This window comes from Exiguobacterium sp. TDN 0502 (assembly GCF_050846835.1).
Lineage (GTDB): Bacteria > Bacillota > Bacilli > Exiguobacteriales > Exiguobacteriaceae > Exiguobacterium_A.
In genome coordinates this window covers 1-57,255 of the sequence record NZ_JBOZGJ010000011.1, presented here as the reverse complement: position 1 = coordinate 57,255, position 57,255 = coordinate 1, and the positions used below count along the sequence as shown (strand labels likewise).

The 57,255-nt window shown below is 47.4% G+C and carries 57 protein-coding genes (1 of these 57 only partly in view); 34 read left to right on the top strand and 23 right to left on the bottom strand.

The window, feature by feature from the left end:
- Both ACRPK8_RS12005 and ACRPK8_RS12000 read left to right on the top strand, forming a co-directional pair.
- Nucleotides 1-1,618, top strand: partial view of a GGDEF domain-containing protein gene (locus ACRPK8_RS12005; protein ID WP_432238416.1) — the 3' portion only. Its footprint begins 59 nt before the window's first position; only the last 1,618 of its 1,677 coding nucleotides appear in the window; its start codon lies beyond the left edge, outside the window; the stop codon is at nt 1,616-1,618.
- Between the two features lie 15 nt (nt 1,619-1,633).
- On the top strand, nt 1,634-2,416 hold the full coding sequence (locus ACRPK8_RS12000; RefSeq protein WP_432238415.1) for an alpha/beta hydrolase: 783 nt from the start codon (nt 1,634-1,636) through the stop codon (nt 2,414-2,416).
- 265 nt (nt 2,417-2,681) lie between these two features.
- Here the strand turns inward: ACRPK8_RS12000 and ACRPK8_RS11995 are convergent, their stop codons facing one another.
- Entirely contained in the window at nt 2,682-3,596 is a 915-nt protein-coding gene (locus ACRPK8_RS11995) for a rhodanese-related sulfurtransferase (RefSeq protein WP_432238414.1), read from the bottom strand.
- 238 nt (nt 3,597-3,834) lie between these two features.
- Here ACRPK8_RS11995 and ACRPK8_RS11990 point away from each other — a divergent pair, with 238 nt between their 5' ends.
- The 4 genes from ACRPK8_RS11990 (at nt 3,835) to ACRPK8_RS11975 (ending at nt 7,816) form a co-directional block, all read left to right on the top strand.
- The gene (locus ACRPK8_RS11990; RefSeq protein WP_432238413.1) at nt 3,835-4,479 is read left to right on the top strand and encodes a TVP38/TMEM64 family protein; all 645 of its coding nucleotides are present in this window, start codon (nt 3,835-3,837) and stop codon (nt 4,477-4,479) included.
- A 485-nt stretch (nt 4,480-4,964) separates the two neighbouring features.
- Entirely contained in the window at nt 4,965-5,291 is a 327-nt protein-coding gene (locus tag ACRPK8_RS11985; protein ID WP_432238412.1) for a DUF485 domain-containing protein, read from the top strand.
- Nucleotides 5,288-6,844 carry a solute symporter family protein gene (locus tag ACRPK8_RS11980; protein ID WP_432238411.1) on the top strand — a complete coding sequence of 519 codons (1,557 nt, stop codon included), beginning with the start codon at nt 5,288-5,290 and terminating at the stop codon, nt 6,842-6,844. The genes ACRPK8_RS11985 and ACRPK8_RS11980 overlap by 4 nt, the downstream gene beginning before the upstream one ends.
- Before the next feature lie 114 nt (nt 6,845-6,958).
- Nucleotides 6,959-7,816: a sulfite exporter TauE/SafE family protein gene (locus ACRPK8_RS11975; protein ID WP_432238410.1), complete on the top strand. Its 858-nt coding sequence runs from the start codon at nt 6,959-6,961 to the stop codon at nt 7,814-7,816.
- A gap of 57 nt (nt 7,817-7,873) precedes the next feature.
- On the opposite strand, the gene ACRPK8_RS11970 is transcribed toward ACRPK8_RS11975, so the two are convergent.
- Nucleotides 7,874-9,250: an alanine/glycine:cation symporter family protein gene (locus ACRPK8_RS11970; protein ID WP_432238409.1), complete on the bottom strand. Its 1,377-nt coding sequence runs from the start codon at nt 9,248-9,250 to the stop codon at nt 7,874-7,876.
- Between the two features lie 147 nt (nt 9,251-9,397).
- Between ACRPK8_RS11970 and ACRPK8_RS11965 the strand changes: the two genes are divergently transcribed.
- The 3 genes from ACRPK8_RS11965 to ACRPK8_RS11955 all read left to right on the top strand — a co-directional run bounded on the left by ACRPK8_RS11965 (nt 9,398) and on the right by ACRPK8_RS11955 (nt 12,908).
- A complete protein-coding gene (locus ACRPK8_RS11965; protein ID WP_432238408.1) occupies nt 9,398-10,615 on the top strand; it encodes a PucR family transcriptional regulator in 1,218 nt (405 codons plus the stop codon).
- Nucleotides 10,616-10,736: 121 nt separating this feature from the next.
- A complete protein-coding gene (gene ald, locus ACRPK8_RS11960) occupies nt 10,737-11,861 on the top strand; it encodes an alanine dehydrogenase (protein WP_029342897.1) in 1,125 nt (374 codons plus the stop codon).
- Nucleotides 11,862-12,047: 186 nt separating this feature from the next.
- On the top strand, nt 12,048-12,908 hold the full coding sequence (locus tag ACRPK8_RS11955; RefSeq protein ID WP_432238407.1) for a tetratricopeptide repeat protein: 861 nt from the start codon (nt 12,048-12,050) through the stop codon (nt 12,906-12,908).
- A gap of 3 nt (nt 12,909-12,911) precedes the next feature.
- Here the strand turns inward: ACRPK8_RS11955 and ACRPK8_RS11950 are convergent, their stop codons facing one another.
- On the bottom strand, nt 12,912-13,559 hold the full coding sequence (locus ACRPK8_RS11950) for a diacylglycerol/polyprenol kinase family protein (RefSeq protein ID WP_432238406.1): 648 nt from the start codon (nt 13,557-13,559) through the stop codon (nt 12,912-12,914).
- Between the two features lie 111 nt (nt 13,560-13,670).
- Here ACRPK8_RS11950 and ACRPK8_RS11945 point away from each other — a divergent pair, with 111 nt between their 5' ends.
- Nucleotides 13,671-14,294, top strand: coding sequence for a DUF1836 domain-containing protein (locus ACRPK8_RS11945; protein WP_294739999.1), 624 nt, complete (start codon nt 13,671-13,673; stop codon nt 14,292-14,294).
- Nucleotides 14,295-14,339: 45 nt separating this feature from the next.
- Here the strand turns inward: ACRPK8_RS11945 and ACRPK8_RS11940 are convergent, their stop codons facing one another.
- Together ACRPK8_RS11940 and ACRPK8_RS11935 are read right to left on the bottom strand one after the other, a co-directional pair.
- Entirely contained in the window at nt 14,340-14,816 is a 477-nt protein-coding gene (locus ACRPK8_RS11940) for a hypothetical protein (RefSeq protein ID WP_023469691.1), read from the bottom strand.
- 171 nt (nt 14,817-14,987) lie between these two features.
- Nucleotides 14,988-15,332 carry a restriction endonuclease gene (locus ACRPK8_RS11935; protein WP_235147606.1) on the bottom strand — a complete coding sequence of 115 codons (345 nt, stop codon included), beginning with the start codon at nt 15,330-15,332 and terminating at the stop codon, nt 14,988-14,990.
- Between the two features lie 345 nt (nt 15,333-15,677).
- On the opposite strand from ACRPK8_RS11935, the gene ACRPK8_RS11930 reads away from it, so the two are divergent.
- The gene (locus tag ACRPK8_RS11930) at nt 15,678-17,813 is read left to right on the top strand and encodes a PAS domain-containing sensor histidine kinase (RefSeq protein ID WP_432238405.1); all 2,136 of its coding nucleotides are present in this window, start codon (nt 15,678-15,680) and stop codon (nt 17,811-17,813) included.
- On the top strand, nt 17,813-18,877 hold the full coding sequence (locus ACRPK8_RS11925; protein WP_432238404.1) for an SDR family oxidoreductase: 1,065 nt from the start codon (nt 17,813-17,815) through the stop codon (nt 18,875-18,877). Before ACRPK8_RS11930 ends, ACRPK8_RS11925 begins: the two co-directional genes overlap by 1 nt.
- 54 nt (nt 18,878-18,931) lie before the next feature.
- Here ACRPK8_RS11925 and ACRPK8_RS11920 read toward each other — a convergent pair whose 3' ends face one another.
- Entirely contained in the window at nt 18,932-20,323 is a 1,392-nt protein-coding gene (locus ACRPK8_RS11920; protein ID WP_432238403.1) for a TrkH family potassium uptake protein, read from the bottom strand.
- Nucleotides 20,324-20,483: 160 nt separating this feature from the next.
- Between ACRPK8_RS11920 and ACRPK8_RS11915 the strand changes: the two genes are divergently transcribed.
- From ACRPK8_RS11915 to ACRPK8_RS11905, 3 genes are all read left to right on the top strand, one after another.
- Nucleotides 20,484-20,723: a hypothetical protein gene (locus ACRPK8_RS11915; protein ID WP_023469697.1), complete on the top strand. Its 240-nt coding sequence runs from the start codon at nt 20,484-20,486 to the stop codon at nt 20,721-20,723.
- A gap of 99 nt (nt 20,724-20,822) precedes the next feature.
- Nucleotides 20,823-21,608 (top strand): flagellar motor stator protein MotA, encoded by a 786-nt coding sequence (motA, locus tag ACRPK8_RS11910; protein WP_432238402.1) that lies wholly within the window; start codon nt 20,823-20,825, stop codon nt 21,606-21,608.
- Nucleotides 21,583-22,350 (top strand): flagellar motor protein MotB, encoded by a 768-nt coding sequence (locus tag ACRPK8_RS11905; RefSeq protein WP_432238401.1) that lies wholly within the window; start codon nt 21,583-21,585, stop codon nt 22,348-22,350. The genes motA and ACRPK8_RS11905 overlap by 26 nt, the downstream gene beginning before the upstream one ends.
- Before the next feature lie 44 nt (nt 22,351-22,394).
- Here the strand turns inward: ACRPK8_RS11905 and ACRPK8_RS11900 are convergent, their stop codons facing one another.
- From ACRPK8_RS11900 to ACRPK8_RS11875, 6 genes are all read right to left on the bottom strand, one after another.
- Complete coding sequence (locus tag ACRPK8_RS11900) at nt 22,395-22,928, bottom strand: DUF420 domain-containing protein (RefSeq protein WP_432238400.1); 534 nt, start codon at nt 22,926-22,928, stop codon at nt 22,395-22,397.
- Between the two features lie 3 nt (nt 22,929-22,931).
- Nucleotides 22,932-24,359, bottom strand: coding sequence for a dihydrolipoyl dehydrogenase family protein (locus ACRPK8_RS11895; protein ID WP_432238399.1), 1,428 nt, complete (start codon nt 24,357-24,359; stop codon nt 22,932-22,934).
- A complete protein-coding gene (locus ACRPK8_RS11890; protein ID WP_050678428.1) occupies nt 24,356-24,733 on the bottom strand; it encodes a DUF1499 domain-containing protein in 378 nt (125 codons plus the stop codon). Before ACRPK8_RS11890 ends, ACRPK8_RS11895 begins: the two co-directional genes overlap by 4 nt.
- A 93-nt stretch (nt 24,734-24,826) precedes the next feature.
- The gene (locus ACRPK8_RS11885; RefSeq protein WP_432238398.1) at nt 24,827-26,185 is read right to left on the bottom strand and encodes a sensor histidine kinase; all 1,359 of its coding nucleotides are present in this window, start codon (nt 26,183-26,185) and stop codon (nt 24,827-24,829) included.
- A gap of 23 nt (nt 26,186-26,208) precedes the next feature.
- On the bottom strand, nt 26,209-26,901 hold the full coding sequence (locus ACRPK8_RS11880; protein WP_432238397.1) for a response regulator transcription factor: 693 nt from the start codon (nt 26,899-26,901) through the stop codon (nt 26,209-26,211).
- A 21-nt stretch (nt 26,902-26,922) separates the two neighbouring features.
- Nucleotides 26,923-28,182 (bottom strand): hypothetical protein, encoded by a 1,260-nt coding sequence (locus ACRPK8_RS11875; protein ID WP_432238396.1) that lies wholly within the window; start codon nt 28,180-28,182, stop codon nt 26,923-26,925.
- Nucleotides 28,183-28,306: 124 nt separating this feature from the next.
- Here ACRPK8_RS11875 and ACRPK8_RS11870 point away from each other — a divergent pair, with 124 nt between their 5' ends.
- The gene (locus ACRPK8_RS11870) at nt 28,307-29,137 is read left to right on the top strand and encodes a Cof-type HAD-IIB family hydrolase (protein WP_432238395.1); all 831 of its coding nucleotides are present in this window, start codon (nt 28,307-28,309) and stop codon (nt 29,135-29,137) included.
- A gap of 306 nt (nt 29,138-29,443) precedes the next feature.
- Here the strand turns inward: ACRPK8_RS11870 and ung are convergent, their stop codons facing one another.
- The gene (ung, locus tag ACRPK8_RS11865; protein WP_432238394.1) at nt 29,444-30,103 is read right to left on the bottom strand and encodes a uracil-DNA glycosylase; all 660 of its coding nucleotides are present in this window, start codon (nt 30,101-30,103) and stop codon (nt 29,444-29,446) included.
- An 83-nt stretch (nt 30,104-30,186) separates the two neighbouring features.
- Here ung and ACRPK8_RS11860 point away from each other — a divergent pair, with 83 nt between their 5' ends.
- Nucleotides 30,187-30,909: a WecB/TagA/CpsF family glycosyltransferase gene (locus ACRPK8_RS11860; protein ID WP_432238393.1), complete on the top strand. Its 723-nt coding sequence runs from the start codon at nt 30,187-30,189 to the stop codon at nt 30,907-30,909.
- Between the two features lie 49 nt (nt 30,910-30,958).
- On the opposite strand, the gene ACRPK8_RS11855 is transcribed toward ACRPK8_RS11860, so the two are convergent.
- Entirely contained in the window at nt 30,959-31,591 is a 633-nt protein-coding gene (locus ACRPK8_RS11855) for an NAD(P)H-dependent oxidoreductase (RefSeq protein ID WP_023469709.1), read from the bottom strand.
- A gap of 144 nt (nt 31,592-31,735) precedes the next feature.
- The gene (locus tag ACRPK8_RS11850) at nt 31,736-32,194 is read right to left on the bottom strand and encodes a MarR family winged helix-turn-helix transcriptional regulator (protein ID WP_432238392.1); all 459 of its coding nucleotides are present in this window, start codon (nt 32,192-32,194) and stop codon (nt 31,736-31,738) included.
- A 171-nt stretch (nt 32,195-32,365) separates the two neighbouring features.
- Between ACRPK8_RS11850 and ACRPK8_RS11845 the strand changes: the two genes are divergently transcribed.
- Nucleotides 32,366-32,626: a hypothetical protein gene (locus ACRPK8_RS11845; protein WP_432238391.1), complete on the top strand. Its 261-nt coding sequence runs from the start codon at nt 32,366-32,368 to the stop codon at nt 32,624-32,626.
- A gap of 17 nt (nt 32,627-32,643) precedes the next feature.
- A complete protein-coding gene (locus ACRPK8_RS11840) occupies nt 32,644-33,597 on the top strand; it encodes a LacI family DNA-binding transcriptional regulator (protein WP_432238390.1) in 954 nt (317 codons plus the stop codon).
- Nucleotides 33,598-33,651: 54 nt separating this feature from the next.
- Here ACRPK8_RS11840 and ACRPK8_RS11835 read toward each other — a convergent pair whose 3' ends face one another.
- The 5 genes from ACRPK8_RS11835 to cbpA all read right to left on the bottom strand — a co-directional run bounded on the left by ACRPK8_RS11835 (nt 33,652) and on the right by cbpA (nt 40,103).
- Nucleotides 33,652-34,305: a C40 family peptidase gene (locus ACRPK8_RS11835; protein WP_432238389.1), complete on the bottom strand. Its 654-nt coding sequence runs from the start codon at nt 34,303-34,305 to the stop codon at nt 33,652-33,654.
- A gap of 212 nt (nt 34,306-34,517) precedes the next feature.
- The gene (locus ACRPK8_RS11830) at nt 34,518-37,694 is read right to left on the bottom strand and encodes an efflux RND transporter permease subunit (RefSeq protein ID WP_432238388.1); all 3,177 of its coding nucleotides are present in this window, start codon (nt 37,692-37,694) and stop codon (nt 34,518-34,520) included.
- 14 nt (nt 37,695-37,708) lie between these two features.
- On the bottom strand, nt 37,709-38,266 hold the full coding sequence (locus ACRPK8_RS11825; protein ID WP_432238387.1) for a TetR/AcrR family transcriptional regulator: 558 nt from the start codon (nt 38,264-38,266) through the stop codon (nt 37,709-37,711).
- 367 nt (nt 38,267-38,633) lie between these two features.
- Nucleotides 38,634-39,404, bottom strand: a complete 771-nt coding sequence (locus ACRPK8_RS11820) for a pyrroline-5-carboxylate reductase family protein (RefSeq protein ID WP_432238386.1) — start codon at nt 39,402-39,404, stop codon at nt 38,634-38,636.
- 60 nt (nt 39,405-39,464) lie between these two features.
- On the bottom strand, nt 39,465-40,103 hold the full coding sequence (cbpA, locus tag ACRPK8_RS11815) for a cyclic di-AMP binding protein CbpA (RefSeq protein WP_432238385.1): 639 nt from the start codon (nt 40,101-40,103) through the stop codon (nt 39,465-39,467).
- Between the two features lie 318 nt (nt 40,104-40,421).
- Between cbpA and ACRPK8_RS11810 the strand changes: the two genes are divergently transcribed.
- The 9 genes from ACRPK8_RS11810 to queF all read left to right on the top strand — a co-directional run bounded on the left by ACRPK8_RS11810 (nt 40,422) and on the right by queF (nt 46,579).
- Nucleotides 40,422-41,039 (top strand): DUF47 domain-containing protein, encoded by a 618-nt coding sequence (locus tag ACRPK8_RS11810; protein ID WP_053452091.1) that lies wholly within the window; start codon nt 40,422-40,424, stop codon nt 41,037-41,039.
- A 16-nt stretch (nt 41,040-41,055) separates the two neighbouring features.
- Nucleotides 41,056-42,060, top strand: a complete 1,005-nt coding sequence (locus tag ACRPK8_RS11805) for an inorganic phosphate transporter (protein ID WP_432238384.1) — start codon at nt 41,056-41,058, stop codon at nt 42,058-42,060.
- A 131-nt stretch (nt 42,061-42,191) separates the two neighbouring features.
- Nucleotides 42,192-43,007, top strand: coding sequence for a pyridoxine/pyridoxal/pyridoxamine kinase (gene pdxK, locus ACRPK8_RS11800; protein WP_432238383.1), 816 nt, complete (start codon nt 42,192-42,194; stop codon nt 43,005-43,007).
- 61 nt (nt 43,008-43,068) lie between these two features.
- Nucleotides 43,069-43,437, top strand: a complete 369-nt coding sequence (locus ACRPK8_RS11795) for a YojF family protein (protein WP_432238382.1) — start codon at nt 43,069-43,071, stop codon at nt 43,435-43,437.
- Nucleotides 43,434-44,084, top strand: a complete 651-nt coding sequence (gene bshB2 / locus ACRPK8_RS11790) for a bacillithiol biosynthesis deacetylase BshB2 (RefSeq protein WP_432238381.1) — start codon at nt 43,434-43,436, stop codon at nt 44,082-44,084. Before ACRPK8_RS11795 ends, bshB2 begins: the two co-directional genes overlap by 4 nt.
- A gap of 171 nt (nt 44,085-44,255) precedes the next feature.
- Nucleotides 44,256-44,912: a 7-cyano-7-deazaguanine synthase QueC gene (gene queC / locus ACRPK8_RS11785; RefSeq protein WP_023469723.1), complete on the top strand. Its 657-nt coding sequence runs from the start codon at nt 44,256-44,258 to the stop codon at nt 44,910-44,912.
- The gene (gene queD / locus ACRPK8_RS11780; protein WP_023469724.1) at nt 44,909-45,364 is read left to right on the top strand and encodes a 6-carboxytetrahydropterin synthase QueD; all 456 of its coding nucleotides are present in this window, start codon (nt 44,909-44,911) and stop codon (nt 45,362-45,364) included. The genes queC and queD overlap by 4 nt, the downstream gene beginning before the upstream one ends.
- Nucleotides 45,361-46,077, top strand: coding sequence for a 7-carboxy-7-deazaguanine synthase QueE (gene queE, locus ACRPK8_RS11775; RefSeq protein ID WP_432238380.1), 717 nt, complete (start codon nt 45,361-45,363; stop codon nt 46,075-46,077). Before queD ends, queE begins: the two co-directional genes overlap by 4 nt.
- 13 nt (nt 46,078-46,090) lie before the next feature.
- Complete coding sequence (gene queF / locus ACRPK8_RS11770) at nt 46,091-46,579, top strand: preQ(1) synthase (protein ID WP_035412002.1); 489 nt, start codon at nt 46,091-46,093, stop codon at nt 46,577-46,579.
- Between the two features lie 55 nt (nt 46,580-46,634).
- Here the strand turns inward: queF and ACRPK8_RS11765 are convergent, their stop codons facing one another.
- Nucleotides 46,635-46,916 (bottom strand): helix-turn-helix domain-containing protein, encoded by a 282-nt coding sequence (locus ACRPK8_RS11765; protein WP_432238379.1) that lies wholly within the window; start codon nt 46,914-46,916, stop codon nt 46,635-46,637.
- 312 nt (nt 46,917-47,228) lie between these two features.
- Here ACRPK8_RS11765 and ACRPK8_RS11760 point away from each other — a divergent pair, with 312 nt between their 5' ends.
- The 5 genes from ACRPK8_RS11760 to ACRPK8_RS11740 all read left to right on the top strand — a co-directional run bounded on the left by ACRPK8_RS11760 (nt 47,229) and on the right by ACRPK8_RS11740 (nt 53,202).
- Entirely contained in the window at nt 47,229-48,839 is a 1,611-nt protein-coding gene (locus ACRPK8_RS11760) for a PTS transporter subunit IIBC (RefSeq protein WP_432238451.1), read from the top strand.
- An 87-nt stretch (nt 48,840-48,926) separates the two neighbouring features.
- Nucleotides 48,927-49,730, top strand: a complete 804-nt coding sequence (locus ACRPK8_RS11755) for an endonuclease/exonuclease/phosphatase family protein (protein ID WP_432238378.1) — start codon at nt 48,927-48,929, stop codon at nt 49,728-49,730.
- Between the two features lie 169 nt (nt 49,731-49,899).
- On the top strand, nt 49,900-51,312 hold the full coding sequence (locus ACRPK8_RS11750; RefSeq protein WP_432238377.1) for a sucrose-specific PTS transporter subunit IIBC: 1,413 nt from the start codon (nt 49,900-49,902) through the stop codon (nt 51,310-51,312).
- Between the two features lie 110 nt (nt 51,313-51,422).
- A complete protein-coding gene (locus ACRPK8_RS11745) occupies nt 51,423-52,280 on the top strand; it encodes a PRD domain-containing protein (protein WP_432238450.1) in 858 nt (285 codons plus the stop codon).
- Nucleotides 52,267-53,202, top strand: coding sequence for a carbohydrate kinase family protein (locus ACRPK8_RS11740; protein ID WP_432238376.1), 936 nt, complete (start codon nt 52,267-52,269; stop codon nt 53,200-53,202). Before ACRPK8_RS11745 ends, ACRPK8_RS11740 begins: the two co-directional genes overlap by 14 nt.
- Before the next feature lie 98 nt (nt 53,203-53,300).
- On the opposite strand, the gene ACRPK8_RS11735 is transcribed toward ACRPK8_RS11740, so the two are convergent.
- Nucleotides 53,301-53,996, bottom strand: a complete 696-nt coding sequence (locus ACRPK8_RS11735) for an alpha/beta hydrolase (RefSeq protein ID WP_432238375.1) — start codon at nt 53,994-53,996, stop codon at nt 53,301-53,303.
- 172 nt (nt 53,997-54,168) lie between these two features.
- Here ACRPK8_RS11735 and ACRPK8_RS11730 point away from each other — a divergent pair, with 172 nt between their 5' ends.
- Complete coding sequence (locus ACRPK8_RS11730) at nt 54,169-55,425, top strand: purine/pyrimidine permease (protein WP_432238374.1); 1,257 nt, start codon at nt 54,169-54,171, stop codon at nt 55,423-55,425.
- Nucleotides 55,426-55,467: 42 nt separating this feature from the next.
- On the opposite strand, the gene ACRPK8_RS11725 is transcribed toward ACRPK8_RS11730, so the two are convergent.
- Entirely contained in the window at nt 55,468-56,961 is a 1,494-nt protein-coding gene (locus tag ACRPK8_RS11725; RefSeq protein ID WP_432238373.1) for a peptide MFS transporter, read from the bottom strand.
- Between the last annotated feature and the right edge of the window lie 294 nt (nt 56,962-57,255).

The following is a 57,255-nucleotide window of genomic DNA, read 5'->3' as shown; positions in this document are numbered from 1 at the left end:
GACATTATTAGTGATCGGCATCGTTCATCCACCAACCTTCCATCCTTCTGTCTCCATCATCAACACTCTTTATTTATTCGGACTCGTTCTCCTGTTTCAGTTCGATAATGTTCGTCGTGGTGGCATTTACTATACATTCCAAGAAGGCATCATCTTATTTTTATTCCTCAATTACGGTTTAACGTACGCCTTGATTTTAAGCCAAGTCGGGATTCTCGTCTTTCAATTCATGTCTCATCGAAAAGCGATTCGTTGGAAACGTTTCGTTTATCTCTACCCGATCAATGCCTTGTTCGATTTAGTCTACATCTCGCTTCCGGCCTTTGCGTATTATGCGCTCGGCGGACCAATCGGTTCCAGCTTTACGTATACAAAAGCTTTGATTCCCTTCACCGGCTTTTTGATCACCGTCTTCCTTGTCTCTTACTTCCAATGTCTGTTCGTCAATCGCTTCCTCTACTTGAAATACGATTGGCAACGTCTCGTGAAGTTGCAGTCCCTCGTCTACGGGATCAGCATGTTAAGTGCTCTACTCGGGATCTGGTTCTACGATGAAAGTCCGCTCGTCGCGGCTACAGTATCCGCCTTGATTCTTTTCTTGTTCAAACGTCTGTTGCAAGAGCGTGGTGACTCCCTTGAAGCAAACGATAATGCCAAGCGATTCGATGATGCGAAGGAACACTTGTTGATTTCCCGCTTCGAACGCGAGACGATCGATTCACTGCTCCTCGATTTACCACATCTGTTGCCGTTTTCTGAAGGTTGGATCTCAATTCAACAACAGCGGAAACAAGTCATCTATAACATTCGGACGAAACAACCGATTGACGTGTTACCACTGTTTCATTCCTTGACAGCCGACGATTTGCATACCCCGATCATCTATGGTCTTCGTTGTGACTGGGGCAACGATATTCAAATCGGATTGCCTGTCGATCGTCACTCGATGCTAGCGATTCCTTCGATTACGAGTGGAGAGGTCGATGTCTCGATCATCCTGTTCCATCAAGTCGCAGACGCCTATGATGCGACGAATGCCGACGAATTATCTCGTTTGCTCCGTATCTTTTGTCGCGTCTTAGAACGCTCTCGTGAAACGGTTCAACTCTACACGGAAAGTCGGACCGATGCCTTGACCGAATTGCCGAATAGTCGTGCCTTTTACGAACACGGTCGGCAGGAGTTTGCTGCTGACTGTTATCCGCTCTCTGTGATCCTATTTGATATCGATCATTTTAAACGCGTCAACGATACGTACGGTCATAAGGTCGGCGATCTCGTCCTTCGTGAACTCGGTCGACGGATTCAGGCAATCCAATTACAACATGATGACGTCTTTGCTGCTCGTTACGGCGGGGAGGAATTCGTGCTTCTGTTACGAAATGGTAGTCAAGAGGCTGCTATCCAAATCGCCGAGACGATCCGCCATGCCGTCATGGATCGTCCCTTCCTCGTCGATGGTCACCGACTGTCCTTAACCGTCAGCCTCGGAATTGATACAGTGGAAGAAAGATATCAACGAACGTTCGAAGAATCACTCCGTCAAGCCGACCATGCACTCTATGTCGGCGGAAAACATAACGGACGCAATTGTACCGCACATTACGCAAATCTTTGAAAGGTCGTGACTCTCTTGTCGATTACGGAACTTGAAATGACGCTACCGACATCACAAACTCACCGGACGATTCGAATTCATCGTCCGCCACATCTGGATCCTTCTGAAGCGTTACCGGTGATTTATATGCACGACGGACAAAACGTCTTCAGTGGAGAAACCGCCTCGTTCGGAAAAGGTTGGGAGATCCACCTTGCGCTACAGCAGACTCAGATTCCGGCGATGGTCGTTGCGATCGACAGCCCGGAAGACGGAATGGATCGATACGATGATTACGCCCCTTGGAGTGACGAAGCCTTATTGATGCGGACTGCCTATCCCTCGCACCGGACATCGATCGGAGGAAATGGAAAAGTCTATATGGACTGGATCATCCGTGAATTGAAGCCATATATCGATGCCAACTACGCGACTCGTCCGGATGATACGACGATGATCGGCAGTTCGATGGGTGGCGTCATCTCGCTTTACGGTCTGTTTGCTTATCCCGAAGTCATCACCCGCGTTGCTGCCCTGTCGACTGCCGGATGGGCGAACTTCTCCTCACTTCTCGAATTCATTGAACGCAGTCCGTCTCTTTCTGCTGAACACCGTTGTTATATGGATGTCGGCACAAAAGAAGTGAGTGGTCCGATGACCGAGACGGATTATCTGCATACGAATGATGTCTTAGCGCGAGCAGTCGAACAGAAATTACGCCATAGTCGTTATGCGGTCATCCCGGAAGCGATTCATCACGAGACGGCTTGGTCCAAACGATTACCCGATATTTTGCGCTTTTTATTTCCTTCTTCTTAATTGCACAAAAAAGGGGCTGACTCAAAAGTCAGTTGCTACAAAGATAAGGGTGGCAGAATGATGATCTGCCACCCTTATCTCGTAAAAAAGAATGACTCATTACACGCCACTCCTACAGGAAAAAGCGCATTTTTGCGCTGTCAGAGACAAACAAGACCCGCTTTCCTGCTTGAACGAAGCAGGAAAACGGGCTTGTGTCTCGCCTGAGGAAAGGGCGTGAAAAGACGAGTCATTCTTTTTTGAGTCAACCTCTTTTTGCATTGCCTTATACTAATTCTTCTTGTTGCTCTTTTTCATAACGGTTGCGCGGATGCTCCCGGCATTCATCGGAACACGAACGCATGACTTTTGGTTCGCATTCTTCACAGCAGAAGTGCTGACGATTACATTCCGGGTTTGCACAATTAACGTAGCGTGTCTCCGCTTTTCCACAGTAGTAACATTCTGAGACGACAGAAGGGTTGACCGCATTGACAGGCACTTGTACACGCTCATCAAAGACGTATAGTTCGCCTTCCCAGTCTTCTCCTTGTGTCTGCTCATCTTTTCCGTACATGACGACTCCGCCTTTTAAGTGGAAGATATCATCACTCTGTTGCCGTTTACGGAAGTACGCCGTGAATTTCTCACAACGCACACCACCCGTACAATATGTGAGAACCTTTTTCCCTTCAAATAAATGCTCGTTTTCGTCCAGCCACTCCGGGAATTCCCGTGACGCATTGACATCAACTTTTACCGCATTCTTGAAGTGTCCGAGGTCATATTCGTAGTTGTTGCGTACATCGAGAATGACGACGTCCTCTTGTTTCATCATTTCTTTCCACTCTGCTGGTTCAAGATACGCAGCGTGTTCTTCTGGTACGTTGAATTCATCCTCAAAACGCCATGTGACGAGTTCTTTTTTGTAACGGACAAATATCTTTTTGAAGGCGTGCTCTTCGACTTCATCGATTTTGAATTCGATGTCCGCGAATCTTGGATCCGCCGTCAAATCCTTCATGTATTGATCCGTCTGTTCGACCGTTCCAGAGAGTGTGCCATTGATTCCTTCTGGTGCAATCAAAATCCGTCCTTTGATACCGAGCTCCTTACAGTAAGCAAGATGCTCTTTCGTCAGTTGTTCCGCATGTTCAATCGGAACATACTTGTAAAATAATAGTACGCGATAAGGTTTCATATTCCTCATTAGCCCCCATGTCAGTTTTTTGCAGTAAAACGAACGTTGGCAAACGAAGCGTCTAGCTATTGACTAGCTGGGAACGCCTGCAAAACGCACCCATTTAAGTATGATACCAACTCCATTTCAAATGCACAATCTTCATTTATCGTTTCACTTTCAAGGAATTTCATTCCCTTTCTGAATCAGAAAGAGGTAAAATAAAAAATAGTAGTACATCTTGCAAGGAGGATTCCGAATGCTCCACACACTTCGTGACTGGATTGAGCAGATGATTTTTTTTCTCCAAGACTTACCTGGAGGAGCTGCCACCGGTTTAATTGCCCCGTTTCTTGAGTCTTTGTTTCCTTTCCTGCCACTCGTCCTGATCATTTCCGCCAATGCGGCGACTTATGGTTTTGGTATGGGTGTTCTTGTATCTTGGGTCGGGAGCATGCTTGGATCACTCGTCGTCTTCGCTTGTATTCGATATTTATTCCGCCGTCCGGTCACCCGGTGGCTTGAAAAACATCATACTGCGCAACAGTGGATCGAACGCGTTCGTCACATGAGTCCGATTTCACTTGGATTCTTTTTCTCGCTTCCATTCATGCCTGCGTTCATCATCACGTCCATCTCCGCCATGATTCAGCTATCCTTGCGGACGTACTTGATTGCCGCTGGCGCTGGTCGTTTGATTGTCGTGATCATCTTCTCACTGATCGGAAAGGAATGGTCGACGTTCCTCGAACGTCCGATCCGTCTTGTTTTCCTCTTTTTGATCTTACTCGCTATCTGGGGAATCAGTCGCGGGACGGAAGAATGGTTAAAACGTCGCGCCCTCTCAAAGCGTTCGGATCATTTGCGTGAAATCGAAGATAAAATCGAGCGCCCTTCTGAATAATACATTCGGGGCTGACTCAAAAGTCAGTTTCTACAAAGATAAGGGTGGCAGAATGATGAGCTGCCATCCTTACCTCATAACAAAAAGAATGACGCGTTTCACGCAACTCCTACAGGAAAAAGCGCATCTTTGCGCTGTCAGAGACGAACAAGCCAGTTTTCCTGCTTGAATAAAGCAGGAAAACTGGCTTGTGTCTCGCCTGAGGAAAGGGCGTGAAAAGACGCGTCATTCTTTTTTGAGTCATCCTCTTTTTCATGTATACAGATTCCTCGTTGCTTCCAGTAGGTCTTTTGTACCTTTTATTTCTCTATAAATTTTACCAAAATAACGTTCAAACAATGTTCAATATTGAAAACGCTTACAATTAATTGGTAAGACCAATATCACTATAATATTTGTGTTTTTACCATAAAAATTAGGATAGCTTTTCCAGAAACGACATCCTTATAATGAATTTACATTCATTCCATAAAGGAGGCGTCCTCATGCACCAAGTGTCCGAAGTTCAGAAGAACGAAACGACCCAGTCCGCTTCAGCCATCGTTGAAAGTGCTACTTTTCAACAACTGATCCGTCAAAAGAATGGTTTCATTCTTCCCGCTATCAGTTTTTGTCTTATTTTTTATTTCACGCTTCCGATTTTGACAAGTTACTTTACCTTTTTGAACCAGCCAGTACTCGGTGATATTACAGGTGCATGGATTTTCGCTTTTGCCCAGTTCATCATGACATGGACGTTTTGCATGATGTATAGCAAAAAAGCACGTAGCTTTGATCGACTCGTCGAACAGATCAAGGAGGAGTCGAAATGAATTATACTGCCGTTGCCTTATTTGCCGCGATCGTCGGTTTGACGCTCGTCATTACATACTTTGCTGCCCGTAAAACAAAAACAGCTAATGATTTTTATACAGCAGACGGTGGACTCACTGGTGCACAAAACGGAATGGCGATCGCAGGTGACTATATGTCAGCCGCCTCGTTCCTCGGGATTGCCGGGATGATTGCCTTAGCCGGCTTCGATGGGTTCTTCTACTCGATCGGTTTCCTCGTTGCCTATCTCGTCGTCTTGTACCTCGTTGCCGAACCACTTCGGAACCTCGGGAAGTATACGATGGCGGACATGATTGCTGCTCGTTTTAACGCATCAAAAGTTCGCGGAGTCGCTGCCATGAATTCAATCGCGATTTCGATTTTCTACATGATTGCGCAACTCGTCGGTGCGGGTGCCTTGATTGAACTGTTATTAGGTATTCCTTACACGACGAGTGTCATCATCGTCGGGATCTTGATGACGGTCTACGTCGTCTTCGGTGGTATGACCGCGACATCATGGGTCCAAATCATCAAAGCCCTCCTGTTGATGGCAGGAACGGCTGTCATCTCATTCATGGTCTTCGCAAAGTTTGATTTTTCGATCTTCAAGATGTTTGCGGAAGTCAAACAAGCTACGCCACTCGGTGATGCGTTCTTGAATCCCGGAAATAAGTTCAAATTACCACTCGATACGATTTCGCTGAATCTCGCGCTCGTTCTCGGAACAGCCGGATTACCACATATTTTGATTCGTTTCTTTACTGTCAAAGATGCTCCGACGGCTCGACAATCCGTCGTGTATGCGACCTGGATCATCGGCGTCTTTTATATCTTGACGATTTTCCTCGGCTTCGGTGCTGCCGCTTTCGTCGGTTCTGAAGATATCATCGCTGCTAACGCTGCCGGTAACATGGCTGCCCCTCTGCTCGCGAGAGCACTCGGTGGCGATTTACTCTTTGCGTTCGTCGCCGCGGTCGCTTTTGCGACGATTCTCGCCGTCGTGGCAGGTCTTGTCCTATCCGCCGCGTCTGCCTTTGCTCATGACTTCTATAGTCATATTCTACGTAAAGGACAAGCGACCGAAAAAGAACAGATGACGGCAGCACGACTCGCCTCGATTGCTGTTGCTTTGATTTCGATGGTACTGGCATTATTCGCTCAAACGATGAACGTCGCGTTCCTCGTCTCGCTCGCCTTTGCTGTCGCGGCAAGTGCCAACTTGCCAGTCATTCTCTTGACGATCTTCTGGCGCCGTTTCAATACTGGCGGAGCAGTCACAGGTATGGTCGTCGGGTTATTCTCTTCACTGATTCTCGTCGCACTCAGTCCCAATCTTTGGGCAGTCGACGGTTCAGCCTTGTTCGTCGGGGAAGCCCTCTTCCCGCTGGCGAATCCAGGAATCGTCTCCATCCCGCTTGGCTTCCTCGGAGCCATCGCCGGGACGTTGTTGACGAAATCGAACGAAGTTGCCGGTAACTTCGAACGTATCGTAGTTAAGGCCAATACCGGTATCGATGCAGCAACGGAAGTCGCCGCGTCAAAAGAATAAGTTCCCCTTAACGGCTCCTTCAACCCCCTTGAAGGAGCCGTCCCCTTTTACATTCTTCTCATTCATTGCCATACTAAGTGAATAATAGAGAAGGCAAAGAAAGGAAGACTGTACATGGATCTCGCTTTTTATTATTTCTTAATTCTTGGATTTTTCATTGGCATCATTTCCGGCTTTTTCGGAATCGGTGGCGGTATCATCTTAACGCCACTGTTACTCATTTTGGGCTATGCTCCGAGTGTCGCAATCGCGACCAGCCTCATGCTGACTCTTGGCTCAACCGTCTCCGGAACGCTGTCGCACTTACGTCTTAAAAACGTCGTCTGGCGCGATAGCCTCGTCGTCGGTGGCGTCGGAATCATCGGTTCGACGATCGCAACACCACTCGTCCTTCGTCTAGAAGCGGTCAATGGTGCTCATCTCGTCATTTCGATTGTGTATATCGGACTTTTACTGTATTTCGCAAACAAGTTCCTCCGCCCAAAATCGACGACAGGTGTACAGACAGGTTGGAAGAATCGCTATCTCGCGCTTGCTTTCACTGGTCTGTTCGCAGGATTCATTTCTTCTCTCCTCGGTGTCAGCGGTGGATTCATCATCACACCGTTACTCGTCGGAATCGTTGGCTATGAGTTAAAGCGTGCGGTCGGAACAAGTATTGCTTCGGCATTACTGATTGTTCTATCGGGACTTGTCAACTATACGGTCGCGAGCACGAACATCGATATCTTAGTTGGTATCATGCTAATCGTCGGCGCCTTACTTGGAGCACCGATCGGCGCCAAGCAATTGACACATTTCGAAAGTCCATTCGTCAAAAAATATCTTGGTATCTTCTATTTGACGGTTGCAGTCAGCGTTTTGCTCGAAGTCATCGGCTGGAACGTCGCGTCGCTCTCCGTCCTCGTTGCCCTTAGTTTAATCTTCTTGATGACGCTCCTCATCTACAGTCGTCGTCGAACGAATGGATGACTCTATTTCATTACAAAAGCCGTGATGCTTCTAAGGAGCATCACGGCTTTTGTTCGTTCAGGCAACTCGTTTATGACCCGCCCGTTCGTAGTTTCTTGTTTGTTCAATGACTAAGTGCGACAAGAATAACATTCCGATTAAATTCGGAATCATCATTAACCCGTTCGCGATATCTGCGACGAGCCACAGTGGTTCCAGTTGAGCGACGGCACCATAACAAGCTGCAAGCGCAAAGAACACACGATAACCTTCATTGAAGCGTGTCGTACCGCTCAAGTACTCCAAACACTTTTCCCCGTAGACATACCAGCCGATGATTGTCGAATAACCAAAGAAAAAGACGGAGAAGGCAACGGTCCATTCTCCGAACGATCCAAGAACGCTTGCAAAGGCAGTGGCTGTAAGTGCCGCTCCGGAAAGACTCGCATCATGCGTGATACCTGAATGTAAACCGCCAGTCGGATCCCACAATCCGGTCGTCAGAAGGACAAGTGCCGTCATCGTACAGACGATCAAGGTGACGATGAAGGTACTCGTCATCGAAATCAATCCCTGTTCGACCGGACGTTCACTTTTCGCAGATCCGGCGATTAATGCTGCTGTCCCGAGTCCTGCCTCATTCGTAAAAATTCCTCTTGCCACACCGACCTGCATGGCTAACATGATCGATACACCGGTAAAGGCACCTGCTGGCGCTAGCGGCTGAAATGCATATTTAAAAATCAAGCCAAAAGCGGGCAGAATTTGATCCACTTTCAATAGCAATAAGACACAGGCCGCTCCGATGTAAAGCAGACTCATGATCGGAACGAAAATCGTCGAGATGGCACTGACTCGTTCTAAGCCCCCACGGATCGATAGATATACTGCAATCGCGAGCAACACACCGAACAGTAGTAAAGGCACATGAAACGACTGCTCAAGTACCGTTGCCATGGCGTTTGCTTGGACCGTATTCCCGACACCAAACGACGCAATCAAACCAAACACTGCGAATAGCACAGCAAGGAACTTGAATTGAGAGCCGAGTCCTTTCTCGATGTAATACATCGGTCCGCTGACAGCTTCCCCTCGTTCATTCCGACTTCGAAAAAGAATCGCAAGCAGACTCTCGGCATATTTCGTCGCCATCCCGATGAGTCCGATGATCCACATCCAAAAAACCGCACCCGGTCCACCCATCGTCAAGGCGACCGCAATACCAGCGATGTTTCCGTTCCCGATCGTTGCCGCAAGAGAGGTCATCAACATCTGAAAGCTGCTGATTTCTCCTTCACCTTGTCCCGATTTTTGAACCGATAATTGAAACGCTTGTTTTAGTCTCCGAAACTGAAGACCACGCAAGCGGATTGTAAAGTATACTCCGGTTCCAACGAGCAGTACCATGCTGGGAATTCCCCAAACCCAAGCTGATATCATTCGTAACACTTCCATACTGTTTCATCCTCTCTCTTTTCCGAGGCTTACCGTAGCATGGGGTTGTGTTTCCTTACAATACAAAAGAATGTTTTTTGTGATTTCACACAATAAGAGGTATACTAAATACATTGTCCGAGACAGAAAGAGAAAGAAGGAATAGTAATGTTAGAAGCTTCATATCATTCCCTGGATGATTTGGCGGAAGCCATCGGGATTGCGTTGAACGCCCCGATTACGATTGAAGACCGGAATCATCGCCTCCTTGCTTACAGTACCCATACAGCAGATACGGATCCTGCTCGTGTTGCGACGATCATCGGTCGTCGAGTACCGGAATCCGTCATCGATCAGCTTTGGAAGGATGAAGTCATCCAGAGTCTCGCTGTACAAGACGATCCGCTCATCATTTCCGCACGCACAGATGTTGGACTGAATGATCGCGTCGCCATTGCCATCAAACAGGATTCTGAAATTCTCGGCTACATTTGGTCGATTGCACGAAGTACCCCGTTCACCCAGGCAGAACTGGCGGATTTGAAAAAAGGAGCTCTGCTCGCTCAACGTCAGTTACTGGCGATCGATATGCAGAAAAAACGGAAGGAAGAGCAGACGGAACAATTCTTCTTCGAGTTATTGCATGAAGAATTACCCGAATCAGAAATCATGAAGATGTTCTCGAAACTACATGTCGCTCCTCCCGGGATCAGTCGTTTGACAGTCATCCGTTTTTCAGAAGCCATCACACCACGTCTGGCCGATCGCCTGCGCTATTTATTGACGATTCAACAGACCGTCCGTCCGTTACTTTACGCATATGATGAGACGGATTTCATCTTGTGGATCAGCACAAACGATCGCGATGCGGAACAAGAACGACTGCAGTTTGACGCCTTCATCCAGTCATTCCGGCAACTGCTCGCGGAGCGGTTCGATTATACGGACTTCGTCGCAGCAAGTAGCGAAGTCTTCACCGGTGTCCAGGCGATTCCGGAACGTTATGAAGAGGCTGGTATCGTCTTACGTTTGAAAGATGCTTACCCTTTTGAGCTTAAAAACGTGACGCGTTACGAACGTCTCGGTTTATTCCAGCTGTTACCGATTTTCTCGGAGCGGTTGCGACGCCGGACGGTTCGCCTCGAAGAAATTGAACGACTGCGTGCGTATGATATGAAACATGCATCCTCTTTATGTGAGACGCTCGAATGGTTCCTTCATTATGATGGGAACGTCAAACAGGTCGCCTCCCATCTCCACGTTCATCCGAATACGATTCTTTATCGGATGCGACGGATCGAGGAGGAAGCAGGTATTCGGATGGAGTCATTACCCGAACGTTCCTTACTTTATTTGTACCTAAAAGCAGACCGATATCCTTTGTGATTTTACACAAAGGATATCGGTTATTTTTGAAATCCCCGATAAAGTAGAACGCTTTCATTTCTCGTATACTGAAGAAGAAGAGAAATTGATTTGTTTATTTGCGAAAGGGGATCGCGTTCACATGATCATTGGCGTATTAAAGGAAATTAAAAACAACGAAAACCGTGTTGCATTAACACCTGCCGGGGTAGCAGCGTTACATGCACAGGGACATCGTGTCATCATCGAATCGATGGCAGGTATGGGGAGTGGCTTTACGAACGAAGAGTATGTCAAAGCAGGTGCTGAAATCATTGCGACTGCTGCTGAAGTCTGGGCAACAGCCGAACTTGCATTAAAAGTTAAAGAACCGATTGCTTCTGAGTACCAATACTTCCGTCCGGATCTGACATTGTTCACATATCTTCACTTAGCTGCCGAGCCAGAACTGACACGCGCACTTGTGGATTCGAACATCACAGCAATTGCTTATGAGACGGTTGAAAAGAACCGCACACTTCCATTGTTAACACCAATGAGTGAAGTCGCAGGACGTATGGCGTCACAAATCGGTGCACAGTTCTTGGAAAAACCACACGGTGGTATGGGCATCCTGCTTGCAGGTGTTCCTGGGGTTCGCCGTGGAAAAGTCACAGTCATCGGCGGCGGTGTCGTCGGAACGAATGCTGCGAAACTCGCAGTTGGTCTCGGTGCGGATGTCACGATCATCGATGTCAGTCCAGAACGTCTTCGCCAACTAGATGATATCTTTGGTAACTCGATCAACACATTGATCTCAAACCCGTACACGATTGCTGAAGCAGTCGCTGAAAGTGATCTCGTCATCGGTGCTGTCTTGATCCCAGGTGCAAAAGCACCGAAACTCGTTACTGCCGACATGGTCAAACGGATGAAACCGGGTGCTGTCATCGTTGATGTCGCCATCGACCAAGGCGGAATCTTCGAGACAGTCGATCGCATCTCGACGCATGACGACCCAACGTATGAAAAATTCGGCGTCGTTCATTATGCTGTCGCGAACATGCCCGGGGCTGTACCACGTACGTCTACGCTGGCATTGACGAACGCGACGCTTCCGTATGTCCTTGAGCTCGCAAACAAAGGCACACACCGTGCGCTTGCTGAAAACGATGCGCTCGAAAAAGGATTGAACGTCGCGCAAGGATTCGTCACGTACGAAGCAGTGGCGCGTGATCTTGGATACACGTACAAGTCAGTAGAAGACGTGCTTCACTTGCACGCGTAACATTCCATTCACGTCATATGAAGACCGCCGGTTCCACGTCAGGAACCGGCGGTCTTTTTCATGAGGGAGGCAACGGAAGAAATCGAGCTACTCCACGCTTATCGATTATCGCTTGAGTGGCTCTTCCGCTTGTCATATGATAAAAACAACACATGACTCCTACATATTAGAGGTGACTTTCCTTACATGACACAAACATTAACTGCGTACTCCCAAGAGCTCCACATCAAGGTCGCCGAAGTTGCCTTACTTGAAGCCTTATCACCAGACACGACCGAGTCGGAACGGACCGTTGCTGCGCAGCGGCTGCAACAACTTGTTCCATCCCATCCGTTACCAGGTATTGCAACAGCCTATTCTCTTTATTTCAACAATGAGTTCACTAAAGCACGGCAACGTATCGAAGCTACACATGAACAATTCAGCGAACATGTTCACGGTTATCTTTTGCTCGGTATCATCAGTGAAGAAGAAGGCTATATGCATGAAGCCGAACAATTCTTCCTCACCTCGACTACACGATTCAAAGAAGAACCGATGGGTCATCGTGCACTAGCCGTCCACTACAGTCATCGTCACTTTTATGGCGAATCCGCCTTTCATGCGTTTGAATACATCAAAAAAATCGGTGCTACAGGAATGGACACACTCATGGCAATCGACTCGATCCAACAGCTCGATGGTCATTCGATCGAAGTGCTAGAAACACTGTATGAACTGATCATCGGTGTATCCCATCTCGATAAGACGGCCATCTTTCATGCTACGGCCTCTGCCAATAAAGGCATGCAATATGAAGTATTACGCCCGACATTGACAGAAGACAGCGATCCGGCTCTTCATGAACGGTTGGACGAACTGATTTCAGGTATACTCGAACACGGGCTATATGCCGCTGTCTATGATGATTCCGAAGAAAAAGTATATCGACAGGTTTTTCAGGACATGTGCCGGGATATGACGATCCGTCATGCCGGATGGCGGGGGTATCCCGACTATATCCGACTCCGTTTCCTTTACTTCAAACGGTTGCTACTACGCGACTGACAATCAAAAAGCAAAGGCGACCAGTGCCGCAATCGTCAATGGCAAAATCAAGTTATCAAGATCACGGTATGAGATGGCTTCGATCAAGGCTGCGATGTTCGCAAGCAAGAAACCGTAACTGACAGCAAGCCAGACCGGCTGATCGTAATATAAAAACGTCACCGTCAGCACGAGAAACGATGCCAAGAAGAGCGCAATGCTTCCTTCAAAGGACCGTTTCGTCTCACCGCGGACGTAAAAGGTTCTTCCAAACCGTTTTCCGATGAGTGCAGCAAGTCCGTCGCCCCAAGCGAGTACCATACTGCCGGCAATGAGAGCCATCGGCTGTTCTTCAAAAAAGAAGATGACAAGTATCGCTAAGGCAAGCGGATAGTAGACCGTACCGTAAGAAAGACGATCGACATCATGCATACGTCCTACACCTTTACGTAATGTCAGTAGATTCACGATCGTAAAAAATAGTAATGGTACGATGGCAACATACCAGTGATCGAGCCATAGCAGCGCAAGAAAGACCCAGTGTCCGACAGCAATATGAATCCATTTCCGAACCGTCTCGGGAGAAAAACCGAAACGGTGTCCCATGCCTTCAAGAATGACGAGAACAAAGCCGACGATTCCAATCGTGCCAATGGCAGCAAACCATTCCATCGTGATTCCCCCTTTCCTATTATTGTACGTTGTTTCAGTTGCCATTTGCCCTATTGAACCTTCATTTGATAACATAAGGTCAAATGACGTCCTAGAGAGGAAGTTTTGGAAATGTATGATGCTCAAGCAGTCCAAACATTATCAAGTTGTCTGCAACGCCTGAACGAAGGGAAAGGAATCGAACCCCTCGTTGCGACAGAAGGAACGGAATTGCCAAAGGTCATCAATCGCCTGAAACAATTCGATCCATTGAAAAATGGTCTATCCATCAACGAAATCGTTCATTTGGCCAATGCCCTGATCGGGGAACACATGTCAGCGACGACGATCCAGAACTGGACGAAACGTGAAGTCCGGGACATCATCGGTGTACCGCATCGTGGAAAGAAATACTCGATCAATCAGGCCGCGATCATCTACCTGCTGGACGATTTAAAACACCTCTTCTCATTAGAAGAAACACGGGAACTGCTGACAATCGTCTTCCAGAACCCGAATATCGATGAGGATGATTTAATCAGCCCGCTTAATTTTTATCTCGTCTATACGCAGCATGCCGAGACAAGTGGACCGATCGAATTGACGGAGAAGCGTCTGAGACGCTCGCTCGAGCGGATTAACGCTTACCGCCCTGAAACCGTCCACGTCCTGCAACTCTGTCTCTACGCCCGTCGTGTGTCGCATTTGACACACGAAGCCAAACAACGCCTCCATCATGTCCTGCAAACGACATGATGAAAAAAAGATGCCATCCATGTCATGGAAGGCATCTTTTTTTAGTTAGACGGCTGTCAGTGATTTGTAGTGGACGTTGTTCGTCAGACTTTTCAAGACAGAGAGTAATTCGTACATCGAAAGTTTGTCCGCATCCTTGACGAGACGGTATTCATCACCATCTTGCAACAATTCAGCGACGACTTCTCCGGCTGCACTCCGTACGGAGAATTTCCCTTTCGTCAGGTCGAAGGAAATCGTGAATGTACCACGTTCATAGACGTTGTACTCACATTTCTTCGAGAAGAGCGAGAACTTCTCACGCATTTGACCTACCTCTTGTCCATCATGGTTCATCACGACCCATTTCTTACATGTCGGGATGAACTTTCCAAACGCTACCCCTCTACCTTCACCATTCATTACTTGAACACGACCATTCTCATCGTGTTGAACCGCACCGATCATTTGGTGCGCTTCATCATAAATCGCGGCATGACCTTGCGAAAAAACGCAACCCTGCACATAGACAACTTTGCGCAACAGAAATTCTCCTCTCACTGCTAAAACGTGCTGGTTTTTCGTCCCCAGTTTATTTAGACATCCTGTATAGTTTAACTTTCTTTATCTGTATGATATTTCGTTAACGAAAATGATTATTGCACCGTTTCTCCAAATTGACAACCCCCTTTTGTCGACAATCATTCGACATGTTCAATGCAGGTTCATCTCCTTTGCGAATGCGAGCAATTCTTCCCGATCAATGAGGCGAACCTGGTTTGGTTCTGCGAGTTGATATGCGGCTTCCGTAAAGGTCGAATTCGTAACGACCCATCCCTCGTCCATTCCATAGAACGGAACCGATGCAGCGACTTGCTGAACCGCTTCGAGCCCTACAGCCGCGCTATATCGCTTTGCCTGGATGGCAATCTTATACCCTCGTTCATCCTCTATCAATAAATCTGCTCCGAAGTCGCGTGAAGCAGGTGTCAACTCAACCCGATATCCTGCCGTTTCAAATAAATCGGCAAGCCATTCTTCAAATTCTCGTCCTTCCATTCGATCGAGTCGTTTTTCAAGCGACGGCGTCAAAAAGGATAAAAGAAGAAAAAGGATACACCCTATTATACTGATGAATAGTATTAAAGGTTCCCAAGAACTTGAAAAAAAATAAGTTCCGAAAATTCCTATCATTGCAAACAAAGTCGCTAGTACTAATCGCTTTCGTTTCAATCGTTTCATCGTCTGTTTCCCCTCTACTTTGTCATGACCTTTTTTTCACTATACTAAAATTCTTCGTTGGTTGCTTCGCTCGACAGGAAACACGACTCGTCTTGCAGAAGTAAGCTAACGAGGAAAGACTGCTTTTTAATCCATGGTCAAAGACCAGTCAGGAGGTAGCTCATGGCAGAACATTCATCCCCTTCATCGTTACGGATCATCCATTCGACGTTACGCGCTATGAAAGACCCCGCTCTTCTTGTCGATGCAAATGGGAAGATCCACATTCATAATGACGCCTTTCAACACCAGTTCATGACGTCTCCGGATCGAGAAACGATCCAAGAACTTTTTTCGATTGCGGCGAACTTTTTTCCGCTTCAGAAGGAAACCGTCATTTCCACGACTCATCAGTTAGCGATTACAGCGATTGAAGAGACGGACTATTTCCTTGTCCAGGTTGCCTCTCTGAAAATAGAAGCCTTATTCGATTCATCGCTTGATGCCGCCTTATTCATCACAGATGCAGCGTTTCGGATTCAAGCATGTAACGAAATCGCAAGCACCTTATTCCGATTTGATCATACCGAAGACATCATCGGTCTCCAGCCGACCATTCTACACGATGCAAAAGAAGTCGCTATCCGCCGTAAACATCTCGAACAACTAAACCTAAAAGACTTGTCGGATGCGCAACTCTTGTTGCTACATGGCCGGGAAGCGGAAAATGAATGGACCTACCACCGGCTGGATGGATCGACGTTCCATGGGCGGCTCTACATGACCCGGTTGCCGAATGACACTTATTTTTTACTCATTCAGGACATCACGACGCAAAAGCAAATCGAATGGCACCTGACAAAAAGCGAGCGCCGATTCCGGCTTTTCTCAGAATCCGTCGTCGAGGCTGTCATCTTCCATGATCATGGGATCATCATTGATGCCAACCGCGCAGCAGAAGTCATTTTTCGAACGAAACTCGAAAAGATGAAAGGACGGACGACGCTTGAACTGATTCATCCCGATCATCACGCGCGTGTACTCAAACGCATCGAGGAACATCGGGAAGAACCGTATGAAGTTCTTGGACGACGTGCTGACGGTACTTCAGTCGAGATCGAGGTGTTCCCGCGCGAAATTCTTTATAACGATGTCAAAATGCGTGTCGCTGTCGTCCGTGATATCACCGAACGTAAAAAAATTGAAAAAATGCTGGAACGCGAAAAATTCGCGATCATGCGGCAACGCGATATTACCCAATCAATTCTTCAAGCATCAAATGAAGGCTTTTTATTGACGGAAGAAGATGGAAGCTTCATTTTCATGAATGTCAAAGCCCGGAAGCTTCTCGATGTACCAGGCATTGCTCCGAGTAAGATCCAGGAACGGATTAGCTTGATTCCGAATCTCGATCTGAATACCCGATTCGATATGCTCCGGCAAGTCGAGGAACTGCTCGCCGGAAAGCATTCCGAACTATCCTTCCGGTTCACGTTGCAACGACCGAATGAATCCAGTCCGCTGTATTTTGAATTTTATGCCACGGCAATCAAAAAGGAAAAAAGCCGTATCTCGCGTCATGGTTTCCTGTTCGTCTTCCGGGACCGGACGGAAGAGGCGAAGATGGATCAAGTCAAGGATGAGTTGGTCAGTACGGTGTCGCACGAATTACGTACACCGCTCTCGTCGATTCTCGGGTACATGGAGCTGCTCCGGTACCGGAAGCAGCCCGCTGAAAAAATAGAACGCTACGTTACGATCGTCCACGAAGAGACGAAGCGTTTGACGACGCTTCTCAACGATTTCCTGGACATTCAGCGAATGGAAGGCGGGAAACAGGATTATGCCTTTGCATCATTTTCATTACGCGATCTCGTTACATCGACCGTCGATGCCTATGGTGAGACCGTCGAAACACATCGGATTGATCTCGACGTACCAGAAGATCCCGTCCTGATTTTTGCGGACGAACATAAAATCAAACAAGTCATCTTGAATTTACTTTCTAACGCCATCAAATATTCGCCTCATGCAGATCATATCCAAGTTCGCCTCTCGGTGAATCCGGAGCAGGCGACGTTCTCCGTGACGGATTACGGTCTAGGGATTCCACAGAATGCTTTCGAGAAACTCTTTACGAAGTTTTATCGCGTGGATAACTCAGATGTCCGTAAGATCGGTGGAACCGGACTTGGGCTTGCGATTTGTAAGGAAATCATCGAGTCACACGGCGGGGCGATTTCCGTCGAGTCGGAAATCAATCATGGCTCGACGTTTACCGTCGTCCTCGAACGTGACCCAAGAAAGGACTGGAACTGATGCGGACCTATTTCATGACCGGTTTTCCCGGTTTTCTAGCCACAAAGCTGATTGAACAACTGGCACGTATTCCAAATCAAATTGCCTGCTTTCATCTGCTGCATGTACCGTCCGAGCGGCATACGGCTACTAAGCGGCGCGATGATCTTCTCAAACGTACATCCTTACGACCGGATCAACTCCTTTTGCATGAAGGGGATATCACGATCGATCAACTCGCTCTTTCACTAGAAACACGCAGGATGTTGCATCAGGACGTCACGCATATCTTTCACCTTGCTGCACTCTATGACTTATCAACTGCGTATGATCCGGCATTTCGAATCAACGTGATCGGTACAGCGAACGTGACACGATTCGCCCACAGCTGCCGTGCCTTAGAACGTTACGTCTACTTCAGTACAGCGTATGTCTCCGGTCTCCGCTCAGGCACGGTTCTTGAGGATGAATTACAGGCTAACAGCTTTAAAAATGCTTACGAGGAAACCAAGTATTTAGCAGAAGTCCGCTTTCGAAACGAAATCGGTACACTCCCTTATACGATCATCCGTCCAGGCATCGTCGTCGGTCATTCGAAAACAGGGGAAACACCAAAATGGGATGGCGTCTATTTTGTGTTGAACGCAATGCGCTTGTTGCAATCCGTTGCTCCCCTTCCCTACCCTGGACGCGCCAACGCACTCGTCAACCTTGTGCCGTATGATTATGTCATCGAAGCGACTGCTTATCTCAGTCATGCACCTGTCGGGATAAATAAGACCTATCACCTGACGGACCCATTCCCGCACGGAGCACGTGCCATCTTTGAGATGTTGCACGTCGCCTACTATGGACGGTATCCACGTGGTATCCTTCCCTTTCGTCTTGTTAGTACAGCGTTGACACCAGTTGTCGCAAAGCGGCTTCAGATGCAGCGTCAGACGCTCGATTACTTCATCCATCCCGTCCAGTACGATACGACACATGCGATTCGCGATTTACGCGATACCGGTATCATCTGTCCGGATCTTTCGGAAACGATGCCACGGATCGTCGCCTATTATCAAACACATGCAGAATATTAAAAAAGTCGAACCGATTCTTTCCATGTGGAAAGCCCGGTTCGACTTTTTGATTCATTAACCAATCAGCATATTTTCTTTCGGGTAACGGATCGTCCGATCTCGTTGTACGGCAACGGTAAATAGAATCGTCAAGGAACCGACACGTCCAAGCAACATCATGAACATGATGAGAAACTTACCGAAACTGTTAAGCTCGGATGTGACGTTCAATGACAGACCAACCGTACCAAACGCTGAAACCGTCTCGAAAAACAGACCGATGAAGGAGACGTTCGGTTGACTCAAAGCAAGAAGCGTCGTAATCAGGGCAATGAACAACAGACTAAAGACAGCGATCGCATAAGCCTTTTGGATGGCTTGTGTCTGGATTGTCCGGCGCATCAGGACCGTTTCCCGTTGACCACGTAAATATGTCCAGACGTTCTTCAAGATGACGGCTGCTGTCGTCACCTTGATCCCAGAACCCGTCGACGCGGAACCGGCACCGATATACATCAAGACCATCATCAAGCCGATCGAAAGCGGTACCATCGTCGTCAAATCAATCGTCTGGAAACCAGCCGTCCGTGTCGTGACGACTTGGAAGAATACGATATGGAGTGCATGAAAGAATGACTCGTCTCGTAACGAACCGAGGTGTGACACCCATTCATAAAGCATCATGGCTAAGACACCCAGTCCGTTGATCACAATCAGTGAGAGTACCATCAATTTCGAGTGAAGCGAAATCTTTTTGAAGCTCCGTTTCCCCGCGATATCGGCGATGACCGTAAAACCAAGACCACCAATCATCAAGAGCACGGCAATCGTCAAGATGAACGTCGTATCCTGCTGGAAACCGATCAGACTATCTCCCCATAAGGCAAATCCTGCGTTATTAAAAGCAGAGACGGCGTGAAACAGCCCATAGTACAACGCTTTTCCGAGTGTGTATTTGTATTGGATGAACAAGTCTAACGCAATCAAGAACATACCGATCATCTCAACGACGACCGTCGTCAAGATGATGTTGCGGACGAGACGAATCGTACCGCCCGGACTATCGAGGTTGAACATTTCCTGAATGATGATACGTTGCCGAATTCCGATTTTCCGACCCGTGACGCTGAGCAGGACGAGCGCAATCGTCATGAATCCGAGACCCCCGATTTGGATGAGCAGCATGAGAATGGTCTGCCCGAGCAAATCATAGGATTCTGCGATGTTGATCGTCGATAACCCGGTCACAGTCGCTGCAGAGGTGGCAACGAATAGACTGTCGATGAAAGAGACCGCTTGCCCCTCGTTCTGCGAAATCGGTAACCATAATAAAAAACCACCGAGCAAAATCGTCAATGTAAAACCTGTCGCAATGAAGCGTGCCGGTTTATCAAACAGCTGATGGTACATTAATTCACCAAAACGCCCGAAACGCGCGAGTGGTGAACGTTTTTTGTGCGAGAACATCTTACTCCCCCTAGATTCTTTTCATACAGAATTGTCTTTATCATACTCCCTCGAATTAAGAACTTCTATCGAAATATGCAATCGACTAAACGTTTTCTTATTTTTTTGGTAAACTAGATAAAAGTGGACGTGTAATCATTAAAGGAGGTTGAGGGAAACAGTGGACCCTAAGACGGCGGATCATTCGATTGAGGACGTCTGGCGAAGGCTAGAACGACAATCACAATGGATGCCTGCACAGTTGTATTATCAATTCGAGGAACTATTGTCACTACATTTGGAGCAACCCATTTTAAATGAATTGTATCAAGTGTTAAAAAAATACGATGTATTGACCGATATAGAGCGTGACGAACGAAACGAAAGCATTCAGATGCTAATCGATGAAAACGGCGCTTGATTCTCGGTTTTACGATTTCCGAGCAGAAGAAGTGTCTTCTGCTCTTTTATTTTTCGTTTCTTACCCGCATTACATACAGAAAGGTGGCACACATCAATCATGGATATCGTGTCGATCATCGGGATCATCCTAGGTCTCATCACACTGATCGGAGGAATGATCTTAAAAGGTGCACCTCCGGTCGCCCTACTCAACCCAGCAGCTCTTGTCATCATTTTTCTCGGAACGGCTGCCGCCATCATGATTTCCTTCCCGAAGGAACGACTGAAAGTACTACCTGCCTTGTTTAAAGTCATCTTATTCGAGCAAAAGCTGATGACGAAACAAGTACTGCTCGGGCAATTTCTAACGCTTTCGACGCAAGCCCGTAAAGAAGGTCTGTTATCGCTTGAATCCGCACTCGAGGAAGTCGATAATACCTTCATGAAACGCGGAGTCATGATGGTCATTGACGGTCAACCGTCGGAATACGTCGAGGACGTCATGACACGTGACCTCGAAAACATGACTGAGCGCCATCATGCCAATGCCAACATCTTCACGCAAGCCGGAACCTACGCTCCGACGCTCGGAGTTCTCGGAGCCGTCGTCGGTCTCGTTGCGGCTTTATCCGATTTATCGGACATCGAAAAGCTCGGTCATGCGATTTCGGGCGCTTTCATCGCGACACTGTTCGGGATTTTTACCGGCTACGTCCTCTGGTTCCCGTTCGCAACAAAACTGAAGCAAAAATCAGCAAGTGAAATTCAGTTGTATGAAATGATGATTGAAGGCATTCTGTCGATTCAAAACGGTGAATCACCGAAAAACTTAGAAGATAAGCTACTCGTGTACCTGACACCGAAGGAGCGTGCGAACTATGAAGCGGAAAAAGAAGCCGCATGACGAACATATCTCCGAAGGCTGGTTGATTCCGTATGCCGACTTATTGACCTTGCTTCTGGCATTGTTCATCGTTCTCTTCGCCTCGAGTAATGTCGATGCAGTTAAACTAAAAGCCATGTCACAGTCATTCAGTTCCGTCTTCAATGGTGGTTCCGGAATGATCACGAATAGTTCCCTTTCCACCCAGGAAGAGGAAGATTCCAAAAAACTCGATGCCCGGACGAAAGCACAAAGCTATGAAATCGCGGAGCTCGAAAAAATTAAGAATGAAGCAAACCAATACATCAAAAATGAGAAACTCGAGAAAGACATCAAGGTCGAAATTACGAACGAAGGACTCGTCTTTACGATCCGAGACCGGGCGCTCTTCTCACCTGCACAAGCTGAAGTCAAAGGGCGTTCCTTACAGATCGCCGAAGGCATGAGTGCACTTCTCGCTAAAGCCGGGCAACGGCAAATCCAAGTTTCCGGTCATACGGATGACATTCCGATCAATACGGCCAAGTACCCATCGAACTGGGAGCTCAGCGCGGACCGGGCAATCAGCTTCATGCGTGCGCTGCAGCGTAATCCGAAGCTGGAACCAAAACGGTTTACCGTCAGCGGATATGGAGAATTCCGACCGATCGCTTCGAACCAAACAGAAGTCGGTCGTAGTCAAAACCGCCGCGTTGAAGTGTTGATCCGGCCACTGATTGATTTGAAAGCAAATGTTCTCGACGAAACGAAAATCAAATCCTGATCCCAAAAAAGATCCTTCGTGTTTTTTACCACGAAGGATCTTTTTTAATAATACGGACGTATCATGATATAAACGATGACACCCGTCAAACTGACGTATAACCAAAGTGGCATCGTAAAACGTGTCCATTTCTTATGTTTTTCGAAGTTCTGGTTTAAGGCATGCGCAAGTGACATCAGAACGAGCGGGACGATGACTGCCGCCAAAATGATATGCGTGATCAAAATGAAGAAATAGATTGGACGAACGAATCCTTCGCCTCCGAATTTCGTTGATTCACTGACCGCATGATACGTGACATATGAAATCAAGAATAACGTCGTCGTCGTCATCGCACCACCAATGAAGCGACGATGGTTCACCCGGTTACCGCGACGAATGGAAATCCAAGCGCCGAGCAACAGCATGAAGGTAAAGCTGTTGAAGATGGCATTCAAAAAGGGAAGTAACGTCCAATCGAATCCTGAATCGACTTGTACCGGTGGCGCAAAGAACAACAGCGCCACGAGTAAGTTGATGACGAGTGTCAACAGGATGACGAGTGGGACGAAGTTCCGTTTAGTTGCAGGTTGTTGCATGAATCATTCTCCTTGTTTCCAGTCGAAATAACGTTTCAACCATTTTGGGATCGGACCAGCGAATAAACGTTCACGCCAGTAGACATCAGCAGCGCGTTGCACGGCAGCTCCGCGAATTGGATATGGATGGACGACACGTGACAATTGACCGACCTTATCCTTGCGTGCCATCGCATAGACGACTTCTTGCATCCACTCACCGGCTTGTTCTCCGATCGCATGGGCCCCAATCAGTTTACCACGTTTATTCGCGATCAACTTGACACGCCCCTCTGTTTGTCCGTTGATGACGAAACGGTCGACTTCATCAAGACCTGTCTGATAGACCTTGATGTCTCCATGCTTCTGACGTGCTTCTTCTTCCGTTAAGCCCAGATGGAATAATTCAGGAGTCGTAAATGTCACCCACGGAACCGCTCGGTAATCCGGCTTTGTCCGCAGACCAAATAAAGCATTTGTGACGACCGTCTTCCCTTCAAGCCCTGCGACGTGCGTAAACGGTAAGGAATTAATCGTATCTCCGACAGCAAAGATATGCCGTTGATTCGTCCGCAGGGATCCATCGACCTGGACGAATCCTTTCTCAACGTGGACACCAGCTCGGTCGAGACGTAGTGCTTCGATACGTGGTTTGCGACCGACGGCGACGAGAACGGCGTCCGTTTCGATGACACGTGATTCACCATTCGTCTCGACAGTGACTTCAATCCCTCCTGCCGATTTACGAACGTGTGTGACTTTCGTATCGAGATGGAGGGTCAACTCCTGTTCCAGTTGACGTTGAATGACTTCGACCATGTCACGATCCTCTTTTCCGAGCAACGTCTTCATCCCTTCGATGATCGTCACTTCCGTTCCGAGGTGCGCGTAAGCTTGTGATAACTCAAGACCGATCGCTCCGCCACCAATGACGAGAAGACGCTCCGGGCGCTCGGTTAATTCAAAGATTGTTTCGTTCGTTAAGTAGTCAATCGTATCGAGTCCATCGATTGGTGGAATGATCGGCTGAGAACCTGTTGAAATCGCAAATTTCTCGCCGACGACGAGCTGCCCGGCGACTTCGACTTCATGGGCACTGAGGAATGTCGCTTCCCCAATGTAGACATCAACGCCAAGATCCTCAAAACGCTTCGTTCCATCGTGCGATTGGATGATGTTGCGCGCACGATCGACGCTTGCTTTGGTTTTCGTGTAGACCGCATCCCCATTTAAGGTCACGTTATACTTCTCTGCCGTCCGTTTCATGACATGAACATCATGAGCAGCTTCGATTAAGGCTTTCGAAGGAACACAACCGTAATGCAGGCAGTCTCCACCGAGATGGGCATGGCGTTCGATCAGGGCAACATGGGCACCGAGACTTGCTGCACCGGCAGCAATCGTCATTCCTGCCGCGCCGCCACCGATGACGACTAATTGATAGTTCTTCATCGTGAACCCTCCTCGTAACGACGTGTGATGTCTTCCATCCGTTTACGGTTGACGCCCCAGTCAGAGTATCCGACACGTGATGCCGAACGGAAATGAATCACCTGTGCGGCTTCATCAAAGTAAAATTCGACGTCATCCTTGAAGCGAAAAACTTTGCTCGTGAAGATGGCATGGATGTATGTCCCTTCCTCCTTGACGACTTTGACGCGATCGAGGCTTTGCAGGATACGTAAGAGTTGAAATTTCGAATCCGCAAGCGTTCCTTTGAACGGGAGCGGTCGCATTTTCATATCCTGTAAATCGGTTTGAGTAGATACCGCGTTCGGTTTTCCGGAGAGCGGTTGAAGCGTACCATTTGAAACACCAAGTGCCATGACTGATTCCTCCGTTTCCTATCATCTGATCCGTTTCGTACTATAATCCATTTAACTTTACCAGTTTCTGTTCCACTCTGCCTGTCTCAGTGTTTACGCTTTCGTGACAGGTAAGAGAATCGTTGCAATCACGCCGCCTTCCGGCTGATTATCGATGAATAGCTTCCCTTCATGTGCTTCGACGAGTTCTCGGCAAATCGATAGTCCGAGCCCTGTGCCACCCTTTCCTTTTTGGACCTGATAGAACTTCTCCGTGACATGACGTAAATGTTCTTTCGGAATCCCAGGTCCTTCGTCACTGAACGAAAGAAATAGCACGCGCTCCGAACGAACGAGTCGAATCGTGATCGTCCCTCCGTTCGGTGAAAAACGGATTGCGTTATCAAGCAAGTTCAAAAATACCTGCTTTAATCGGTTTTCATCGTACAGACCGACGACTTGAGCCGGTAGCTTCTGCACGATCTGAACGTTCTTTTCTTCGAGCTTTTGGCGAAGCTGTGCCGTAACGGTCTCGATGATTTCCGTCAAGTTGACTTCCTGACGGTATAAGACGAGGCGACTCGTCTCGAGTTTCGAGAAATCGAGTAACTGCTCAACGAGCGAAATCAAACGCTCCGTCTCTGAATGAATGATGCCCATCCCAAGCGACGCCTCTTCCGGTAACTGATCCTGTTCGACGAGCAACGTCTCACTCCAGCCTTTGATCGATGTCAGCGGTGTCCGTAACTCATGCGAAATTCCGGAGATGAATTCATCTTTCAACGTCTCCTGTTGTTTGATTTGTTGCCCCATATAATTGATTGTCCGTGCTAGTTCTCCAAGCTCGAACGAATACTCCTCGTCGACCTTGACGTCATAGTGCTGCTTTGCGATTTGGTCCGACGCCCCAATGACTTCCTGAATCGGTCGGACGATCGATGACACAAGACGTGAGGAATAAATGAAGGCAAGTCCCCAAATTACTGTACCCAGCAGGACGATTGCTAAACAAATTTCAATGACACGCCGATCGATTCGTTCAAGCGATGTCGTATAACGAAGGGCTCCTGTCGTTTGACCGAATGAAACGACGGGTTCTGTCACTTCAAGCAGATGTTCGCCCGTCGCCTCGTCGTCGTATCGTTTCGTGACGGTCTGCCCCGCTCTGATCTGATTGACAGCCTCTCGCGTCAACTTTCGTTTTGAGATGAAGCCGGTTGAAGAATACCGCGGCGTACCCGTTGCATCCAGGACTTCAATCTCGGCATCAGGATATGCATAGGAATCGAGGACATCGTGGATCGTTGCTTCCGAGTCCGTATAGTCGTATGCAAGACCACTGTTTGCGAACAAGACGGCACTCGCACTCGCATGACGCTTTAAAACGTCTGTTGCCGTCACGTAATAATAGTTATAGGTCACGAACGAAAGAATCCCGATGACGAGCAGGACCGTCACCGTGATGATCGTCATGAAACGCATCAATATCTGGCGCTTCATTCTTCGTTACGCCACTTGTATCCATGTCCCCATAGTGTCTCAATGAACTTCGGTTCTGCTGGATTTTCTTCGATTTTCTGCCGCAGCCGGCGAATATTGACATCGACGGTTTTACGATCTCCGAAGTAGTTCTCTCCCCAGACAGCGTCGAGCAACTCGTCACGCGACATGACTTGATCCTCGTTTTTGATGAAGTGACACAGTAAATCATATTCCGTCGGCGTCACTTCGACGTCGATTCCTTCTTTTTGGACGCGTTTCGCCCCTAAATCAATCCGGAATGGCCCAGAAACAAGTTCACGCGGTTGTTTTCGACGACGCAATGTTTCGACACGACGCAAGAGTGACTGGATGCGTGCCAACAGTTCTGCCGGACTGAACGGTTTCGCGATATAGTCGTCCGCACCGACGCTTAGTCCCATGACCTTGTCTTCTTCTCGTGTCCGCGCCGTCAACATGATGATGCCGACGACTTCATCCTTCGCCCGCGCCTGTTCACAAACGGCAAAACCATCGATTTCTGGCATCATGATATCAAGCAATAAAATATCGAAAGTCTGTTGATCAAACTGTGCGAGTGCCTCTTTTCCGTTTGCCGCTTCAATGACGTCATAGCCTGCCCGTTTCAAGTTAATGACGATGAAACTGCGAATCGCATGTTCATCTTCAGCTACTAGTATTTTGGTCATTCTTTTTCTCCCCCTGCTTGTTTATTCCACGAGTGTGACACGATTGACGAATGCTTCATAATCCTTTTTCGCGTCAATCACGTATACATAGTCGATACCTTCTTTAATCTTTCGCTTTTGATCACTCGCAATGTATTGATTCTTCGGAATGATCTCCAATTCAAAATCGACCTGCTTCGTTTCCCGATTGATGAATTGGACACGGTTCTCCCGCTTCTCAATCGTTTCCCGTGTCGCCCAATTGGCCGGGAAACGCATGACGAAATTGTATTCCTGATCGATGTACTGTTCTTCCCGCAGTTCGAACCCACTCTCAAGAAACGGTGGATTATCCGATCCATTCCATGTGTAGTACGCTGTGATCCGTGGTTTCGGCTCACCTTCACGCCCTTTACTGCCACCCGGCGTATATTGATGACCAAACTCGACGATGCCGTCCTGGTCGACATCCTTCGGGAATGTATACATCGGTTCGACGATTTCATCGACCTGACCGAAGCGCACCTGTTCCAACGTATCGTTCGCTAGACGGAATAAGGCGGTATGCATTTTAGCATCTCGTGTATAAGAAACGATCAAGCCTTTATTACGCGCGGCGTTGATTGTATCGACCTCGAATAAATCATGTTCTGCAAATAAATCGCCATCTTTCGTCGACAGCGTCGTCACTTGACGCTCCTTCGACAAAATGTTCTTATAATAGATCAATCGAGACGGACTTCCCTTTTGCAGGAGCATCATGTCCCGTTCCTGATCCTGATTCAAATCGGCCACCGATAAACGATCATATTGATCGATTTTCGTGACATCTCGTTGTTTTGATAGTAATCGTTCAATGATATAGAGCGTATTTTCACCATAGCTGGTTAGACCGATGACTAGATGATTTTGTTTCTGTCGTTTGTCCGGAACGACTTCGAGGCGATCAATCGCCCGACCATCCGCAACCGTTTGACGGGCGACAAGTCGCCAGTCTTCCCCCTGCCGTTCATGTACGAGAAGATGGATCATAAATCGACCATCCTGCTCACTGCGATAAAATGTGATGGCCTCATCTTTCCCGTTTTGGTCTAGATCGACGAGTTCATACAAACGTGATACGGCTTGATTCCGTGGCGCGACGATTTCGGCCTGTTTCGGTAAATCCAGGTCAATTCGTTCCTTCAATGATTGTTCCCATGCCGGAAGGGACGGGTGTTCAAGCAAGGAAGCGGGATGCGGAAACATCGTGCTGCATCCTGCAAGTAATAGGCTGGATATGATGATAAAGATATATTTCATAAAGTTGAAATCCTTTCCGTACGGGCTCTGTTTCCACTTTATCATACTCTCTTCGGGGAGAGTATATTGTCGAACGGGGGACAAGTTGTTACGATAAACAGATAATTGAAAGGGGTTTGAATGTATGACGTACAAAATGATTGTCCTTGATTTAGATGATACCTTGTTGACAAGTGACCATACGATTTCACCACGGACGAAAGAGGCATTGCTCGCTGCCCAGCGTCGCGGAAAGAAAGTCGTCCTCGCGAGTGGTCGTCCGACATATGCAATGCTTGATCTTGCGAAAGAACTCGAACTCGCCCGATATGGCAGCTATATCCTGAGCTTCAATGGTGCCTCGATCATCGATTGTAAAACGAACGAGTCACTCTTTCTCAGTACGCTCTCTCCGGAAACCGTGCATCGCCTCTACGATTTAAGCAAACGGGAGGATGTCTACATCCACACATATGTCGGACATGAAATCCTGACGGAGCAACTGAACGACTATACGACGCTTGAAGGAAAATTGACAGGCATGGATGTCATCCCGGTCCAGGACTTTAAAGAAGCCGTTCAAGCCCCTGTCGTCAAATGCTTGATGATGGCGGAAGAAACAAAACTCGCACGCGTCGAACAGACGCTTCAGCAGGAACTTGCCGGTGAACTCGCGGTCGCACGTTCAAAGCCGTTCTTCCTCGAATTCACGGAAGACGGAGTGACAAAAGGAACGAGCCTTGCGCTTCTCTCAGAAAAACTAGGCATCGCGCAAGAAGAAGTCATCGCTTGCGGTGACGGAAACAACGACTTGTCGATGATCGAATGGGCTGGTCTTGGTGTTGCGATGGCCAATGCGGCAGATACCGTCAAAGAAAAAGCGCAGTATATGACAGCTTCTAATGATGAGGATGGAGTAGCTCTTGTCGTCGAAAAATTCATGATGGATGAAGAACCGGCGATTCCGAATCGATGAGCCATAAGCAAAAAGCGTACAAGGGGTTGACTCAAAAGTCAGTTTCCACAAAGATCAGGGTGGCAGAATGATGATCTGCCATCCTGATCTCATAACAAAAAGAATGACGCGTTTCACGCCACTCCGACAGGAAAAAGCGCATTTTTGCGCTGTCAGAGACGAACAAGACCCGCTTTCCTGCTTGAATAAAGCAGGAAAGCGGGCTTGTGTCTCGCCTGAGGAAAGGGCGTGAAAAGACGCGTCATTCTTTTTTGAGTCAGCCTCGTCTACAATCTGAAGCGTTCCTCCTAAGGGAGACACGCTTTTTTAGGACAGACACCAGTCGATTGGTTCGCGTCCCTTCTCCTTTAACCACTCGTTCGTTTGGGAGTACGGTTTACTACCGAAAAAACCACGACTCGCAGACAATGGACTCGGGTGGACCGCTTCCAGTACAAGATGGCGACTCGTATCGATCAGTGCCTTTTTACTCTTCGCATGGTTTCCCCAGAGGATGAAAACGATTGGTTGTTCCTGTGTGCCAAGCACTTCGATGACCCGATCCGTAAAATGTGCCCAGCCCTTTTTCGCGTGTGATCCCGCTTTTCCTTCTTCGACCGTCAGTGACGTATTGAGCAAAAACACCCCTTGCCGTGACCACGACTCTAGATTTCCAGATGTCGGTGCCGGGCAGCCGATATCCGCAACGAGTTCCTTATACATGTTTCGAAGAGAAGGTGGAATCGGGACACCGTCATGAACGGAGAAACTGAGTCCGTTCGCTTGATCGGCACCATGATAAGGATCTTGACCTAAAATGACACAACGAACGTCTTCAGGTGCCACCGCATCAAACGCGTGAAAAATCCGGTCTTTCGGAGGATAAACGGTCGTCGTTTGATAGGCTTCCTTCAGAAATGCCCACAACTCCTGAAAATAGGGTTTTTCCTTTTCTGCTTGTAACACCGTTTGCCAAGATGGATGCATATGAATCCGCTCCTTTTTCAGTCTCAAGTCGCTGTTCGTCCGTCTTGATTCTGCTATGATGGATGATGAGGTGGAAAATGATGATGCAGACAAAACAATTATTCGGACTACCATTCGTCGATGCAACGCCGACGCAATGGTATACCCATATTAAAACAATCTTACACGACCGCGGAAAAGCCTTTCTTGTCACGGCGAATCCAGAGCTCGTATTGCGTGCATTGCGTGAACCTTCCTACGAAGCCATTTTACGGCGGGCGACGTTCATCACCCCCGACGGAATCGGCGTGACAGCTGCTAGCAAGCGGATGGGGGCTCCCCTGACTGCGACGCTTCCAGGTATCGAGACGGCACGTGAACTATTACGGACGGCGGACGCACTCGAGAAGCGGGTCTTTTTGCTCGGTGGACGCCCGGAAGTCATGAAATCGCTGATCCGTCAGTTATCGATTCGTTTTCCAAACATCCGCTTCGTCGGGACGTTTCACGGTTTTGGAAAGACAGAAGAAGCAACGAAAGCTATTACAGAAGCAGACGCTGATCTTGTTCTCGTCGCGCTCGGTGCACCAAAACAGGAAGAATGGATCGCTTCCGTCTATAATCAAGTCGATCACGGCATCTTCATCGGTGTCGGCGGTGCGTTCGACGTTTGGTCCGGACATAGTAAGCGTGCGCCCAAATTATTCCGTCGCCTCAAGTTAGAGTGGTTGTACCGCATCTCGACCCATCCTCGTGGATTCGAGAAACTCAAGGACTTATTACTCTTCCTGACACTCGTGCTTCGCAAAAAATCAACACTCTCTTGAGAGCACACAAAAAGGCTCCCCATGTGCGGGAGCCTTTTTTATACGTATCTTATGCGTTGACAGTCGAGAATGAACGACCGAGTTCTTTCGCTTTTGCGATTGCTGCTTCTTTGATTTCTTCTGCTTTTTCTGGATTCATTGCCATACCTTCGATGAAGAGTGCATCGTAGTCTGTTACACCAGTGAAAGCAAGTGCTTGACGGAGGTAGTCGTCACCGAAGTTAAGACCAGATCCTGTGTAGACGCCGCCTGTCGCTTGGATGTGGAGTGCTTTTTTGCCTTCCATCAAACCTTTAGGACCTTCTGCAGTGTAAGCGAATGTTTTACCTGCAAGAAGAACGCTGTCGATGTACATTTTGAGACGTGCTGGGAAAGAGAAGTTCCACATTGGTGTAACGAAGACATACTCATCTGCTTCCATGTATTGTTCGAGATGTTTTGTCATCGTACCGACTTTTGCGATCTCCACTTCTGTTAATTCTTCGCCTGTTGCGAATTTGCCCCATGCGCTTAATACGTCTGTATCGATTTCTTGAACCGTTTCGTTGTATAGGTCAAGAACTTCTACTTCAGCCGAAGGATTCGCCGCTTTGTAGCTTTCGAGGAATGCTTCACCGACTTGAAGGCTGAAAGAATGTTCTGTAGCTTTCGGGTTAACAGTTACATAAAGTAATTTAGTCATTATTATTTCTCCCTTTTATTTAAAGTAAATTCTGTAACTAAACATACCAACCGTCTTTTCGTTTGTCAATCAGTTTGACTTTCAATTCATAAAAAAAGCCCAAGTCGACGACTTGAGCTTCTCCTATCCTATGAGTGCTACTTCTTACATGTTTTCGAGCGGCGTATAATGTTCGGCTCGTAAACCGATCCGTTTCAACTGATCAATCAACTGTTCCTTCTCAGAAACCGACAAATCCTTGAATAAGTCTGCTAAAAAGGCTTCATGTTTCGGGAATGTTTCTTCCATCAATTCACGTCCAGCTTCCGTTAGGGTTCCAAACGTGACACGACGATCCGTCGCACATGATTTTCGCGCAATCAACCCACGCTTTTCGAGTTTATCGACGACATACGTCACGCTCCCACTCGTTAACAGAATCTTATCACCAATCTGTTGTAAAGGCGTATCCCCTTTGTGGTACAGCAATTCAAGAACTCCGAACTCCGATAAATTCAACTGATGTGTTTTGATGTCTGCCTTCACTTGCTCCGTCACCGCATGCATCGTTCGAGATAGAACAACGAGCATTTTCAATGCCAGCTTCGAGTCTGTCGATTCCATTTTACGTTCGCCCCTCTTTGTATTGTATCGACACAATCATAGACTTCTTTGTCTACCCGGTCAATTATTGCTGAATTTTCCCAGTCGATCCGTTGCTAAAAAATAGTTCTTGCCGTGAAACGCGTTTCATAGCCTATCGTCTTGATATACACTAAAAAGGAGGTAATCATCATGTCGATCCATACTCGGTTAATCCAGCTATTCAAGCGGAATGTCGCTTTCGAATGGGCCATCGAACAATTGCATACACCAGCAGGTTATTATTTATGCCAGCATACGTTGGTCGATCAATATCCTGATTTATCACCTAAAGAGAAGACCCGATTGGTCGCAAAAATCAATGAATTAGCCGAACAGACAGCTCCATTCGCGACGCCCGTCTCGCGACAGGATTGGCGCCGACTCGAACGACGATTATCTCGCACGATGTAATCAAGGAGGGATGCGCGATGACGAACATCCGAGATTTGGCACGCGAAGCAAACGTATCCGTTACGACAGTCTCACGTGTGTTAAATGATCACCCTTATGTGGCGAACGAGAAGCGGCAAGCAGTCCGAGAAGCGATTGAAAAACTCGGATATATCCGTAATCAGACTGCCGTCCATCTATCGACGGGCATGACGAAGACGGTCGGTGTCATGCTTCCATTCGTTGATCATCCGTATTACGCTGCCATTCTCCAGGGCATCGCACAAGCGGCCTTTGACGCAAGTTATCGTTTCCTGACGTGGCAGACGAATTATGTGGAAACGCATGAACAACTGGCACTCGATGCACTGGCTCAACAGGAGATTGACGCACTCATCGTCGTATCACACAGTCTTCCTTTATCAGCAATTTTACCGTACGAACGCTATGGCACCATCGTCTTTTGTGAACATCATGAAGACGTGGTCGCTGTCTATATCGATCACTACACGGCTTTTCAACAGGGACTCGTGCATCTGCGACAACAAGGACACACAAGCATCGGCATCTGTCTCGGTCGTCCTGACAGTACGAATAGTTTAGCGCGTAAACATGCCTATCAAGAAGTCGTCCGGGATGAGTTCGTATATGAGCAGACTCTGACAATCGAAGATGGTGCGGCCGTCGCGAGGCGTTGGATGCAACAAAAACAACGACCGACTGCTATCTTGACCGCCAGTGATCACGTCGCAGCGGGTCTGATCTTGGAACTACGAAAACAAGGCTATCACGTTCCTGGCGATCTCTCTGTCATCGGCTTTGATGGAAGTGAACTTGCTGAAGTCTTAGCGATGACGACGATTGCGATTCCGTACGCCACGATCGGCCGACATGCATTTCAATTAACTGTCCGGGAAGATTTAATCGCTCGCCCACAAATCGAGGTGCCGTCAGCGTTCATTGCTGGAACGACCGTCCTGCCTCATGCCTGAGTCCATATAAAAAAGCGGCGAGTTCATCGATTTGAATTCGCCGCTTCATATTTTTCAGAGCGTTCCTGCTGCCACGTATCGTGAACCCCAGTAGCCGCCACGGAACGATTCTTTGACGACTCTTCCATAATACGAGTTCGCATTGATCATCGTACCGCCATCAACAGCGATTCCAACGTGCTGAATCCCACTTCCATGTGTAAAGAAGACAAGATCGCCAGCGCCAGGTGCTGTTCGTTTCGTTGCTGCATATTGTGCGGATGCCGTACGCGGAAGGGATTTCCCAAGTGCCTGATACACATAACGAGTGAACCCTGAACAATCAAAACTGACCGGACCCGTTGCTCCAAAAACGTATGGGCGTCCCTTTAGTCCTTCCGCAACGGAAACGATCGTTGAGCCAGTCTTACTAAGTCCTTTTGTCGCTTTAGCATTGTAAGCTTTTGTGTATGTAGAAGCAATATAGGCAACTTTTCCTTGGTGGCGGATTTGATACCATGATTTGACTTGCCCCGTGACTGTCGCAGCTTGACCAAGTTTCAATTGTCCAACACGCTTACTTGAGACAGAAGCTTTTGCTCGCACATTCAAAACATCCACTGAAACAACAACTTTTTTGCTTGTTGCGGCTTGTGTTGATGCCGGAACGATCGTCCAACTACTGATTAGCAACGCTACAGTTAATAAAACACGGGTGACAGCTTTCATGCGTTCATTCTCCTTTTATGTATAAACGATTTTTGAATTGTCAGATAATTTATGTTTTTATCCTATCATTTTCGGATTTCTGATCGTGTTACAGTTCCTTAACACGATTCTTTCATCGTAATATTTTTGTAACAAAATAAAACGACAGGTTGTGAAATGGCGTCATACTGCCCTTTTCACTTACCTGTCGTTTTTAAGGTTTCAATCGTTTTTTAAGAATCAATTGACTTCTTTTTACGGAATCGTGCTAAGAATTCATAGACAATCGGAACGATGAGGAGCGTCAGTAATGTCGAACTCGTAAGTCCACCGATGACGGTCACGCCTAATCCTTTTGAAATCAATGCGCCGCCTTCGAGTCCAAGAGCGAGTGGTGCCAAGGCACCGATTGTCGCAAGAGCTGTCATCAAGATTGGACGTAAACGTGTCCCTGCCGCATCGAGTAGTGCTTCACGCGTCGATAAACCTTCCGCTTCTTTATGAATGACACGGTCGATCAAGACGATCGCATTCGTCACAACGATTCCGATCAACATCAAGGCCCCGATCAAGGAAGATACCGAAATCGTTTCACCCGTAATCAAGAGAGCGACGAGTCCACCGATGATAGCGAACGGAAGTGAGAACAAGATGACAAGCGGTGTCAACGCTCCACCGAACGTAATCACGAGAACAAGATAGACGATTGCAACAGCCGCTGCCATCGCTAGACCAAGTTGTGTGAACGATTCTTGGATCTGCTCCGTGACGCCACCTTGCTCGTACGAGACACCCGTCGGACGATCGATGTTCTTCACTGATTTTTCGATTGCTTGAGACGCTTCCGTCGCTTTGTCCGTTTTCAGTTCCGCTGTTACGGTAGCGACGAGTTTGCCATCACGCTCTTTCAATGAGTCTGGCGTCGTCCCTTTTTGAACCGTCACGAAATCGGATAGTTTTCGGACACCCAGCGGAGTCACGACATCCGTTTTCTCGAGATCCGTGATGGAATCATATGTCGTTTGTTCGTTCGGTACGATGACATCGAGTTCCTTCCCATCTACTTTTATAGTAGAAAGTGGCTTTTCCTCTCCTTGGACGTTTGCAATTCCTTGAGCGAGTTGCGCTGTTGAGACACCAAATTCTGCTGCCTTTTTCTGGTCCACTTCAAACGTGTATTGCGTATAAGCTTCTTTTAAATCTGTCGTTACTTTTCGAACATACTTCGTTTCACCTTCAATGGCATCTACGAATTTCGGTGTTATGTTCTCTAAATCTTCGATGTTGTTCGCGAAGATTGAATACGAGACGCCTGACGAAGCAGCACCACCGCTAAAGTCCTGTTCTTTCCATTCCCCTGTCGGAATATCGGCATTCAACTGCTTGATCGCTGTCTGTTTAACATCCGCGAAATCTTCTGTGTCCGGATCATATTGGACGATGAAGACACCTTGTTTCGTATTCCCCGGATTCAGCGGATTTTCTCCACCGACCGTGAACTGCAGGTTGTCGATATTTTTTTGTGTGTCGAAGTACGCTTCAGCCTGATCTGCTGCTTTTAATGAATCATCAAGCGTTTGACCTGGTTTTGGGTTGTACGTGACGTAGAGTGTCTTTTCGCCTTCTTGATTCAAGAAGTTGACACCAATCGTCGGTACGAGTGCAAAACTTCCAATCAATAATAAAACGGCGAGACCAAAGACGACGAGCTTATGGTTAAGAGACCAATTGAGCACCCGACGATACCCATTTGCCAGTTTTCCGCCTTCTTCTTTTTCCGGCTTTGGTGCCTTACCGCGCTTAAAGAGAGAATCCGCGAACATCGGAACGACCGTTACTGCTACGATTAAGGACGCAAACAGTGCAAAGACGACTGTCAGAGCGAACGGTAAGAATAGTTCTCCGACGAATCCAGTGACGAATCCGAGCGGCAAGAAGACAGCAATCGTAACAACCGTTGATGAAGCGATTGGAATGAATACCTCTCGTGTTGCACTGATGATCAGTTCTTTTCCTTTTAATTTTTCTGTCGGATCTGTCAAACGACGATAAATATTTTCGATGACGACGATCGAATCATCGACGACTCGACCGATCGCAACCGTCATGGCTCCAAGCGTCATGATATTCAAAGAAATATCCATCTGCTTCAGCACAAGAATCGCCATCAAAAGGGACAATGGAATTGAAATGACGGCAATGATCGTTGACTTGATGTTTCGTAGGAACAGCAAGATGATGACGATGGCAAATAGCGCACCAATCAATGCTTTACTAATCATTGTCGAAACGGAGTCCTCGATCGGCTTTCCTTGGTCGAGTGTGATCGACGCATTGACCGATCCATTTTCTTTTTCGAAGTCTTTGATTGTCTGCTTCACTGCATTGACGACATCCACGGTGTTGGCATCTTGTGACTTCGTGACTTGAATCCCGATCGACCGTTCACCATTTGAGCGCGAGATCGATTCCTCGATTCCTTTATCCTCAATCGTTGCGACTTGTGATAACGTGACAGTCGGTACTTGTGTCGGCGCTTGTGTGGCTTGACCAAACGCAGTGCCCGTCGACGGTGATGTTTGTGATGTTGCTTGTCCTGCTTGTCCTGCTTGTCCTGCTTGTCCTACTTGTCCTGCTTGTCCTGCTTCAGGAGTATTCGCTGCAGGCGGTGTATAGGGAAGACGGAGATTTTTTAATTCCTTAACGGTCGTCGCTTTTCCATCCAGTACGATCGCTTGTTCCTTATCCCCTAATTCGTACAACCCAAGCGCTAAGCGTGAATCATTGGCTTGAATCAATTTTTTAGCATCATCTTCTGTTAGACCGTACCGTTCCAGTTTTTTCTCATCGAATCGGATCTCAATCCGGCGAATCTCTTGACCCGCGACTTGAACCGTCTGAGCCCCTTCGATCCCCTCAAGTTTTGGTTGGAGTTCGTTTTCAACGAGTTTCGTTAACTCGGATAGGGAACGTTCCTTGTCTGAGACAGCAAAACCGATGACCGGAAAGGCATCAAAGGAAATCCGTGACACTTGAGGCTCCTGGACACCCTCTGGTAACTCTATGTTTGAAAGAGCTTCTTTTACTTTTTGCTCTGCTTCTTCCATATCCGTACTGAAGTTGTAATCAATTTGTAAGTTCGATGCATTTTGGAAGGACGTCGAACGTACAGTATCGACTCCCGGTAAATTTTCGACCTTACTTTCAAGTTCTCGGCTAACTTCATCTAGCACCTGTTCTGGTGTAGCACCTGGATAAATCGTCGTCACCGACACAGTCGGTGTCGTGATATCTGGCAACGTCTCAAGTTTCATCGATGTTCCCGCATAAATACCGGCAACCGTGATGATGATCGTCATGAGCCAGAGGGCAAACTTATTGTTCACCGAAAACTGGATGATTTTTTTCATCGTATGGTTCTCCTTCACTCTTCAATTTGTTTGTCTAGTCGTCGTGCCCGTTCCATTAATTTCTGAATCAATCGGTGGCGCACATCTTGCGACGGTGCCCCGAACTGAAAATGCTCCGACAGTTTTAAGCCGTCTAATGTAAAGCGGATTGCTAATACCTCAACAGGATCCATCTGTTCTGTCAGTTGATGAAAGAACTGCTCCGCTTGTCGCTTTCGTTCCTCGACGAACGTCGCCTGATCCTTAAGCAATGATAATAAGTACAGGAGCGCATCCATATCGAGATGGAACTCTTCTTGCTGCTCGATTTGTAACGTAACAAATGCCTCCATCGGTCCCATCGTCAACTGATGCTGTTCATATAGTTCAAGTTGACGCGTTTCCTGTGCTTCGATGACACCCATGAGTAACGCTTCTTTTGAAGCAAAATGATATAAAAGTCCACCTTTTGACACCTTTGCTTGTTTCGCTACTTCTTCAAGCGTCAATTGAGTGAATCCCTGTTGCAAAATGATCGTCGTTGTTGCCTCAAGAATCCGCCGACGTGTCTCTTGCGCTTTTGCACTGGCCAAAAGTCTCCCCCTTTCTTTTTACTGTACCGTCTGGACGGTTTCTTTTTACAGTGTACGGATTTTGATTTTGAGATGCAATCGCTTTGCTTATGTTTCACGTGAAACTTCCGTGAACAAAAAGGGGCTGACTCAAAAGTCAGTTTCTACACAGATAAGGGTGGCAGAATGATGATCTGCCACCCTTATCTCGTAAAAAAGAATGACGCATTACACGCCACTCCTACAGGAAAAAGCGCATTTTTGCGCTGTCAGAGACATACAAGACCCGCTTTCCTGCTTGAACGAAGCAGGAAAACTGGCTTGTTTCTCGCCTGAGGAAAGGGCGTGAAAAGACGAGTCATTCTTTTTTGAGTCAACCCCTTATGAATCATTCGTCTGCTTCTCGTGCACTTTCGCGTAACGCTGCTTGCATCGTTTCAAAGAGTTGATGTGCTCGTAGCACCTGAACCCCACGATCCGTCGGTCCACCAGGCGCCGCTACATCGGCGATGAGTCGATCGGTACTCTCATCAGACTGCATCAGAATTTCAGCTGAACCTTTCATCGCTTGGGCGACGATCCGCCGCGCATTCCCTGCTTCAAAACCAGCATCGACTAAGACAGGCACCATTCCTGCGACGATTTCATAGAAGAAAGCAGGACTGCATCCGGCCGCTGCCATGAAAGCAGGCATCGTTGATTCATTGGCTTCTGCGATTTCTCCGACTCGTTCAAATAATGCCTCGACTATACTTCGTTCCTCTTCGCCGACGTGTGAGCCGAACCATAGTCCAGTCATCCCTAAACGATGTGCTACCGGTGTATTGGGCATCGCAGCAATTGTCGGACGACCTATTACCTGTTCAATTTCGTCTGGTGTAATATGTGCAGCGATCGACACGATCGTTTGATTCGTCCATTGTTGGTTTGCAACGTAATCCAGTACGCCGTCGGGTTGCATACCGAGTATGACGAGGTCGTACAAGGTGACATCTTCCTGCTCGATTGTTTGAACACCGTGGCGCATTGCAACTTCCGTCAAGCGTGTTCCACCACTCCGATTCGTCATCGTGATATCTTCTTGTGCAAATCCAGAAGCGACCCATCCTTTTACGAGCGACTCACTCATCGCGCCGGCTCCTACTACTAATAATTTCATCGTCTATCCTTCCCTTCCCTTAAAAAAAAGACCAGTCATGACTGGTCTTGTGCGGGTCCATTATACACGAATGGCTAAATCTTCGACAGCAACGACTCGAAGTCCCTTTTCGTCGAGTTTCTTCACGATTTTATTCTTCGTCTTTTCATCACAATCCGTTGGTAACGTAATCAACACGCGACGCATGACGCTACTTTTCGCATCAAGTGTCATCAGACTAGCTACCGTCGAATACTTGTTGATGACCTTCGCAATCTTCTCAAGTGCCCCTTTTTGTTCGCTTAAGGCTACTGTCAGGACATAGCTGCCAGAATCACGATTCCATGCCTCTTCAAGCATGCCGAGCATCTTTCCGTGCGGCAGGATGCCAAAGAAATGACCATCATCATTTAAGACGGCAATATACGGTAATTCCTTGATTGAGAAGAAGACTTCAAAGAAATTACTTCCTGTATAGATGAATTTAGATGTATTCTTGATCAGCGACATGACGTTGTCGTCTAGACTGCCGCCATTCATCCCGTGACGATAGATATGCATCTTATAGATATTCCCTTTAAAACCTTGTCCCGTCTGATCAAGGACAGGGACACATCGATAACCGGTCTTTTCAAGCGTATCGAGCGCTTCCCGAATCGTGGCTGTCTCCGAAATCGTGACACATTGATGTTTCGGGATACATAAACTTTGAACGAGCATAATAAAATCCTCCTCTTTTCCTATTCACGCAGACTTAATCTTAACATTCGATTTTCGTGCGTCATATCCTCTTTTCCCACTTATACTGCCCTATCACGCTTACAAGCAAAGGGTAATCCAATTAAATTCAATAAAATACAACTTAAATTTCCATTGTCAGACAATTTGTTAATTCTTCAATCCCTTTCATATTAAGATTTATTAAGATTTCGTAAAGACGCTTCATAAATGTATTCTTTTACAATACCGTCTGCTACAATCGAATTCGTGAAGTTACTTCACTATTCTATTCTTGTTCTTAATATGGAGGCAGAAGAAATGTTTAGTAAAAAACAAGATCCATTCGCAGTCAAATTATCCGAAATCGCAGGACACTTAAAAACGACTTCGCAATTCTTCGTTGATTTCAAAATCAACGGCATCGCGGATGTAAAAGAATTTGCCCATAAAGTAAAAGACTTCGAGACAGCTGGTGACGATTTGATGCACCAATTGATCATCGATTTGAACAATGCGTTCATTACACCAATCGACCGTGAAGACTTACTTGCACTCGCAAACGCACTTGATGACGTCTTAGACGGCTTCGAAGAATGTTCCGCTATTTTCGAAATCTACAACATCGTTCAAGCAGATGAGCACATGATCAAATTCGTCGATGAAATCAACATCGCCGTTTCAGAACTCGCGATGGCAATGGATCTTCTTGTTGCCCGTAAATTACAGCCGATGCGTGAACACGTCATCAAAATCAAAGAACAAGAGACGATTTGTGACAACCTACGTCGTAAATCGATCAAAGCATTGTTCGCAACAGAAACAGACCCGATTAAAATCATTCAATATAAAGAAATCTATGAATCGCTCGAATCAATCGCGGACTACTGCCAGGATGCAGCTAACGTCATTGAAACGATCATCATGAAAAACGCTTAAGTGAGGAGCTAACGAGATGGATAGCCTGTTTATCATCACCGCCATAATCGTGATTCTTGCACTTAGCTTCGACTTCATCAACGGTTTCCACGATACAGCGAACTCGATTGCGACTTCGGTGTCGACTCGTGCTTTGAAACCACGTCATGCCATCATCATGGCAGCATCGATGAACTTCCTAGGTGCGATCACATTCACTGGGGTCGCAAAAACGATCTCAGGTGATATCGTCGACCCGTCAAAACTCGAACACGGCAGCTATGTCGTCATCGCTGCCTTGATTTCCGCGATTGCTTGGAACCTCTTGACTTGGTACTTCGGTATTCCGTCAAGTTCGTCACATACATTGATCGGTTCGATTGCCGGTGCTGCTGTTGCATCAGTAGGATTCGGTGGCATTGAAGTCAAAGGATTCTTGAAGATCGTGCAAGCTTTAATCTTCTCACCAATTCTTGCCTTCACCCTTGGGTTTATCGTGTATGCAATCTTTAAGATCATCTTTAAGAAAGGGAACTTGGCGAAAACGAATCGTCGCTTCCGTCACGTTCAAATCGCAACTGCCGCTTTACAATCGTATACACATGGTACGAATGATGCGCAAAAAGCGATGGGGATCATTACACTCGCCTTGATTTCGTCTGGTTTCCAAACGGATCATGAAGTTGCCACTTGGGTTAAACTTTCCTGTGCGATCGCAATGGGTCTCGGAACATCCGTTGGTGGATGGCGCATCATCAAAACGGTCGGTGGTCAAATCATGAAGATTCGTCCAGTCAACGGGGTTGCAGCTGACTTAACATCTGCAGCGATCATCTTTGGGGCGACAGCGATTCACCTACCGGTTTCGACGACACACGTCATCTCTTCTGCCATCTTGGGTGTAGGTACATCGCACCGTAAGAAAGGCGTAAAGTGGGGAACGGCACAACGTATGCTGATCACGTGGGTCATCACATTGCCGATTTCGATGGCTTTTGCTGCCCTGATCTATTACATTCTTGATTTCTTATTCATTAAATAATGACATCCCCGCCTACACTTGAGTAGGTGGGATTTTGTATACGTCAGAAGCGTCGACAGTTGTTGTTTTTCCCATAATTCGCTATGATGAAGAACAAGAGGAATTGTCTATTTCTTTAGGAGGAATGCCCCATGACAAAACGTAAAGCCTTAACGATTGCTGGTTCCGACACGAGTGGTGGAGCTGGTATTCAAGCTGACCTAAAAACATTCCAAGAACTCGGTGTCTATGGAATGAATGCCTTGACGGTCATCGTCGCTCAAGACCCTGATCACTCTTGGCACCATGCGGTTTACCCAATCGACACAGAACTCGTCCGGACACAAATCCACACGGTCCTCGGAGGTATTGGTGTTGATGCGATGAAGACGGGAATGCTCCCGACTGTCGAAATCATTGAAGCCGTTGCTGAAAAAATCAAATCGTCCGGCGTCCAAAACGTCGTCATCGATCCTGTCATGGTCTGTAAAGGCGAAGACGAGGTCCTGAATCCGGATACAGCGAATGCGCTTCGTGATGTCCTGACACCGCTCGCGACAGTCGTCACACCGAATGTCTTTGAAGCAGGACAACTGTCAGGTCTCGGTAAAACGCCGACAACAATTGACGAGATGAAACTTGCAGCAGCACGTATTCACGAAAAAGGTGCACAATACGTTCTTGTCAAAGGTGGCAGTAAGATTGATCATCCACAAGCAGTTGACGTGCTTTATGATGGAAAAGAGTTTATCCTGATTGAGGACGAACGAATCGAGACACCGTACACGCACGGTGCCGGCTGCACGTATTCTGCAGCAATCACGGCCGAACTCGCAAAAGGTGCATCGGTAGAAGCTGCTGTCCGTACAGCAAAATCTTTCATCACTTCCGCGATTCGTCATTCATTCCGTTTGAATGAATACGTCGGACCAACTGATCACGCTGCACATCGTACAGTCCAGTCTTGATCCGCTTAAGAAGTCCGCGATATCCGCGGACTTCTTTCTGTATAGGAGAGGAGAATTGTTCATGCAAGCCATTGATTTACAAGAGATACAGCGTTATATCGACGAACATGCGCATACACCGTTATATGTACACGTCGAGACGACGAACGGGGCCTACGCGACACACCAAGATCCGACTTTCCATAGCGCAGGGATGTTTTTCCGTAATGCGGAAATCACATATGAACGCGGTCTGATCACAGGAAACGGACCTTACCGGATCGGTTTGAAGCTAGCACATGGTTGGTTATATGGTGAGGGCTTGACCGACTTCGAATTCGTCGGTGATCAATTATTGATTGCAGGACATGATGTCGAAGGGCGTCTTGCGATTGCTTTTGAACTCAGCCCGACACCATTCGCCCAAGGTGCAGAGGAGGTAGACGCATGACACACGAAGATCATTTACTCGTCGTCTTCCCTCACCCGGATGACGAAGCGTTCAGTTCTGCCGGAACGATCATCGAGCACGCGGAAAATCGTGGTCCTGTCACATATGCTTGTCTGACACTCGGTGAAATGGGCCGCAACATGGGACGCCCTGTCTTTACGAACCGGGAACAGCTCGCGACGATTCGCAAGCGTGAACTGATCGATGCAGCTGAAAAAATGAAAATCTCGGATCTCCAAATGTGGGGACTTCGCGATAAGACCGTTGAATTCGAGGATGAAGCGGCGCTTGCCGACCGGATCCTTGCCTTGATTCAACAGACACGACCAACTCGTTTGATTTCATTTTATCCGGGTTACGCGGTCCACCCTGACCATGAAGCGACAGCTCGTGCCGTCGTTCGGGCACTCCGGATGATGGACCCTGCCGATCGCCCTGAGTTCCTTGCGGTCGCTTTTGCGAACAACACGAAAGCAGAACTTGGAGAAGGGACGTTCATCCATGATGTCAGTGCTTATACGGAGCAAAAGATCAAGGCACTCGAAGCACACGCTTCACAAACAGGTGGTCTGATGAAAGTCATCTCGGAAGACTCGAACATTCGTGACCTGCTCGTCAAAGAACGTTATTACCACTATCCGCTCTAATCTTCTATTAAGAGATGCCGATCGCCTAAGCGACGATCAGCATCTCTTTTTTTGTCTTCATCAGAAAACGTCGACTTTTCTGTTGGCTTCTGCTAGTGTGAATAGTTGAGACTATGTCTCCGGAGTTCGTAACCTCCTCCGTTATAAAAACTAGGAATGGAAGTGTACATTATGAAAAACGAACGTGCTCTTGTCGTCTTCAGTGGCGGCCAAGACTCAACGACTTGTCTGTTTCAGGCATTGAAACAGTACGAAGAAGTCGAAGTCGTGACGTTTAATTACGGACAACGTCATGCACAGGAACTCGAAGTCGCACGCGACATCGCCTCTGAGCTCGGTGTCAAACACCATGAACTCGATCTCTCTCTTCTCAGTCAACTGACGAGTAACGCCTTGACTGACCACAGCCAAACCATCACGACGAACGAAGATGGTCTTCCTTCTACTTTCGTAGATGGACGAAATCATCTGTTTCTTTCGTTCGCAGCCGTCCTTGCGAAAGGACGCGGAATCCGTCATATCGTCACTGGCGTATGTGAAACGGACTTTTCCGGTTATCCGGACTGCCGTGATGCCTTCATCAAGTCACTCAACGTGACATTGAACCTTGCGATGGACTATCCATTCGTACTTCACACGCCACTCATGTGGCTCGACAAAAAAGAGACGTGGGCGCTTGCCGATTCGCTCGGTGCGTTTGATTTCGTTCGAAATCGCACGTTGACGTGTTACAACGGCGTCATTGGAGATGGTTGCGGTGAATGCCCAGCCTGTGAATTACGGAAAAATGGATTAGATGCATACATCAAGGAGGTTCAACACACATGACATTCAATTACGAAGCACCTGAAACGGTCGAGCGCCCGACTGGCGACTCGCTTATCTATACGAAATCCCGCGTCATGATCGTAAAAAAACTGACGTTCGACGCAGCGCACCACCTCTATGATTACGACGGAAAATGCCGTGCCCTTCATGGTCACACGTATCATGTCGATATGGGGATCAGCGGTTTTCTGGATCACCGCGGTATGACACTCGATTTTGGTGACCTCAAAAAAATCTTCAAGACACATCTCGAACCACTATTGGATCACCGCTACCTGAATGAATCGTTACCATACATGAATACGACAGCTGAAAACATGGCAGCCTGGATTTTCGAGACACTCGGACAACATCTTCCGGATGAGCGTGGACTTCGTGTCGAATTCGTCAAGCTCTATGAGACACCGACTGCTTTTGCTGAAGTCCGTCGTGAGTGGATGAACGAAGCATGAGTGCCTTAACAAAAATACCAAAAATTCCGGTTCTCGAGATTTTCGGACCAACCTTCCAAGGCGAAGGACGATCGATTGGTCAAAAAACGATGTTCGTCCGGACCGGCGGATGCGACTACTCCTGTTCGTGGTGTGACTCCGCCTTCACATGGGACGGTACTGAAAAACCGGAACTGTTGACGGCTGAGACGATCATCGAACGCCTTGACGCACTCGGCTCTTACGGACATGTCACGATTTCCGGTGGCAATCCGTTGCTTCATGCTTCAATCGGTACGCTCGTTGACGCATTAAAAGAACGAAACATCACGATGTCGGTCGAGACACAAGGTTCCTACTGGCAAAATTGGTTGCTTGATATCGATGATGTCACACTTAGCCCTAAACCACCTTCAAGTGGGATGAAGATTGATTTCGATCGCTTGGATGTCTTTTTTAAACGTTTACCGGAACAACAGCGTGCTGTTAAAATCGTCATCTTTAATGAGGAAGACCTCGACTTCGCAGCGATGATTTCAGAACGATATGCGCTAAAGACACTTTATCTATCGCTCGGTAATCCTGATCCGCATGAAGAAGGAACGATCGCTCCACGCATGCTACACGATTTAAAAACACTTTGGAAACGCGTCGCCCGTGATGAACGCTTCAATCATGCGCGCGTCCTACCACAACTACACGCCCTCGTTTTCGCGAACGATCGTGGCGTCTAAGGAGAAATGATTCATGCGACCTGAAGATTTAAACGACTTATCGTTACTCGGCCAAAAAGCCGTACCATATATTTTTGAATACCAACCAGAAGTTCTCGAAGCATTCCCGAACCGTCACCCGGAAAATGATTACTTCGTGAAATTCAATGCACCAGAGTTCACGAGTCTTTGTCCGATCACGAATCAACCGGACTTCGCGACGATTTACATCTCGTACATCCCAGACGAAAAACTCGTCGAATCAAAATCACTGAAGTTGTACTTATTCAGCTTCCGTAATCATGGTGATTTTCATGAGAACTGCATCAACGTCATCGGAAAAGATCTCGTGAAATTGATGGAACCTCGTTACCTTGAGGTATGGGGTAAATTCACGCCACGTGGTGGAATCTCAATTGATCCGTACTACAATTATGGAAAACCCGGAACAAAATATGAACGGATGGCAGAACATCGTCTGTTCAATCATGACCTTTACCCTGAGACCGTCGATAATCGTTAAACGCTCAAAAGAGGAACAGTGGATCTTTCCACCGTTCCTCTTTTTTCATTTTCGTTCAACTAGAAGGGACATCGATTAAAGTCGAGCTCGCATGCTGACGAATGACTTCAGGTGGCCAAATGTGTCGCAGCAAGTGATCGTAAGGGACATGCAAGACATGCGCCAATCGTTCAATCATTGAAAAGGAGGGATGGGCGATGCTGCTCTCGATACGCTGAATCATCTCCACTGTCGTTTCAGTCAACTCAGCTAACACCTGTTGCTCTAACTGTTGGCGTTCACGCAATGTCCGAATCCGTTGTCCGTACTGTTCGATTGGTCGCACTCCTTCATTCATCCGCCTCAAACATCCTTTCTTATCGAAACCATACGATATTTCCTGTAGTCTTATTCCCACTTTTTTAAAATTTGAATACTTTTGTACATTCTTCTTTTATATTCGAAACAAAATTTCAAATGTTTTTCTTATAAAACACTAGCTTTTTAAAAAGTTATCGCTTACAATTTTAAATGCAAACGGTTGCATTAATCGCTTACATTATTGCACTGTTCCTACACACATAGAGAGAAAAAAGAGATACAAAAGGAGTGAATGATCTTGAAGAATGCTATTTCGTTCGATTTTTGGCAAAAACTCGGTAAAGCGCTGATGGTCGTCATCGCTGTCATGCCCGCTGCGGGGATCATGATTTCGGTCGGGAAACTGATCGGCATGTATGGAGGCGACATCGTATTAATGCAAACGATTGCTCGAATCGTTGAAGATTTGGGCTGGGCCATTATTACGAATCTCCATGTCCTGTTCGCTGTTGCAATCGGTGGATCGTGGGCGAAAGAACGTGCCGGTGGTGCTTTTGCCGCTCTACTTGCCTTTATTTTAATCAACCGTGTCACAGGTGCTATCTTTGGTGTCAACGCCGAAATGGTCGCAGATCCAAAAGCAACTGTCAATTCTTTACTCGGTTCTGAATTGATCGTAAAAGATTATTTCACTTCGGTCCTAGGTGCACCTGCACTTAATATGGGCGTCTTCGTCGGAATCATTTCTGGTTTCCTCGGAGCCGTGCTCTTTAATAAATTCTATAACTTCAGCAAGTTACCAGATGCACTTGCTTTCTTTAACGGAAAACGGTTCGTCCCATTTGTCGTCATCGGTGGTTCAGTCGTTGCCGCATTCGTCTTATCACTCGTCTGGCCGTTCGTTCAAGGTTTATTGAATGACTTCGGACGCTGGATTGCTTCTTCTCGTGACTCTGCACCAATTATCGCTCCATTCGTCTATGGTACACTCGAACGTCTGCTGCTTCCGTTCGGTCTGCACCATATGTTGACTGTTCCAATGAACTATACGGAACTCGGTGGAACCTATAAAATTTTGACTGGTGCTGCTCAAGGTTCAACAGTCGCTGGTCAAGATCCGCTTTGGCTTGCTTGGATCACGGATCTCGTCAACTTGAAACAAGCTGGAAACACACAGGGTTACAATGATTTGATCAACAGTGTCGTTCCTGCCCGCTTCAAAGAAGGACAAGTCGTCACTTCCCTTGCTTCTCTGATCGGGGTCGCTGTCGCGATGTACATGTCAGTTGATGAAGATAAGAAAAAAGCGTACAAACCGGTCTTCTTATCTGCGGGTCTTGCCGTCTTCTTGACAGGTGTCACGGAGCCAATCGAATTCATGTTCATGTTCATCGCGCCTGTTCTTTATGTCATCTATGCCGTACTGACTGGTGTTGCCTTTGCATTAGCGGATGTCATGCATCTTCGCATTCACGCATTCGGTGCCATCGAACTTCTGACACGGATTCCATTGATTGCAAAAGCCGGATTGATCGGGGATTTGATTCGCTTCATCGGCGTCTGCGTGTTCTTCTTCTTCTTGAACTTCTTTACGTTCCGCTTCGTCATCAAGAAGTTCAACTATGCGACACCAGGTCGGAATGGGAACTATCTCGATGATATTAACGTATCGACAACTGAAGCTTCTAACGAGGCTGCTGCAACATCCGCTCCTGCTGACGGTTCGCAAGCTTCACAAATCATTGATCTGCTTGGCGGGCAGCAGAACATCGAAGACGTCGATGCCTGTATGACACGTCTCCGTGTTACCGTCAAAGATCCTTCGCTTGTTGCAAAAGAAGCGGACTGGAAAGCAAATGGTGCGCTAGGATTGATCCTTAAGAACAATGGCGTGCAAGCCATCTATGGTCCAAAAGCCGATATCCTAAAATCCGATATCCAAGACCGGATCGGCGCATAAACCTGCGAGATTAGGGAACTATCTAAAGGTGAAGCTCTTTTTATGAGAGTTTCACCTTTCTTATTTGAAAAATCAGGAGGACCACTCATGCGTCTACTCACATTAAACTGTCATTCGTGGCAGGAAGAACAGCCACGTGAAAAATTAAAGCAAATCGTTCAACAAATCCTTGCGCAGGATTATGATGTCATCGCATTGCAAGAAGTCAGCCAATTGATGGATACGCCGATCGTCTATGAAAATATTCGTAATGATAACTTCGCTTATTTAATGCAGCAGGCTTTAGAGGAACAAGGTCAAACCTACTCGCTCGTCTGGGATTTCGCCCATATCGGATACGATCAATATGAAGAAGGACTCGCCCTTTTGACGAAACATCCGATTTTGAAGTCAGACAGTTATTATGTCAGCCGCAGTCAGGATACGCTCGACTGGAAATCTCGAAAAATCGTCCGTGCGACAATCCAAGTCGATGGAACACCGATTACGTTCAACACGTGCCATCTCGGCTGGTGGGCAGATGAAGTAGAACCGTTCCAGGAGCAATTCAACCACTTGATGGCTCGAATGGATCCACTCGAATGGACGCTGTTCCTCGGTGACTTCAACAACGATGCCCTTGAACGTGGTACCGGTTATGATTATATGATGCAGCGAGGACTCCATGATGTCTTTTTACTTGCGAAAGAGACTGTCGGTGTGGAGACGATTAACGGAACGATTGATGGATGGGAAGACAATCAACAGGGACTACGGATTGATCTTGTCCTCTCGAACCGGAAAATCAATGTCGAACGTGTCGGTGTCGTCTTCGATGGGATTCACGGACCCGTCGTTTCCGATCACTACGGGGTCGAGGTCGAGATTCAGATTCAAAAAAATGAAAACTGAGTGTTGACAACGCTTTCTTTTCTCCTTTATGATGAAATCAAATCAATAGTGCGGATTGTGACAGTACGGCTGGCAAGACCGAAATGACGCCTCGTTAGGAGAGGTGTCGTTCGGTCTTGCCTTTTTTTGTCTCCTCTCGCACGTTTCATGAAAAAAGGAGGACTTAGGAATGGATTATCAACAAACGGCTAAGCGTGTACTCGAACTGGTTGGTGGACGCGAGAATATCATCACGGCTGCTCACTGCGCGACACGTTTACGCCTTGTCTTGCATGATGAATCGAAAGTAGATCAAGCGGCACTGGAAGACTTGGAGGGTGTCAGTGGTGCGTTTTCAAGTTCCGGTCAATACCAGATCATCTTCGGAACCGGGACCGTCAATAAAGTATTCGCTGCATTTGCACCACTCGCTGGCGTAAAGGTCGATGGTGAGGAACCGCTGGATGTTAAAAAAGCAGCGTCTCAAAAACTAAATCCATTCGCCCGTCTTGCCCGCTCGCTTTCGAACGTCTTCGTTCCACTCATTCCAGCTATCGTCGCTGCCGGTCTCTTAATGGGGTTACTCGGCATGATAAAAGCATTTGGTTGGGTGGATGGTGATTCGCCGATCGTTCAACTGCTCGACATGTTCTCGTCTTCTGCCTTCATCATCCTACCGATTCTGATCGGTTTCTCGGCAGCCCGTGAATTCGGTGCGAACCCGTACCTCGGTGCCGTCATCGGGGGAATCATGACACACCCGTCCCTCTTGAATCCATGGACGCTCGGAAACAGTGATCCGGAAGTCATGAAATTCCTCGGAATGAACATCGAGTTGATCGGTTATCAAGGAACGGTCTTCCCGGTTCTCTTAACCGTTTGGGTCATGGCAAAAATCGAACAACAAGTCCGGAAGCGGACGCCAGAAACACTCGACCTGCTTGTCACACCGTTCGTTACGGTCCTCGTCACTGGATTTCTAGCGTTAATCGTCATTGGTCCGATCGGTACGTTACTCGGAAAAGGCATCTCATTCGTACTTGTCTTCTTCTACGAACAGTTCTCGGTTGTCGCTGGTCTCCTCTTCGGTGGACTGTACTCAACAATCGTCATCACGGGAATGCACCACAGTTTCCATGCGATCGAAGCCGGGTTGCTTGCTGATAAGAGCATCGGGAAGAACTTCCTCTTACCGATCTGGTCGATGGCGAACGTCGCCCAAGGTGGTGCCGGACTCGCCGTCTACTTCCTGACGAAGAACGTTAAACTCAAAGCCCTCGCTCTGCCGTCTGCATTCTCGGCATTTTTAGGAATTACGGAACCCGTCATCTACGGTGTCAACTTACGTCTTGGAAAACCATTCATCGGTGGTGCCATCGGTGGCGCGATCGGTGGTGGATATGTCGTCTTGACGCAAGTGGCTGCGAACGCTTACGGATTAACTGGTATTCCGATGATTGCAATCGTTGCCCCGCTTGGTGCTTCGAACTTGATCAATTATCTCGTTGGCTTTGCCATCGCCGTCGTAACAGCATTCGTTTCAACTGTCGTCCTGATGCGTCTTGATGCACGTAAACAAAAAGAAACGAACGTTGCTGCTTAATCCTCCATGCGACCAGGCCGGGTCTATGACCCGGCGGTCGCATTTGTCGGTTCTCAAACCGACAGGATTCACACTATAATGAAGAAAAGTCCAGAAAGGAGGACGTCAGGCTGATTATTCATAAGATCCTTAATAACAATGCCGTTGTCATCAAGGAAAACGGACAGGAACGAATCGTCATGGGACCCGGCATCGCCTTTGGGAAGAAGAAGAAAGACCCGATTCAAGCTTCAAAGATTGAAAAAATGTTCATTCCTTCGTTTGAAAACGCGGAGCAGTTCAAAGAAATTCTGACGACGACACCACTCGAGATCATCGATTTGTCGGAACGTATCATCTCTCATGCGGAAGGGGAGTTACACACACCGTTTCATGACTACATTCATGTCAGTCTGACGGACCATCTGGCTCACGCTGTACGACTCGCTCGGGAACAACTCGTCGTACACAATCGATTGGCAGAAGAGATCCGCCTTTTATATGGACCCGAGTATGCAATCGGAGAATGGGCCGTTCTTGAAATCGAACGCGCCCTACAGGTCACCTTACCAAAAGAAGAAGCAGCAAATATCGCACTTCACTTGTATAATGCGCGTCAAACCCATCCGAACATGGCAACCGCTTTGCAAACGGTCACGCTACTCAATGAACTGCGTGAACAGATTGAAGTCTTCTTCGGACAGACGATCGAGACATCATCGATGACGTACTATCGCTTTTTCACGCATATGAAGTTGGTCCTCGCACGACTCGAACAAGGAGAGACGTTACACGACATGGATGATGTGATTCTATCTGCTGTCAAAACACGTTATGCCGCTGCGTATGCCTGCGCCAGTCAAATGGGGAATTGGCTGACGATCGAACTGGATACACATGTCCCCGAATCGGAGATCGGTTATATGGCTCTACACATTGAACGTATTCGTCCCGACCTTGAAAGGAGTTCTACGTATGAAAATCTATAGTTTAGGGGAAGCCTTGATCGACTTGATTCCTCTTGATGCCGAGAACATGACGTTTCAAAAAAATCCAGGAGGTGCCCCTGCCAATGTCTCCGTCGGACTCGCCCGTCTAGGCGCCGCAAGTTATTTCCTCGGAGCAGTCGGTGATGATTCGATGGGACATTTTTTGAAAGATACGTTACATCACTATGGTGTACGTACCGATTATCTCGTCCACGATGCAACGCAAAAAACAGGACTTGTACTCGTTACGAACGGTCAGGATGGTGAACGGTCCTTCGAGTTCATCAATGCGGAGCGCGCCGATATGCACTTCCACGAAACGCATGTTCCGAAAGATTTCGCGTCTGTCGACTTACTGCATATCGGTTCCATCTCGTTGATCACCGGTGAAGCCGTCGCAGCGACGAGAAAAGCAATCGAACGTGCAAAAGAACAGCATGTCACGATCTCCTATGATCCCAATTTACGAGAATCCCTTTGGCCGAATCTTGACGAGGCACGAACGACGATCCGGTCTGTTTTACCGGATGCCCAAATCGTTAAGCTCGCCGAGGAAGAATTGACATTTTTAACAGGACAAACGGATCTTGATGATGGGGCTGCCGAATTGTTAGCTGAATATCCAATCCGTCTTCTTGCCATCACGCGGGGAAGCGAAGGATCGATTCTGTATACGGATCGTACGATGGCTGTCATCGATGCGATTGCCGTCGACGCCATCGATACGACAGGAGCCGGAGATGCTTTCATGTCCGGTTTACTCTATCAATGTGCCCTGCGTAATTTTTCATTCGATTGGTCAGCAGAGGAACTTCATGATATCGGACGCTTTGCAGCGATTTCAGGTGGACTTGCTGCTTCTGTCAAAGGCGCAATGGCCGCTTTGCCAACGCTTGACGAAGTTGCCCATCGTTTGAATTGAATTCCCTCCTATGCCTAAAGGATGGAAGGTGCCTCGACAACGTCCTGGCACTTTCCATCCTTTTATTTGATCGCTATATGTTGTGTTTCCAGTGATGGTTACGGTGTACTGATGAACTGTTTGATTTCGTCTAACGCCTCATCCTGTTGTTCTTTTGGCGTTAATGGACTGTTGTTATCCCCTTTTTGTCGACCGTACATGCCGAAGTTCGCATGGTTTCCCTGCTCAATTTCATGAAATACCGCATTTTTACGCAGGTCCTGCTTACTTTTTTCGATATCTGCAACCGGTAAGACACCATCTCGCCCGCCATAAATCGTCAGAGAAGGTGCATCGATCGAATCAATCGGATATGAAGCAAGGAAAATGATTCCTTTAATCTTCGGATTCTGCCCGACGATCGTTGAAGCCGCGCTTCCACCGAGTGAATGTCCGATCAAATACCACTGTTTAACCTCCGGATAATCTTCGATGATAGCGAGACCTTTGTTCGCATCGAGCAAGGCAATCCGAAAAGGAAGCTTCGGAATCGCAACGAAATGTCCGTCTTTTGCTAGTTGCTCACCATAATAACTGTAAGCGACAGCATCCACTTTTGCCCCTTGATAAAAAATAAATCCGATTTCACTCGTTTCCTTGCCAAACGTCACTAAACGTGGTGCTTCTGTTTCGACATACGACTCTGCTTGCGGAGTTGCATCATAATCGAATTGTGCCCAAATCATGAAGGCAAAGATAAGCAACGCAAGCAATGCAGCAATCGTTCCAATGATTCGGATACTCCATTTTTTCATGTCATTCCCTCCCCTTCCCATTATATCTATTATTATGTGTTAAATCACATATGAAAACAAATATTAGAATTTTCAGTCATTGTAAGCATACCTATCTCTTTTTCACAAATTGGTTTAAGATGAAACCAATATTGTTTTTTGAAAGGAGATTCACGTTTTGCCGCGTACCCTCGTGTCTACGATTCAATGGTTTTTATTCATCATCTGTACCAACATTGCCCCGCCCCTGGCCATCGCTGCATCGTTTGAACTATCGGGTGCCGAGACGCTTTCTTTCTTATCTCGTTGTCTATTCGTCTTTGCCATCTTAAGTCTCTTCCAAGTTCTGCTTGGACACCGTCTTCCCATCATGGAAGGACCCGCCGGTATTTGGTGGGGTGTGTTTGCGCTGTATTCGTCGATTGGTGTCACACTGTATGGCAGTTATTCGAATACATTGCAGTCACTCGGTTTCTTGCTGTTACTCAGTGGCATCATCTGCATTCTCTTGACGATGACCGGAATCCTCCGGCGATTGGTACCGCTTTTCACACCGCAAGTCATCGGTGTCTACATGTTATTACTTTCAGCACAACTGTCCGGCTCTGTCATGAAAGGTCTACTCAATATTGAGAATGGACGTATTCAAGTATTACCTGCCGTCATCTCGGTTCTGACCGTCTTGATTTCCCTCTACCTCGAGCGCAGTGACCGTTTGCGGCAATACGCTCTATTGATCACACTACTCGTCGGTTGGAGTATGTTTGCCCTGATCGGTCGTGCCGAGATGCCGAACTTCGATGGTCCTTTGTTTACTTTACCTGACCTGTTACCATTTGGCGGAATTCATGTCGACTGGAGCCTGTTACCGACTGCCCTCATCATTTCGTTACTCTTGATGACGAATGTTTTAGCCAACATCAAAGTCATTGAACGGATCATCAGTGCGAAGCGCGGTGAGACGGTCAAAGGACAAGTTGGTACAGCCGGTATCACTGCCGGAATCGGGCAATTGTTCGCCGGTCTATTCGGAACGGTCGGTCCGGTTGCGATTTCCGGTACGGCCGGATTCATCGCATCAACCGATAATACGGACCGGAAAGCCTTCGTCTATGCAAATATCACGTGTCTATTCCTCAGTATCGTCACACCATTCGTCGGATTGATTGCTAAAATTCCTGTTGCTGTCGGTTATGCGATGGTTGCACCGATCGTTGCCGGCATGGCAATCATCGGTGTCACGGAAGCCGCACGTGATTTGAATCGGCAAACAGCGATGATTACCGTCGGTCTTCCTGTCCTCGTCGGAATTGGGGCGTTGTTATTACCGAAAGGCGCAACGGCAGACTTACCGCCGCTCGTTACGACACTGATGTCGAATGGTCTCGTCCTCGGGACATTAGTTGCTTTGCTGGCAGAAGGTCTACGTCATATTCGGACGAATGATTAAAAAAAGACGCTTTCTCGGCCGAGAAAGCGTCTTTTTCTTGTATCAACGAATACCGCGCATATATTTTTGAAGTCTTGGTGCAAACGCGAACAGGAGTAAGCCGAACAGGACGGCTACGATACCTGTGATACCAAAGTACATAATCTCCGTATCATTCGTATAGTACTTAACGATCTGTGCGTTGACCGCTTGTCCTGTTGCGTTCGTCAAGAACCACAAACTCATCGTTTGAGCGGAGAATGCTGCAGGTGCGAGTTTGGTCGTCGCTGACAATCCAACTGGTGACAAGAAGAGTTCACCGATGACGACGAGGAAGAAACTAAGCGCGAGCCAGAGCGGACTGACTGTCGTATCAACACCAAACAGGATCCCCGGTAATGTCATGACGATGAAGGAAAGCCCTGCAAACAGTAAACCGAACGAGAATTTTTGCATCGTCGTCGGTTGACGATCCCCTAGTTTGACCCAGAAACTCGCAAACACCGGTGCCAATACGATGATGAAAAGTGGATTCAACGATTGGAAGAAGGCCGGTTGAATCTCGAATCCTAGGAATGACAAATTCGTCCGTTCACTCGCAAAGATCGAGAGGACGTATGAACCCTGTTCCTGAATTGCCCAGAAAATCGCTGCTGCGATGAACAACGGAATATAGGCAATCAAACGCGACCGTTCATCCCCCGTGATTTTCGGACTCCGAAGCATGACAGTGAAGTATACGATCGGAATCAAGATTCCGAGGAACGTAACCATTAGCGTAAAACGAGAAATCGTCAGAAGTCCTGTCAGCGATGAAATCACACCAAGTGCAATAATCGCAACGACAACGATTGACGCAATCGTGATAAACCGTTTTTTCTCTTCCCCTTCCAATGGATTCAAGACGTACGTACCCGCCTGCCCTAAGTTTTTCTTCTTCGTCAGGACGAAGACGACGAGACCTGCGAACATACCAATAGCGGCTAATGCGAAACCGGCATGATATCCACCGCGGTCAGCCACTTCACCAACGATGAGTGGTGAAAGGAACGCCCCGGCGTTGATTCCCATGTAGAAGATACTGAATCCAGCATCACGACGGTTATCCGTCTTACTGTACAAATCACCAACGATATTCGATACGTTCGGTTTCAAGAAACCTGTACCGATGACAATCAGTCCCATCGAGATGAAGAGAGCGGTGATCCCTGCTGGTAATGCTAAAACGATATGACCCAGCATGATCAAGATACCACCATAGAAGACGGTCCTCGACGTACCGAGTAAGCGGTCAGCAACCCAACCACCGATGATCCCCGACATGTAGACGAGTGAGCCGTAAACAGCCATGATGGACGCAGCAGTCGTCTTGTCAATCCCTAGACCGCCATTTGCGACCGAATCGTACATGTAGAAAATAAGGATGGCACGCATGCCATAGTAGGAGAAACGCTCCCAAAACTCCGTGAAGAAGAGGGTGAACAACCCTTTCGGATTTCCGAAGAATCCTTTTTGCGGAACGGTCTTATAGACCTGATCGCGATCAAAATCTGCCATATGATCGGCTCCTTTCGTCTGCCTTGAATAAGTGCATAATCCATCATCTTTTCCCGCTTTCCCCAAACCATAAGCATGTCGAAACAGATGGGAAACAAATACACTGTTTTGCCTGAATTGTCTCACTTCTTTTTTTATATATGAGACAGCACTTTACCATTCAACCGCAAATCATTTGACGTGTCAAATATTATTTATATTACGAAAATAACAAAAAGAGGCTGGGACATAACTCAGTTTCATAAACGAAAGGCCCTCGAAACGTGTAGTCGTTTCGAGGGCCTTGTTCTATGA

Excerpts from the sequence above, each read along its gene's own strand:
- ACRPK8_RS11835 (WP_432238389.1), bottom strand. The coding sequence starts at position 34,305 with ATGAAAGCTGTCACCCGTGTTTTATTAACTGTAGCGTTGCTAATCAGT.
- ACRPK8_RS11805 (WP_432238384.1), top strand. The coding sequence starts at position 41,056 with ATGGATAGCCTGTTTATCATCACCGCCATAATCGTGATTCTTGCACTT.
- ACRPK8_RS11850 (WP_432238392.1), bottom strand. The coding sequence starts at position 32,194 with ATGGAATCGACAGACTCGAAGCTGGCATTGAAAATGCTCGTTGTTCTA.
- ACRPK8_RS11955 (WP_432238407.1), top strand. The coding sequence starts at position 12,048 with ATGACACAAACATTAACTGCGTACTCCCAAGAGCTCCACATCAAGGTC.
- ACRPK8_RS11945 (WP_294739999.1), top strand. The coding sequence starts at position 13,671 with ATGTATGATGCTCAAGCAGTCCAAACATTATCAAGTTGTCTGCAACGC.
- pdxK (WP_432238383.1), top strand. The coding sequence starts at position 42,192 with ATGACAAAACGTAAAGCCTTAACGATTGCTGGTTCCGACACGAGTGGT.
- ACRPK8_RS11885 (WP_432238398.1), bottom strand. The coding sequence starts at position 26,185 with ATGACGATCATCACGGTGACGGTCCTGCTCGTCATCGGGATTCTTTCG.
- queE (WP_432238380.1), top strand. The coding sequence starts at position 45,361 with ATGAGTGCCTTAACAAAAATACCAAAAATTCCGGTTCTCGAGATTTTC.
- ACRPK8_RS11725 (WP_432238373.1), bottom strand. The coding sequence starts at position 56,961 with ATGGCAGATTTTGATCGCGATCAGGTCTATAAGACCGTTCCGCAAAAA.
- ACRPK8_RS11760 (WP_432238451.1), top strand. The coding sequence starts at position 47,229 with ATGGTCGTCATCGCTGTCATGCCCGCTGCGGGGATCATGATTTCGGTC.
- ACRPK8_RS11735 (WP_432238375.1), bottom strand. The coding sequence starts at position 53,996 with ATGAAAAAATGGAGTATCCGAATCATTGGAACGATTGCTGCATTGCTT.
- ACRPK8_RS11875 (WP_432238396.1), bottom strand. The coding sequence starts at position 28,182 with ATGAAATATATCTTTATCATCATATCCAGCCTATTACTTGCAGGATGC.
- queF (WP_035412002.1), top strand. The coding sequence starts at position 46,091 with ATGCGACCTGAAGATTTAAACGACTTATCGTTACTCGGCCAAAAAGCC.
- ald (WP_029342897.1), top strand. The coding sequence starts at position 10,737 with ATGATCATTGGCGTATTAAAGGAAATTAAAAACAACGAAAACCGTGTT.
- ung (WP_432238394.1), bottom strand. The coding sequence starts at position 30,103 with ATGCATCCATCTTGGCAAACGGTGTTACAAGCAGAAAAGGAAAAACCC.
- ACRPK8_RS11975 (WP_432238410.1), top strand. The coding sequence starts at position 6,959 with ATGGATCTCGCTTTTTATTATTTCTTAATTCTTGGATTTTTCATTGGC.
- ACRPK8_RS11755 (WP_432238378.1), top strand. The coding sequence starts at position 48,927 with ATGCGTCTACTCACATTAAACTGTCATTCGTGGCAGGAAGAACAGCCA.
- ACRPK8_RS11750 (WP_432238377.1), top strand. The coding sequence starts at position 49,900 with ATGGATTATCAACAAACGGCTAAGCGTGTACTCGAACTGGTTGGTGGA.
- ACRPK8_RS11980 (WP_432238411.1), top strand. The coding sequence starts at position 5,288 with ATGAATTATACTGCCGTTGCCTTATTTGCCGCGATCGTCGGTTTGACG.
- ACRPK8_RS11950 (WP_432238406.1), bottom strand. The coding sequence starts at position 13,559 with ATGGAATGGTTTGCTGCCATTGGCACGATTGGAATCGTCGGCTTTGTT.
- ACRPK8_RS11855 (WP_023469709.1), bottom strand. The coding sequence starts at position 31,591 with ATGACTAAATTACTTTATGTAACTGTTAACCCGAAAGCTACAGAACAT.
- ACRPK8_RS11985 (WP_432238412.1), top strand. The coding sequence starts at position 4,965 with ATGCACCAAGTGTCCGAAGTTCAGAAGAACGAAACGACCCAGTCCGCT.
- ACRPK8_RS11740 (WP_432238376.1), top strand. The coding sequence starts at position 52,267 with ATGAAAATCTATAGTTTAGGGGAAGCCTTGATCGACTTGATTCCTCTT.
- ACRPK8_RS11870 (WP_432238395.1), top strand. The coding sequence starts at position 28,307 with ATGACGTACAAAATGATTGTCCTTGATTTAGATGATACCTTGTTGACA.
- queD (WP_023469724.1), top strand. The coding sequence starts at position 44,909 with ATGACATTCAATTACGAAGCACCTGAAACGGTCGAGCGCCCGACTGGC.
- ACRPK8_RS11920 (WP_432238403.1), bottom strand. The coding sequence starts at position 20,323 with ATGTTCTCGCACAAAAAACGTTCACCACTCGCGCGTTTCGGGCGTTTT.
- ACRPK8_RS11925 (WP_432238404.1), top strand. The coding sequence starts at position 17,813 with ATGCGGACCTATTTCATGACCGGTTTTCCCGGTTTTCTAGCCACAAAG.
- ACRPK8_RS11845 (WP_432238391.1), top strand. The coding sequence starts at position 32,366 with ATGTCGATCCATACTCGGTTAATCCAGCTATTCAAGCGGAATGTCGCT.
- ACRPK8_RS11900 (WP_432238400.1), bottom strand. The coding sequence starts at position 22,928 with ATGCAACAACCTGCAACTAAACGGAACTTCGTCCCACTCGTCATCCTG.
- ACRPK8_RS11995 (WP_432238414.1), bottom strand. The coding sequence starts at position 3,596 with ATGAAACCTTATCGCGTACTATTATTTTACAAGTATGTTCCGATTGAA.
- ACRPK8_RS11860 (WP_432238393.1), top strand. The coding sequence starts at position 30,187 with ATGCAGACAAAACAATTATTCGGACTACCATTCGTCGATGCAACGCCG.
- ACRPK8_RS11965 (WP_432238408.1), top strand. The coding sequence starts at position 9,398 with ATGTTAGAAGCTTCATATCATTCCCTGGATGATTTGGCGGAAGCCATC.
- queC (WP_023469723.1), top strand. The coding sequence starts at position 44,256 with ATGAAAAACGAACGTGCTCTTGTCGTCTTCAGTGGCGGCCAAGACTCA.
- ACRPK8_RS11930 (WP_432238405.1), top strand. The coding sequence starts at position 15,678 with ATGGCAGAACATTCATCCCCTTCATCGTTACGGATCATCCATTCGACG.
- ACRPK8_RS11990 (WP_432238413.1), top strand. The coding sequence starts at position 3,835 with ATGCTCCACACACTTCGTGACTGGATTGAGCAGATGATTTTTTTTCTC.
- motA (WP_432238402.1), top strand. The coding sequence starts at position 20,823 with ATGGATATCGTGTCGATCATCGGGATCATCCTAGGTCTCATCACACTG.
- bshB2 (WP_432238381.1), top strand. The coding sequence starts at position 43,434 with ATGACACACGAAGATCATTTACTCGTCGTCTTCCCTCACCCGGATGAC.
- cbpA (WP_432238385.1), bottom strand. The coding sequence starts at position 40,103 with ATGCTCGTTCAAAGTTTATGTATCCCGAAACATCAATGTGTCACGATT.
- ACRPK8_RS11820 (WP_432238386.1), bottom strand. The coding sequence starts at position 39,404 with ATGAAATTATTAGTAGTAGGAGCCGGCGCGATGAGTGAGTCGCTCGTA.
- ACRPK8_RS11935 (WP_235147606.1), bottom strand. The coding sequence starts at position 15,332 with ATGGAAGGACGAGAATTTGAAGAATGGCTTGCCGATTTATTTGAAACG.
- ACRPK8_RS11905 (WP_432238401.1), top strand. The coding sequence starts at position 21,583 with ATGAAGCGGAAAAAGAAGCCGCATGACGAACATATCTCCGAAGGCTGG.
- ACRPK8_RS11795 (WP_432238382.1), top strand. The coding sequence starts at position 43,069 with ATGCAAGCCATTGATTTACAAGAGATACAGCGTTATATCGACGAACAT.
- ACRPK8_RS11840 (WP_432238390.1), top strand. The coding sequence starts at position 32,644 with ATGACGAACATCCGAGATTTGGCACGCGAAGCAAACGTATCCGTTACG.
- ACRPK8_RS11830 (WP_432238388.1), bottom strand. The coding sequence starts at position 37,694 with ATGAAAAAAATCATCCAGTTTTCGGTGAACAATAAGTTTGCCCTCTGG.
- ACRPK8_RS11810 (WP_053452091.1), top strand. The coding sequence starts at position 40,422 with ATGTTTAGTAAAAAACAAGATCCATTCGCAGTCAAATTATCCGAAATC.
- ACRPK8_RS11895 (WP_432238399.1), bottom strand. The coding sequence starts at position 24,359 with ATGAAGAACTATCAATTAGTCGTCATCGGTGGCGGCGCGGCAGGAATG.
- ACRPK8_RS11765 (WP_432238379.1), bottom strand. The coding sequence starts at position 46,916 with ATGAATGAAGGAGTGCGACCAATCGAACAGTACGGACAACGGATTCGG.
- ACRPK8_RS11890 (WP_050678428.1), bottom strand. The coding sequence starts at position 24,733 with ATGGCACTTGGTGTTTCAAATGGTACGCTTCAACCGCTCTCCGGAAAA.
- ACRPK8_RS11970 (WP_432238409.1), bottom strand. The coding sequence starts at position 9,250 with ATGGAAGTGTTACGAATGATATCAGCTTGGGTTTGGGGAATTCCCAGC.
- ACRPK8_RS11880 (WP_432238397.1), bottom strand. The coding sequence starts at position 26,901 with ATGACCAAAATACTAGTAGCTGAAGATGAACATGCGATTCGCAGTTTC.